Source organism: uncultured Chloroflexus sp., from assembly GCF_938091255.1.
Taxonomy (GTDB): Bacteria; Chloroflexota; Chloroflexia; order Chloroflexales; family Chloroflexaceae; genus Chloroflexus.
The window spans coordinates 1-54,753 of the sequence record NZ_CALLJH010000020.1; the positions used below are offsets into that span (position 1 = coordinate 1).

General features: G+C 57.9%; 69 protein-coding genes and 1 pseudogene. 58 read left to right on the forward strand and 12 right to left on the reverse strand.

Going from position 1 to position 54,753, the window contains the following annotated elements; all coding sequences use genetic code 11:
* The 43 genes and pseudogenes from tuf to Q1A00_RS07940 form a co-directional block, all read left to right on the forward strand.
* A pseudogene (tuf, locus tag Q1A00_RS07730) lies at positions 1–142 on the forward strand (elongation factor Tu); the annotation flags it as partial.
* Between the two features lie 61 nt (positions 143–203).
* Entirely contained in the window at positions 204–512 is a 309-nt protein-coding gene (gene rpsJ / locus Q1A00_RS07735) for a 30S ribosomal protein S10 (protein ID WP_012258230.1), read from the forward strand.
* A 113-nt stretch (positions 513–625) separates the two neighbouring features.
* Positions 626–1,258, forward strand: a complete 633-nt coding sequence (gene rplC / locus Q1A00_RS07740) for a 50S ribosomal protein L3 (RefSeq protein ID WP_298405810.1) — start codon at positions 626–628, stop codon at positions 1,256–1,258.
* Between the two features lie 12 nt (positions 1,259–1,270).
* On the forward strand, positions 1,271–1,939 hold the full coding sequence (rplD, locus tag Q1A00_RS07745; RefSeq protein WP_298405812.1) for a 50S ribosomal protein L4: 669 nt from the start codon (positions 1,271–1,273) through the stop codon (positions 1,937–1,939).
* Between the two features lie 3 nt (positions 1,940–1,942).
* Positions 1,943–2,227 (forward strand): 50S ribosomal protein L23, encoded by a 285-nt coding sequence (rplW, locus tag Q1A00_RS07750; RefSeq protein ID WP_298405814.1) that lies wholly within the window; start codon positions 1,943–1,945, stop codon positions 2,225–2,227.
* 76 nt (positions 2,228–2,303) lie between these two features.
* On the forward strand, positions 2,304–3,128 hold the full coding sequence (gene rplB / locus Q1A00_RS07755) for a 50S ribosomal protein L2 (RefSeq protein WP_066789233.1): 825 nt from the start codon (positions 2,304–2,306) through the stop codon (positions 3,126–3,128).
* A gap of 54 nt (positions 3,129–3,182) precedes the next feature.
* Positions 3,183–3,470: a 30S ribosomal protein S19 gene (rpsS, locus tag Q1A00_RS07760; RefSeq protein WP_298405817.1), complete on the forward strand. Its 288-nt coding sequence runs from the start codon at positions 3,183–3,185 to the stop codon at positions 3,468–3,470.
* 89 nt (positions 3,471–3,559) lie between these two features.
* The gene (rplV, locus tag Q1A00_RS07765) at positions 3,560–3,901 is read left to right on the forward strand and encodes a 50S ribosomal protein L22 (RefSeq protein WP_066789237.1); all 342 of its coding nucleotides are present in this window, start codon (positions 3,560–3,562) and stop codon (positions 3,899–3,901) included.
* Between the two features lie 15 nt (positions 3,902–3,916).
* Entirely contained in the window at positions 3,917–4,639 is a 723-nt protein-coding gene (rpsC, locus tag Q1A00_RS07770) for a 30S ribosomal protein S3 (RefSeq protein ID WP_298405820.1), read from the forward strand.
* The gene (gene rplP, locus Q1A00_RS07775) at positions 4,626–5,081 is read left to right on the forward strand and encodes a 50S ribosomal protein L16 (protein WP_298405821.1); all 456 of its coding nucleotides are present in this window, start codon (positions 4,626–4,628) and stop codon (positions 5,079–5,081) included. Before rpsC ends, rplP begins: the two co-directional genes overlap by 14 nt.
* Positions 5,068–5,274, forward strand: coding sequence for a 50S ribosomal protein L29 (rpmC, locus tag Q1A00_RS07780; RefSeq protein ID WP_298405823.1), 207 nt, complete (start codon positions 5,068–5,070; stop codon positions 5,272–5,274). Before rplP ends, rpmC begins: the two co-directional genes overlap by 14 nt.
* 18 nt (positions 5,275–5,292) lie before the next feature.
* Complete coding sequence (gene rpsQ / locus Q1A00_RS07785; RefSeq protein ID WP_366144835.1) at positions 5,293–5,562, forward strand: 30S ribosomal protein S17; 270 nt, start codon at positions 5,293–5,295, stop codon at positions 5,560–5,562.
* Between the two features lie 2 nt (positions 5,563–5,564).
* On the forward strand, positions 5,565–5,933 hold the full coding sequence (rplN, locus tag Q1A00_RS07790) for a 50S ribosomal protein L14 (RefSeq protein ID WP_012258241.1): 369 nt from the start codon (positions 5,565–5,567) through the stop codon (positions 5,931–5,933).
* Positions 5,933–6,265, forward strand: a complete 333-nt coding sequence (gene rplX / locus Q1A00_RS07795; protein ID WP_066789248.1) for a 50S ribosomal protein L24 — start codon at positions 5,933–5,935, stop codon at positions 6,263–6,265. Before rplN ends, rplX begins: the two co-directional genes overlap by 1 nt.
* Positions 6,266–6,321: 56 nt before the next feature.
* On the forward strand, positions 6,322–6,864 hold the full coding sequence (rplE, locus tag Q1A00_RS07800) for a 50S ribosomal protein L5 (protein ID WP_298405827.1): 543 nt from the start codon (positions 6,322–6,324) through the stop codon (positions 6,862–6,864).
* A 57-nt stretch (positions 6,865–6,921) separates the two neighbouring features.
* A complete protein-coding gene (locus tag Q1A00_RS07805) occupies positions 6,922–7,107 on the forward strand; it encodes a type Z 30S ribosomal protein S14 (protein WP_298405829.1) in 186 nt (61 codons plus the stop codon).
* 55 nt (positions 7,108–7,162) lie between these two features.
* Positions 7,163–7,564, forward strand: a complete 402-nt coding sequence (gene rpsH / locus Q1A00_RS07810; RefSeq protein WP_298405831.1) for a 30S ribosomal protein S8 — start codon at positions 7,163–7,165, stop codon at positions 7,562–7,564.
* An 18-nt stretch (positions 7,565–7,582) separates the two neighbouring features.
* A complete protein-coding gene (gene rplF / locus Q1A00_RS07815; protein WP_298405833.1) occupies positions 7,583–8,146 on the forward strand; it encodes a 50S ribosomal protein L6 in 564 nt (187 codons plus the stop codon).
* 209 nt (positions 8,147–8,355) lie between these two features.
* Positions 8,356–8,718 carry a 50S ribosomal protein L18 gene (gene rplR, locus Q1A00_RS07820; RefSeq protein ID WP_298405834.1) on the forward strand — a complete coding sequence of 121 codons (363 nt, stop codon included), beginning with the start codon at positions 8,356–8,358 and terminating at the stop codon, positions 8,716–8,718.
* A gap of 29 nt (positions 8,719–8,747) precedes the next feature.
* The gene (gene rpsE / locus Q1A00_RS07825) at positions 8,748–9,284 is read left to right on the forward strand and encodes a 30S ribosomal protein S5 (protein WP_298405836.1); all 537 of its coding nucleotides are present in this window, start codon (positions 8,748–8,750) and stop codon (positions 9,282–9,284) included.
* The gene (gene rpmD, locus Q1A00_RS07830; RefSeq protein WP_015941720.1) at positions 9,284–9,481 is read left to right on the forward strand and encodes a 50S ribosomal protein L30; all 198 of its coding nucleotides are present in this window, start codon (positions 9,284–9,286) and stop codon (positions 9,479–9,481) included. Before rpsE ends, rpmD begins: the two co-directional genes overlap by 1 nt.
* Positions 9,478–9,990 carry a 50S ribosomal protein L15 gene (gene rplO, locus Q1A00_RS07835; protein ID WP_298405839.1) on the forward strand — a complete coding sequence of 171 codons (513 nt, stop codon included), beginning with the start codon at positions 9,478–9,480 and terminating at the stop codon, positions 9,988–9,990. Before rpmD ends, rplO begins: the two co-directional genes overlap by 4 nt.
* A gap of 54 nt (positions 9,991–10,044) precedes the next feature.
* On the forward strand, positions 10,045–11,397 hold the full coding sequence (secY, locus tag Q1A00_RS07840) for a preprotein translocase subunit SecY (protein ID WP_298405840.1): 1,353 nt from the start codon (positions 10,045–10,047) through the stop codon (positions 11,395–11,397).
* Between the two features lie 145 nt (positions 11,398–11,542).
* Positions 11,543–12,211 carry an adenylate kinase gene (locus tag Q1A00_RS07845; protein WP_298405842.1) on the forward strand — a complete coding sequence of 223 codons (669 nt, stop codon included), beginning with the start codon at positions 11,543–11,545 and terminating at the stop codon, positions 12,209–12,211.
* Between the two features lie 12 nt (positions 12,212–12,223).
* Positions 12,224–12,445, forward strand: coding sequence for a translation initiation factor IF-1 (gene infA, locus Q1A00_RS07850; protein WP_012258253.1), 222 nt, complete (start codon positions 12,224–12,226; stop codon positions 12,443–12,445).
* Between the two features lie 47 nt (positions 12,446–12,492).
* Positions 12,493–12,609, forward strand: a complete 117-nt coding sequence (gene rpmJ, locus Q1A00_RS07855; RefSeq protein WP_012258254.1) for a 50S ribosomal protein L36 — start codon at positions 12,493–12,495, stop codon at positions 12,607–12,609.
* A gap of 94 nt (positions 12,610–12,703) precedes the next feature.
* A complete protein-coding gene (rpsM, locus tag Q1A00_RS07860) occupies positions 12,704–13,084 on the forward strand; it encodes a 30S ribosomal protein S13 (RefSeq protein ID WP_066789275.1) in 381 nt (126 codons plus the stop codon).
* Positions 13,085–13,103: 19 nt separating this feature from the next.
* Positions 13,104–13,517, forward strand: coding sequence for a 30S ribosomal protein S11 (gene rpsK / locus Q1A00_RS07865; protein WP_298405850.1), 414 nt, complete (start codon positions 13,104–13,106; stop codon positions 13,515–13,517).
* A 203-nt stretch (positions 13,518–13,720) separates the two neighbouring features.
* Entirely contained in the window at positions 13,721–14,341 is a 621-nt protein-coding gene (gene rpsD / locus Q1A00_RS07870) for a 30S ribosomal protein S4 (RefSeq protein ID WP_298405852.1), read from the forward strand.
* A 44-nt stretch (positions 14,342–14,385) separates the two neighbouring features.
* Positions 14,386–15,339, forward strand: a complete 954-nt coding sequence (locus tag Q1A00_RS07875; protein ID WP_298405854.1) for a DNA-directed RNA polymerase subunit alpha — start codon at positions 14,386–14,388, stop codon at positions 15,337–15,339.
* 12 nt (positions 15,340–15,351) lie between these two features.
* Complete coding sequence (gene rplQ, locus Q1A00_RS07880) at positions 15,352–15,702, forward strand: 50S ribosomal protein L17 (RefSeq protein ID WP_298405856.1); 351 nt, start codon at positions 15,352–15,354, stop codon at positions 15,700–15,702.
* A complete protein-coding gene (gene truA / locus Q1A00_RS07885) occupies positions 15,702–16,538 on the forward strand; it encodes a tRNA pseudouridine(38-40) synthase TruA (protein WP_298405858.1) in 837 nt (278 codons plus the stop codon). The genes rplQ and truA overlap by 1 nt, the downstream gene beginning before the upstream one ends.
* Before the next feature lie 5 nt (positions 16,539–16,543).
* Positions 16,544–16,975: a 50S ribosomal protein L13 gene (rplM, locus tag Q1A00_RS07890; RefSeq protein WP_298405860.1), complete on the forward strand. Its 432-nt coding sequence runs from the start codon at positions 16,544–16,546 to the stop codon at positions 16,973–16,975.
* Between the two features lie 93 nt (positions 16,976–17,068).
* A complete protein-coding gene (gene rpsI, locus Q1A00_RS07895) occupies positions 17,069–17,467 on the forward strand; it encodes a 30S ribosomal protein S9 (RefSeq protein ID WP_298405862.1) in 399 nt (132 codons plus the stop codon).
* A gap of 75 nt (positions 17,468–17,542) precedes the next feature.
* Complete coding sequence (gene rsmD / locus Q1A00_RS07900; RefSeq protein ID WP_298405958.1) at positions 17,543–18,139, forward strand: 16S rRNA (guanine(966)-N(2))-methyltransferase RsmD; 597 nt, start codon at positions 17,543–17,545, stop codon at positions 18,137–18,139.
* Positions 18,140–18,142: 3 nt separating this feature from the next.
* On the forward strand, positions 18,143–18,628 hold the full coding sequence (gene coaD, locus Q1A00_RS07905; RefSeq protein WP_298405864.1) for a pantetheine-phosphate adenylyltransferase: 486 nt from the start codon (positions 18,143–18,145) through the stop codon (positions 18,626–18,628).
* A complete protein-coding gene (locus Q1A00_RS07910; protein WP_066789300.1) occupies positions 18,625–19,059 on the forward strand; it encodes a hypothetical protein in 435 nt (144 codons plus the stop codon). Before coaD ends, Q1A00_RS07910 begins: the two co-directional genes overlap by 4 nt.
* A gap of 70 nt (positions 19,060–19,129) precedes the next feature.
* Complete coding sequence (locus Q1A00_RS07915) at positions 19,130–19,663, forward strand: DUF177 domain-containing protein (protein ID WP_298405865.1); 534 nt, start codon at positions 19,130–19,132, stop codon at positions 19,661–19,663.
* A 13-nt stretch (positions 19,664–19,676) separates the two neighbouring features.
* Positions 19,677–19,862, forward strand: a complete 186-nt coding sequence (gene rpmF / locus Q1A00_RS07920) for a 50S ribosomal protein L32 (RefSeq protein ID WP_298405867.1) — start codon at positions 19,677–19,679, stop codon at positions 19,860–19,862.
* Between the two features lie 108 nt (positions 19,863–19,970).
* Positions 19,971–20,975 (forward strand): beta-ketoacyl-ACP synthase III, encoded by a 1,005-nt coding sequence (locus tag Q1A00_RS07925; protein ID WP_298405868.1) that lies wholly within the window; start codon positions 19,971–19,973, stop codon positions 20,973–20,975.
* A 132-nt stretch (positions 20,976–21,107) separates the two neighbouring features.
* Positions 21,108–22,067, forward strand: a complete 960-nt coding sequence (fabD, locus tag Q1A00_RS07930; protein WP_298405870.1) for an ACP S-malonyltransferase — start codon at positions 21,108–21,110, stop codon at positions 22,065–22,067.
* 8 nt (positions 22,068–22,075) lie between these two features.
* Positions 22,076–22,822 (forward strand): 3-oxoacyl-ACP reductase family protein, encoded by a 747-nt coding sequence (locus Q1A00_RS07935; protein WP_298405872.1) that lies wholly within the window; start codon positions 22,076–22,078, stop codon positions 22,820–22,822.
* A gap of 51 nt (positions 22,823–22,873) precedes the next feature.
* Positions 22,874–23,623, forward strand: a complete 750-nt coding sequence (locus tag Q1A00_RS07940) for a 3-oxoacyl-ACP reductase family protein (protein WP_298405874.1) — start codon at positions 22,874–22,876, stop codon at positions 23,621–23,623.
* 701 nt (positions 23,624–24,324) lie between these two features.
* Here Q1A00_RS07940 and crtI read toward each other — a convergent pair.
* The 6 genes from crtI to Q1A00_RS07970 form a co-directional block, all read right to left on the reverse strand.
* On the reverse strand, positions 24,325–25,815 hold the full coding sequence (gene crtI / locus Q1A00_RS07945; protein ID WP_298405876.1) for an NAD(P)/FAD-dependent oxidoreductase: 1,491 nt from the start codon (positions 25,813–25,815) through the stop codon (positions 24,325–24,327).
* 116 nt (positions 25,816–25,931) lie between these two features.
* Positions 25,932–27,398, reverse strand: coding sequence for a CpaF family protein (locus tag Q1A00_RS07950; protein ID WP_298405878.1), 1,467 nt, complete (start codon positions 27,396–27,398; stop codon positions 25,932–25,934).
* Between the two features lie 15 nt (positions 27,399–27,413).
* Positions 27,414–28,793, reverse strand: coding sequence for an AAA family ATPase (locus Q1A00_RS07955; protein ID WP_299756117.1), 1,380 nt, complete (start codon positions 28,791–28,793; stop codon positions 27,414–27,416).
* A 164-nt stretch (positions 28,794–28,957) separates the two neighbouring features.
* Positions 28,958–29,779 (reverse strand): tetratricopeptide repeat protein, encoded by an 822-nt coding sequence (locus tag Q1A00_RS07960; protein ID WP_298405960.1) that lies wholly within the window; start codon positions 29,777–29,779, stop codon positions 28,958–28,960.
* 50 nt (positions 29,780–29,829) lie between these two features.
* Positions 29,830–31,185 carry a tRNA (N6-isopentenyl adenosine(37)-C2)-methylthiotransferase MiaB gene (gene miaB / locus Q1A00_RS07965; RefSeq protein WP_299756120.1) on the reverse strand — a complete coding sequence of 452 codons (1,356 nt, stop codon included), beginning with the start codon at positions 31,183–31,185 and terminating at the stop codon, positions 29,830–29,832.
* A 7-nt stretch (positions 31,186–31,192) separates the two neighbouring features.
* Positions 31,193–31,813 carry a hypothetical protein gene (locus Q1A00_RS07970; RefSeq protein WP_298405884.1) on the reverse strand — a complete coding sequence of 207 codons (621 nt, stop codon included), beginning with the start codon at positions 31,811–31,813 and terminating at the stop codon, positions 31,193–31,195.
* Positions 31,814–31,978: 165 nt separating this feature from the next.
* Here Q1A00_RS07970 and Q1A00_RS07975 point away from each other — a divergent pair, with 165 nt between their 5' ends.
* Positions 31,979–33,211: a hypothetical protein gene (locus tag Q1A00_RS07975; RefSeq protein ID WP_299756124.1), complete on the forward strand. Its 1,233-nt coding sequence runs from the start codon at positions 31,979–31,981 to the stop codon at positions 33,209–33,211.
* 66 nt (positions 33,212–33,277) lie between these two features.
* Here Q1A00_RS07975 and Q1A00_RS07980 read toward each other — a convergent pair whose 3' ends face one another.
* Complete coding sequence (locus Q1A00_RS07980) at positions 33,278–33,607, reverse strand: DUF4342 domain-containing protein (protein WP_298405887.1); 330 nt, start codon at positions 33,605–33,607, stop codon at positions 33,278–33,280.
* 371 nt (positions 33,608–33,978) lie between these two features.
* Here Q1A00_RS07980 and Q1A00_RS07985 point away from each other — a divergent pair, with 371 nt between their 5' ends.
* The 3 genes from Q1A00_RS07985 to holA all read left to right on the forward strand — a co-directional run bounded on the left by Q1A00_RS07985 (position 33,979) and on the right by holA (position 37,657).
* On the forward strand, positions 33,979–35,415 hold the full coding sequence (locus Q1A00_RS07985; RefSeq protein WP_299756128.1) for an NEW3 domain-containing protein: 1,437 nt from the start codon (positions 33,979–33,981) through the stop codon (positions 35,413–35,415).
* A 162-nt stretch (positions 35,416–35,577) separates the two neighbouring features.
* On the forward strand, positions 35,578–36,726 hold the full coding sequence (locus tag Q1A00_RS07990; protein WP_298405889.1) for a hypothetical protein: 1,149 nt from the start codon (positions 35,578–35,580) through the stop codon (positions 36,724–36,726).
* Positions 36,695–37,657 (forward strand): DNA polymerase III subunit delta, encoded by a 963-nt coding sequence (gene holA / locus Q1A00_RS07995; RefSeq protein ID WP_298405891.1) that lies wholly within the window; start codon positions 36,695–36,697, stop codon positions 37,655–37,657. The genes Q1A00_RS07990 and holA overlap by 32 nt, the downstream gene beginning before the upstream one ends.
* 69 nt (positions 37,658–37,726) lie before the next feature.
* Here the strand turns inward: holA and rpsT are convergent, their stop codons facing one another.
* Positions 37,727–38,011, reverse strand: a complete 285-nt coding sequence (gene rpsT, locus Q1A00_RS08000; RefSeq protein WP_298405893.1) for a 30S ribosomal protein S20 — start codon at positions 38,009–38,011, stop codon at positions 37,727–37,729.
* A 102-nt stretch (positions 38,012–38,113) separates the two neighbouring features.
* Between rpsT and murJ the strand changes: the two genes are divergently transcribed.
* Positions 38,114–39,688 carry a murein biosynthesis integral membrane protein MurJ gene (gene murJ / locus Q1A00_RS08005; protein ID WP_298405895.1) on the forward strand — a complete coding sequence of 525 codons (1,575 nt, stop codon included), beginning with the start codon at positions 38,114–38,116 and terminating at the stop codon, positions 39,686–39,688.
* Between the two features lie 56 nt (positions 39,689–39,744).
* Here murJ and Q1A00_RS08010 read toward each other — a convergent pair whose 3' ends face one another.
* Positions 39,745–41,226, reverse strand: coding sequence for a phytoene desaturase (locus Q1A00_RS08010; protein WP_298405897.1), 1,482 nt, complete (start codon positions 41,224–41,226; stop codon positions 39,745–39,747).
* A 339-nt stretch (positions 41,227–41,565) separates the two neighbouring features.
* On the opposite strand from Q1A00_RS08010, the gene Q1A00_RS08015 reads away from it, so the two are divergent.
* From Q1A00_RS08015 to Q1A00_RS08040, 6 genes are all read left to right on the forward strand, one after another.
* On the forward strand, positions 41,566–42,300 hold the full coding sequence (locus tag Q1A00_RS08015) for an SCO family protein (RefSeq protein WP_298405898.1): 735 nt from the start codon (positions 41,566–41,568) through the stop codon (positions 42,298–42,300).
* A 16-nt stretch (positions 42,301–42,316) separates the two neighbouring features.
* A complete protein-coding gene (locus tag Q1A00_RS08020; RefSeq protein WP_298405899.1) occupies positions 42,317–42,478 on the forward strand; it encodes a hypothetical protein in 162 nt (53 codons plus the stop codon).
* Complete coding sequence (locus Q1A00_RS08025; RefSeq protein WP_298405900.1) at positions 42,475–42,963, forward strand: cytochrome c oxidase subunit II; 489 nt, start codon at positions 42,475–42,477, stop codon at positions 42,961–42,963. Before Q1A00_RS08020 ends, Q1A00_RS08025 begins: the two co-directional genes overlap by 4 nt.
* 41 nt (positions 42,964–43,004) lie before the next feature.
* Complete coding sequence (locus Q1A00_RS08030; RefSeq protein ID WP_298405901.1) at positions 43,005–44,684, forward strand: b(o/a)3-type cytochrome-c oxidase subunit 1; 1,680 nt, start codon at positions 43,005–43,007, stop codon at positions 44,682–44,684.
* Between the two features lie 197 nt (positions 44,685–44,881).
* Entirely contained in the window at positions 44,882–45,898 is a 1,017-nt protein-coding gene (locus Q1A00_RS08035) for an ABC transporter ATP-binding protein (protein ID WP_299756136.1), read from the forward strand.
* Between the two features lie 16 nt (positions 45,899–45,914).
* Complete coding sequence (locus Q1A00_RS08040; RefSeq protein ID WP_298405903.1) at positions 45,915–47,024, forward strand: ABC transporter ATP-binding protein; 1,110 nt, start codon at positions 45,915–45,917, stop codon at positions 47,022–47,024.
* On the opposite strand, the gene Q1A00_RS08045 is transcribed toward Q1A00_RS08040, so the two are convergent.
* The 3 genes from Q1A00_RS08045 to Q1A00_RS08055 all read right to left on the reverse strand — a co-directional run bounded on the left by Q1A00_RS08045 (position 47,021) and on the right by Q1A00_RS08055 (position 51,644).
* Complete coding sequence (locus Q1A00_RS08045) at positions 47,021–47,785, reverse strand: protein kinase (RefSeq protein WP_298405904.1); 765 nt, start codon at positions 47,783–47,785, stop codon at positions 47,021–47,023. The two genes, Q1A00_RS08040 and Q1A00_RS08045, sit on opposite strands and share 4 nt — an antisense overlap.
* Before the next feature lie 128 nt (positions 47,786–47,913).
* A complete protein-coding gene (locus Q1A00_RS08050; protein ID WP_298405906.1) occupies positions 47,914–50,958 on the reverse strand; it encodes an AAA family ATPase in 3,045 nt (1,014 codons plus the stop codon).
* Complete coding sequence (locus Q1A00_RS08055) at positions 50,955–51,644, reverse strand: phosphoribosyltransferase (RefSeq protein ID WP_298405908.1); 690 nt, start codon at positions 51,642–51,644, stop codon at positions 50,955–50,957. Before Q1A00_RS08055 ends, Q1A00_RS08050 begins: the two co-directional genes overlap by 4 nt.
* A 150-nt stretch (positions 51,645–51,794) precedes the next feature.
* On the opposite strand from Q1A00_RS08055, the gene Q1A00_RS08060 reads away from it, so the two are divergent.
* From Q1A00_RS08060 to Q1A00_RS08075, 4 genes are all read left to right on the forward strand, one after another.
* Positions 51,795–52,037, forward strand: a complete 243-nt coding sequence (locus Q1A00_RS08060) for a cyclic-di-AMP receptor (protein WP_298405910.1) — start codon at positions 51,795–51,797, stop codon at positions 52,035–52,037.
* 6 nt (positions 52,038–52,043) lie between these two features.
* Positions 52,044–53,234, forward strand: coding sequence for a glycosyltransferase family 4 protein (locus Q1A00_RS08065; RefSeq protein WP_298405912.1), 1,191 nt, complete (start codon positions 52,044–52,046; stop codon positions 53,232–53,234).
* Between the two features lie 213 nt (positions 53,235–53,447).
* A complete protein-coding gene (locus Q1A00_RS08070) occupies positions 53,448–53,594 on the forward strand; it encodes a hypothetical protein (protein ID WP_299756143.1) in 147 nt (48 codons plus the stop codon).
* A gap of 248 nt (positions 53,595–53,842) precedes the next feature.
* On the forward strand, positions 53,843–54,580 hold the full coding sequence (locus Q1A00_RS08075) for an adenylate/guanylate cyclase domain-containing protein (RefSeq protein WP_299756147.1): 738 nt from the start codon (positions 53,843–53,845) through the stop codon (positions 54,578–54,580).
* Positions 54,581–54,753: the final 173 nt, after the last annotated feature.

Here is a 54,753-nt window from a genome sequence, read left to right on the forward strand (position 1 = left end):
GGAGATGGTGATGCCGGGCGATAACGTGGTGATGACGATTGAGCTGATCGTGCCGGTGGCCATCGAAGAGGGCCTCCGCTTCGCAATCCGCGAGGGTGGTCGCACCGTTGGCGCCGGCGTCGTGACCAAGATCCTTGATTAGCAGAATGTGAACCGGAAACGGGGCGTGGTTCTCCCACGTCCCCGTCGATTGGAGAAAAAAGATGGCTAAGCAAAAGGTTCGTATTCGCCTCAAGGCGTATGATCACAAGATCCTTGACCAATCTGCGCGCCAGATCGTCGAGGCAGCCGAGCGTACCGGCGCACTAGTCGCCGGCCCAGTTCCGCTGCCAACCAAGATCGAGCGTTACAGCGTGATCCGGTCAGGGTTCATCGACAAAGACTCGCAGGAGCAGTTTGAGATTCGCACCCACAAACGATTAATCGATGTGCTCGATCCGAGCCAGCAAACGATTAATGCTCTGATGAAACTCAATCTGCCGGCTGGTGTCGATATTGAGATTAAGCTGTAGAAGAAAAGCAGGCGTTGCGTACCGCTGACGACGGCTTCGTTCTTGGTCAACGGCGGTGACGCGCGCCGGAAAGGCAGCCGCTGCGCGAATGACGCATGCTGCGGAGGTACACTATGATCCACGGATTGTTAGGTCGCAAAATCGGGATGATGCAGTACTTCACTGAGAAGGGCATGGCTATTCCGGTAACGGTGATCTCGGCCGGCCCCTGCATCGTCACCCAGATCCGCACGCCGGAGCGTGATGGCTATAGTGCGGTGCAGCTTGGCTACGAAGAGGTCGAGCCGCGCAAGCTGACTAAGCCGCAGCAGGGCCATCTCAAGGCAGCAGGTGGTGCAATGCTGCGCTACCTGCGCGAATTTAGTGCTGATGACCCATTAGCCCACAAGCCCGGCGAGGTGGTAACGGTTGAACTGTTTAAGCCCGGCCAGAAGGTCGATATTGCCGGCAACTCGAAGGGACGCGGCTTTGCCGGCGTCGTCAAGCGGCACGGCTTCCGCGGCGGCCCCAAGACTCACGGCCAAAGTGACCGCCACCGCGCTCCCGGTTCAATCGGCGCCGGTACCACACCCGGTCGCGTGTGGAAGGGCCAACGCATGGCTGGTCGCATGGGTGGTAAGCGAGTCACGATCCAGAATCTGGAAGTGGTCGAAGTGCTACCCGAACAGAATCTGCTACTGGTGAAGGGCTCCGTTCCCGGCGCCCGCAATGGCCTGCTTCAGATCCGCAAAGCGGTGAAGGGCTAGAGGGGTAAAACGATGCAGGCAACACTCTACAATCAGGCCGGCGAACAGGTAGGCGCCATTGAGGTGAGCGATTATATCTTCGGCATCGAGCCGAATGTGCCGGTGATGCATCAATATGTGGTGATGCAGAACGCGAACGCCCGCCTCGGTACGCACAATACGCGCGGTCGCGGCGAGGTTAAGGGTTCGACCCGCAAGCTCTATCGTCAGAAGGGCACTGGTCGCGCCCGCCAAGGTTCGATCCGCGCGCCGCATCACAAGGGCGGCGGTATCGCTCACGGCCCCCATCCGCGCTCGTATCGCGTCTCGATGCCGCGCAAGATGCGCCGGCTTGGCGTGCGCTCAGCATTGTCGGCTAAGTTTGCCGCCGGCCAGATCCGGTTTGTGGATGCGCTGAGCTTCGAGCAGCCGCGCACCAAGGATTTCATCGCCTTCCTCAAGGCGCACGGCCTCGCCGATACGAAGACGCTGGTCGTGATCGACAGCAAGAGCCCGGCGAATGAGAATCTGCGGCGCTCGGCCAATAATCTGCCGCAGGTGAAGACGCTGCTGGCCCACTACCTCAATGTGCGCGATCTGTTGGTCTATGACCACATCGTCATGCCCAAAGCGGCGGTTGAGGTGGTCGAGAGTTATCTCGGCGAACGCACGCGCGTGGCGGCGCCGGCGCAGGAGGATTAAACCATGCTGACGCCGTATGATATTCTGATCCGCCCGCTGATCACCGAGAAGAATACCAGCTTGATGGAACTCAACAAGTATACGTTTGAGGTCCATCGCGAGGCGACCAAGCCTCAGATCAAGCGCGCGGTTGAGACCATCTTTAATGTGACGGTCACCAAGGTGCATACGATCAATGTGCGCGGGAAGCGCCGCCGGCGCGGTCAATCGGTTGGTTATACCCGCGATTGGAAGAAGGCGATTGTGACGCTGGCCGAAGGTGATCGGATCGAGATCTTCGGCGCATAACGTCGCTGCTGAACAGAAAGCAGTGACCGGTGCCGGTTCGCACTGATGAGCCGGCGCTGCCAGAGGGAGACAACGTATGGGAGTTCGCATTTACAAGCCAACCTCGGCCGGTCGCCGCAATATGTCGGTTTCGACCTTCGAGGAGATTACCAAGAAACGGCCAGAGCCGGGCTTGATCGAGCCATTGCGCAAGAAGGCCGGCCGCAATAATCAGGGCCGCATTACCGTGCGCCATCGCGGCGGCGGTCATAAGCGGTTTTATCGCATTATCGACTTTAAGCGGAATAAGTTCGGCATTCCGGCCAAGGTGCAGGCGATTGAGTACGATCCCAACCGCAGCGCCCGGATTGCCCTATTGGCCTACGCTGATGGTGAGAAGCGCTACATTATTGCGCCGCTCGGCCTTAAGGTTGGCGATACGGTGATGAGTGGCCCTGATGCCGAAATTCGCGTTGGTAACGCCCTACCTATCAGCGCTATTCCGCTCGGTACCCAGATCCACAATATCGAGCTGGAGATTGGGCGCGGTGGCGTGTTGGTGCGCTCGGCTGGTACAGCCGCCCAGTTGATGGCCAAAGAGGGTGATTACGCCACTGTCCGTATGCCCTCTGGTGAGATGCGCATGATCCACGTGCGGTGTATGGCCACCATTGGGCAAGTGGGCAATGTCGATCATCAGAACATTCGGATTGGCAAGGCCGGACGCTCGCGCTGGCTCGGCCGCCGGCCACGCGTGCGTGGAGCGGCGATGAACCCCCGCGACCATCCTCACGGCGGTGGCGAGGGTCGCGCTCCGCGTGGCATGAGCACGCCGAAGACAAAGTGGGGCAAGCCGGCTCGTGGCGTCAAGACCCGCCACAATCCGCGCTTCGATCGCTTTATTGTCCGCCGGCGCAAGTAAGGTTGCTCTGCCGGGTGGTAACCGTAGCCGCCCGGCACCCTATGAGGAGGAACTATGTCCCGCTCGTCGAAGAAGGGGCCATACGTCGATATTCGATTGCTCGATAAGATTGAGGCGATGAATAAGGCCAATGAGAAGCGGGTGATCCGCACATGGTCGCGCGACTCGACCATCTTCCCGCAGATGATTGGCCACACTATCGCCGTCCATGATGGCCGCCGCCACGTGCCCGTCTACATTACTGAAAACATGGTCGGGCACAAGCTGGGTGAGTTTGCACCGACTCGCTTTTTCCGCGGCCACGGCGGCAAGAAGGCCGATAAGCGCGGGAAAGTCAAGTAGCTCCCGCTTAAGTCCGATGGCATCAGACCAGAAACGTGGTAGAATAGCACGCTTGTGGAGATGCGTCGGGTAGCGATACGAGAAGAGCAATGGAAGCAAAAGCTGTGACCCGCTATGTGCGAATCTCGCCGCTGAAGGTTCGCCTCGTGATGGATGTTGTGCGCGGCATGCCGGTTGACCGTGCATTGGCCACGTTGCGCTATATGCCGCAAAAGGCGGCTCGCGAGGTGGCCCGCACCCTCAAGTCGGCAATCGCGAACGCCGAGCACAACTTTGAGATGGATCGCGAAGAGCTGTACATTAAGACCATTTACGCCGATCAAGGCCCGGTCTTGAAACGGTTTATGCCGCGGGCGCGCGGTATGGCGAATCGCATCCGCAAACCAACCACCCATATCACGGTGGTGGTGGCCGATAAGTCGGAGTACTAGTAGAGGGAGGCTCGCTTGGGGCGCAAAGTACATCCGATCGGCTTCCGGCTCGGGTATATCAAGGACTGGCAATCGAAGTGGTTCGCCAATGGCGAAGAGTACACTCGCCAGCTTCATGAAGATATCGAGCTGCGCAAGCTGATCAGCAAGGAATTGCAGAGCGCAGGCGTGTCGCGGATCGAGATCGAACGCTCAGCCAATAAGATCGAGATTTCGGTCTATACGGCCAAGCCCGGGATCGTGATCGGCAAACGCGGCACGAATGTCGATACGCTGAAGAGCACGCTAGAGCGCAAAACGGGCAAGAAGATAAAGCTGAATATCAAAGAGATTAATCAGCCCGAACTTGATGCCCAGTTGGTAGCCGAGAGCATCGGCGAGCAGATTACCAAGCGTGTCAGTTACAAACGCGCAATGAAGCAGGCCGTCCAGCGCGCTATGCGGCTGGGGGCGCAAGGTGTCAAGGTGCGCTGCTCGGGCCGTCTGGGCGGCGCCGAAATGTCGCGCGTCCACGAAGAAGCTGAGGGCCGCGTACCACGCCATACGCTTCGCGCTGATATCGATTATGCGCAGGTGCATGCCCACACGACCTACGGCCGCATCGGCGTGAAGGTCTGGATCTATAAGGGAGAGGTCTTCCCGAACCAGACCACGAAGGCGCAGGTCGAACAGCCGGCGGCGCCCGCACCCGAACGGCGTGAACGCCAGCCGAGGAGGAATAGCAATGCTTCTGCCTAAGCGCACGAAGTACCGCAAAATGCAAAAAGGGCGCAGCCCCGGCCTTTCGTACCGCGGCAATAATGTCGTGTTTGGCGAGTATGGCCTGATGGCGCTCGAACCGAGCTGGATCTCCAGTCGTCAGATTGAGGCTGCCCGCCGTGCCATCACCAATTATGTGAAGCGTGGCGGTAAGGTTTGGATTCGGATTTTTCCGGATAAACCCGTTACTCGCAAGCCCGCTGAGACTCGTATGGGTGGCGGTAAGGGTTCGGTTGACCACTGGGTGGCGGTAGTTAAGCCCGGCCGGATTATGTTCGAGTTGGGCGGAGTTCGTGAAGAGGTCGCCCACGAGGCCTTGCGCCGCGCAGCGCAAAAGCTGCCGGTAAAGTGCAAGGTCATCGACCGCGAAGAGCAGGGCACGATGGCTACGGCTGAGGAGGTGAGCAGTGAAAACGAATGAGCTGCGCGCCCTCGATGATGCCCAACTGCGCGCGAAGCTGGCTGAGTATAAGGTTGAGCTGTTTAATCTGCGCTTCCAAAAGGCGACCGGCAGCTTGACTAATACCGCTCGGCCGCGTCAGGTTAAGAAGGAGATTGCGCGCATCCTGACCATCCTGCGCGAGCGCGAGTTAGCGCAGGCTGAGCTCGGCTAACGGATTATGGAGCAGATCATGATGACCGCAGAACAGAAGCGCAAAACGACAAAGCTTGGCCGCGTCGTCAGTGATAAAATGGACAAGACGGTAGTAGTGGCGGTGGATTATCTCAAGCCCCATCCGCTCTACCGCAAGATTATTCGGCGGACGAAGAAGTTTCACGCCCACGATGAGGAGAACAACTGCAAAGTGGGTGATGTCGTGCGGATCGAAGAGACTCGCCCGCTGAGCCGCACGAAGCGCTGGCGGGTAGTCGAAATCGTCAAGCGTGGCGAGGAGGAGTAGCCATGATCCAGCCTCAAACACGGCTAAAGGTCGCCGATAATACCGGGGCCAAAGAGATCATGTGCATCCGGGTCCTCGGTGGTTCGCGGGTGCGCTATGGCCGGGTCGGTGACATCATTGTCGCATCGGTAAAGGTGGCTACGCCCGGCGGTCAGGTCAAAAAGGGTGATGTGGTCAAAGCGGTGATTATCCGCACGGCCAAAGAGTATGGCCGGCCCGACGGTTCACACATCCGCTTTGATGATAACGCGGCGGTGCTGATTGGGAAAGAGAATAACCCCCGTGGCACCCGTATCTTTGGCCCGGTGGCCCGTGAGTTGCGCGAGAAGCAGTTTATGCGGATCGTGTCGCTCGCCCCGGAGGTGCTGTGATGCATGTGAAGACTGGTGATGAAGTGTTGGTGATCGCCGGCAAAGATAAGGGGCGCCGCGGCAAGATCAAGCGTGCGCTGCCGGCAGTCAACCGGGTGGTGGTGGAAGGGCTAAATATCGTTAAGCGCCACCAGAAGCCGCGCGGCCCCGGTCGCGCCGGCGGGATTATCGAGATGGAAGCGCCACTGCACGCTTCAAATGTGATGCTGATCTGCCCGAGCTGCGGGCGGGCCTCACGCACCGGCAAGCGATTCCTTGAAGAGACCGATCATAAAGGCCGTCCGCGCAAGGTGCGCTATTGCAAGGCCTGTGATGCCATTATCGATAAGTAGTCTATTTCAGGGCCGGCGCAGCTTAAGACTGACGCCAAGCCCCTGGAGAAAGAGCTATGACCGTTCGATTGCGTGAAAAGTATCAGAACGAGGTCGTCCCGGCATTGATGGAGGAGTTTAAGTTCAAGTCCATCATGCAGGTGCCGCGCCTTGTCAAAATTGTGGTTAATGTTGGCGTCGGCGAGGCGGTGCAGAATGCCAAGGCGATCGAGGCCGCCGTGAATGATCTGGCGACGATCACTGGCCAAAAGCCAGTGGTAACGCGGGCCAAGAAGTCGGTGGCGTCGTTTAAGCTGCGCGCCGGGATGCCGATCGGCGCGATGGTAACGCTGCGCGGCGATCGGATGTACGATTTTCTCGACCGGCTCTGCTCGCTGGCGCTGCCGCGCATCCGCGACTTTCGCGGTGTGAGCCGCAGTTCGTTCGATGGCCGCGGCAACTATAGCCTTGGTCTGCGCGAGCAGATCGTCTTCCCAGACATCGACTACGACAAGATCGATAAGATTCGTGGATTAGAGGTGGCGATTGTCACCAGCGCGCCGAATGATGAGCAAGCCTATTCGCTGCTCAAGCGGCTCGGTATGCCATTTCGTGATTAGTTTGAACTAAGAGCGCGCAGTGCGCTGACTGGTTCAACGCTTTGAGGAGGTATTCCGTTGGCTAAGAAGTCGTTGATCGTGAAGGCTCAGCGGCCACCGAAGTTTCGGGTGCGCGCCTATAATCGCTGCAAGATCTGCGGCCGGTCGCGAGCCTACATTCGAAAGTTCGGGATGTGCCGTATCTGCTTCCGCGAGCATGCGTTGAAGGGCCTCATTCCGGGCGTCGTCAAGTCGAGCTGGTGAGTGCTGTGCGGCAATCAGAAACGTTATTGACGCCCGACTTGTGAGGAGGCATACCGTGAGTGTGAATGATCCTATCGGCGATATGCTGACACGCATCCGCAATGCGTGCATGGCCCGCCATACAACGGTGACGATGCCGGCATCGAAGATGAAGATTGCGATTGCCGACATTTTGAAGCGAGAAGGTTTTATTCGGGATTACACGGTGATCGATGATGGCAAGCCGTACAAGACCATCTCGATTACGCTGAAGTATATGTCCGACCGCCGGCCGGCGATTACCGGTCTGCGCCGGGTGAGTAAGCCGGGGCTGCGCATCTATACCAAGCGCGATGACATTCCGCGGGTGCGCGGCGGCCTCGGGCTGAGCATTCTCTCAACGCCGAAGGGTGTGCTCGCTGACCACGAGGCTTGGCGCGAGCGCGTCGGTGGCGAAGTGCTCTGCTACGTTTGGTAACGCGCACGGAGGAGTATCATGTCGCGAATTGGCAAACGACCGATTACCGTGCCGAAGGGCGTTCAGGTTACCATCGGCGAGCAGAACCTCGTGACGGTGAAAGGCCCGAAAGGTACCCTGACCCAACAGTTGCACCCCGATATGCTGATTAAGCAAGAGGGGGATGTGATTACCGTCCAACGCCCTTCGGACGGGAAGTTGCACCGGGCGCTGCATGGCCTGACGCGTACCCTGCTCAATAATATGATTATAGGGGTGACGCAGGGCTGGCAGCGGGCGTTAGAAATCAATGGCGTCGGCTACCGTGCCCAGCTTGAGGGCAAGACGCTGGTGCTCAACCTAGGCTTTTCCCATCAGGTGCGCCTCGATCCGCCGCCAAACATTAGCTATATCGTCGGTGAGCGCAAGTCGGCCAACGACCCGCTGGCGCTGACGGTGGTCGGGATCGATAAGCAACAGGTGGGTGAAGAGGCAGCGCGCATTCGCAGCCTGCGCCCGCCGGAGCCGTATAAAGGCAAGGGCATCAAGTACGTCGAAGAGAAGATCCGCCGCAAGGCTGGCAAGGCTGGCAAGGCGAAGTAGTTCGCTGAAAACGCGGCTAGCGGCAGACGCGGTAGCGATAGGATAGACAATATTGATGAGCGATGCTTGCCCCCGTCTGAGGCATCTCGCCCCGCTCTATCCAGTCGGAGAAGGGCGGATGCAGGGGCTACAACGCAACTGTTCTATCGTCATTGAATCAAGCGAGCGACGGGGGATAGAATCTCCGTTGCGGCAGTATTGAGGATAGTATGGGAAAACGAACACCACGTGAACTCCGGCTTCGCCGGCACAATCGCATCCGCAAGCGCGTGTCGGGCACGCCAGAACGGCCGCGGCTGAATGTGTTCCGCAGCCATGCCCACATCTACGCGCAGGTGATTGATGATACCGTCGGCCATACGCTGGTTGCCGCTTCCACCATAGAAAAGGGCTGGAACGGCAATCCGGAAATGACCAAGACGCAGGAAGCGGCGCTGGTCGGCAAGTTGATTGCCGAACGAGCGTTGCAGGCCGGGATTACGAAGGTGGTCTTCGATCGCGGCGGCTATAAGTATCACGGACGGGTGAAAGCGCTGGCCGAAGCGGCCCGCGAAGCTGGTCTGAACTTCTAGTTGCCCAAGGGCAGCGTAGCGGAGGAACTGTGAAACGAGAACGTATCAACCCCGACACGCTGGAGCTCGAGGAGCGAGTCGTCCAGATCAACCGCGTGTCAAAGGTCGTGAAGGGCGGCCGCCGCTTCAGCTTCAGCACGGTCGTTGTGGTCGGTGATGGCAAAGGCCACGTTGGCATTGGCATGGGTAAAGCGGCAGAAGTGCCGGATGCGATTCGCAAGGGGGCCGAAGCAGCCAAGCGTAATCTGATCCGCGTACCGCTGGTGCATTCGACCGTCCCCCATGAGGTCGTGACGAAGTATGCTGCCACTAAGGTGATGCTTCGCCCGGCAGCCCCCGGTACCGGCGTTATCGCCGGTCGCGGCGTGCGCCCGGTAGTTGAGGCGGCTGGTATTAAAGACCTGCTTTCGAAGGTCTATGGCAGCAATAACCCGGTGAATGTTGTGAAGGCAACATTCAAGGCGCTGAGCGAGATGACCTCGCTACCAGAGATGGCACGCCGGCGCGACATGACGACGCAAGAGCTGATGGAACGCCGGACGCGGCGCGAAACGGAGGCGGCGTGATGGGTAAGCTGCGCGTAACGTATGTCAAGAGCGCAATTGGCTATGCGCGCGACCAGAAAGAGACGCTGGCCGCGCTGGGCTTGCGCCGCTTGAATCAGAGTGTGCTCAAACCCGATAATCCATCGGTGCGCGGGATGCTGTTTAAGATTCAGCACCTCGTGAAGGTGGAAGAGGTTGAGGACGAGGTGCAGGCATGAAACTTCACGATTTGCGCCCCGCCGAGGGTTCGCGCCGCAAGAGCAAGCGCATCGGTCGCGGCCACGGCTCGGGCAAAGGTAAGACCGGCGGTAAGGGTATGATGGGCCAGAAGGCTCGTAGCGGGCCCGGTCCTTACCGCACGTTTGAGGGCGGCCAGAACCGGCTGGTGAAGCGCATGCCATTCAAGCGCGGCTTCACTAACAAGTTCCGCGTTGAGTATGAAGTGGTGAATATTGGCAGCCTTGCTGATTGGCCGGTTGAGCTGGAAGTGACGCCGGAGTCGCTATTGCATCGCCGGCTGGTGCGCCGCAAGAAGATGCCGATCAAGATTCTCGGTGACGGCGAATTGAGCCAGCCGTTGGTGATCAAGGCGCATAAATTTTCGGCCAGCGCCCGCCAGAAGATCGAGGCTGCCGGCGGAAAGGCGATCGATCTGACGTGGGTCATCGAGCGCCCCTCACGCTCGCGCGGGCCCAATCCGAGCATGCGCAAAGCTCTCCAATCGTAATCGGTCAGCGCGGCGAGAACCTTGTCGTTCTCGCCGCCCACAGGAAGCATCACCATGCTGCAGGCTGTACTTCGCGCTATTCAGTTGCCTGATCTCCGGCGCCGCATCCTCTTTACAATTGGGATGCTGTTTCTGTTTCGCCTGATCGCGCATATTCCGGTGCCCAACATCAACCCGGTAACGCTCGAGCAGTTACGGCAGGCGCTGGCAACCAACCAACTAGCCCAGTTGCTCAATCTGTTTGCCGGCGGCGCGCTAGAAAACTTTTCCGTGGCGGCAATGGGAGTGTACCCGTATATCACCGCCCAAATTATCATGCAGTTGCTGCAACCGCTAATTCCCGCGCTGCAAGAATTGCAGAAAGAGGGCGAACAGGGCCGCCTGCGCCTCAACCGCTACCAGTTGTGGCTGACCATTCCGCTAGCGTACCTGCAAGCCTACGGCCAAACGCTGACCCTTGAGCGCACGATTAACCCGAACAATGATCCGATTCAGTCATTGTTCCGGACCCCGTTTGATTTAGGGGCGAATTTCTTGCCGACGTTCACCGTGCTTACCACGATGGTCGCCGGCACGATGTTGCTGATTTGGCTCGGTGAACAGATCAACGAACGTGGGATCGGCAACGGTATTTCGATTATCATCTTCGGCGGCATTGTTTCGCGATTGCCCGGCTTGATCATTCAGGGCTTCCAGATCAGCCAAGCCGGTGATTTCAGCACTATTCTTGGCCTGATCGGCTTTATTGCCATTGCCCTGCTGACGATCGTCGGTATTGTGTTGATCCAAGAAGGCCAGCGCCGTATTCGGGTGCAATATGCGCGGCGGGTGCGCGGGAACAAAGTCTATGGCGGCCAGAGCAGCTTCATTCCGCTGAAGGTGAATTCGGCCGGCATGATCCCGTTGATCTTCGCGCAAAGCATTATTATCTTCCCCGGCATCGTCGCGTCGTGGTTCTACCGGCCCGGCGCTGAAGGGATCGGGAATGCGATCGCTGGCTTCTTCTACAACACGTTCAATCCAACCGGGCAAGGTGGCGGGATCGTCTACATGACGCTCCTCTTCTTATTGACGGTTGGGTTTACCTATTTCTACACAGTGGTAATCTTCGCCCAGCAAGATCTCGCCGAGAACTTGCAGCGCAATGGTGGGTTCATCCCCGGCATTCGCCCCGGCAAGAAGACGGAGGAGTATCTGATGAAGGTACTTAACCGGATCACCCTCGCCGGCGCGCTCTTCCTTGGCTTGATCGCAGTGTTGCCCTTCCTTACCCAGTCAATTACTGGTGTGCAAATTGGGCTAGGTAGCACTGCGCTGCTGATTGTGGTCGGTGTGGCAGTCGATACCATGCGCCAGCTTGAGGCGCAGTTGATTATGCGCGACTACGAGGGTTTTTTGACCCGGTAGGCGTTGCACACGAACGGCAAAAAGTGTAGTACAATACAAGTCGTTGCTCGCCGGCATGCCGGTTGGGCAGCGTCTTTGTGAGACAGGCAGACGGTCATACCGTGCAGCGTCCTGTACGGTTCTGAAAATGAGCGAGCGCCGAGTCATGACCAACGTTATCTTGTTAGGACCGCCGGGGGCCGGCAAAGGCACACAGGCAAAAACCCTCGCTGATCGGACTGGTTTGACCCATGTCGCCAGCGGCGATCTCTTTCGCGCCGCGTTGCGTGAAGGAACCGAATTGGGCATGCTGGCAAAGTCCTATATGGATCGCGGTGAATTGGTACCAGATGAGGTTGTGATTCGGATGATTCTCGAGCGCATCCGGCAGCCGGATTGCGCCTCCGGTGTCATCTTCGACGGTTTCCCGCGGACCCAAGATCAAGCGCGGGCGCTCGAAGAAGCGCTCGTGGGTGACGGTGCTCGCATCGACGCCGTGCTCTTTTTGGCCGTGCCACAAGACGTGCTGCTGCGCCGAATTGCCGGTCGGCAGACGTGCCGCACTTGCGGCGCCATCTTCAACATCTATTATTTTCCGTCGCACCGACCGGGTATCTGCGACGCCTGCGGCGGCAAACTCTATCAACGGAGCGATGATTCGATCGAGACGGCGCAGCACCGGCTGGATGTCTACTTCGCCCAAACAATGCCGCTGATTGAGTATTATCAGCGACAGGGCATCCTGCATGAGATCGATGGTCAACGTGAGATCGCGCTCGTGACAGAGGCAATGCTGAAAGCGCTGAGCCCGTATCTGGCGCCGGCGCAGCCGTAGGTTAGGAGGGATATGTCGAAGAAGAAGGACGTGATCGAGATGGAGGGCACGATCACCGAGCCATTGCCCAATGCAATGTTCCGGGTGCAGCTCGATAACGGGCATGAAGTGCTCGCTCACATCTCGGGCAAGATGCGGATGAATTACATCCGGATCTTGAAGGGTGACCGGGTGCTGGTCGAGCTGTCGCCGTATGACCTGACCCGGGGACGCATTACGTATCGCTATAAGTAGGGGGCGCGACGCAGCACGGCGGCGTCCGCCGCCGCAAGGAGGCTGAAATGAAAGTGCGAGCGTCGGTAAAGCCGCGCTGCGAGTATTGCAAGGTGATTAAGCGCAAGGGCGTGATCCGGGTGATCTGCTCACGCACACCGAAGCATAAACAGCGGCAAGGATAACGGTAGGCAATATCCGCCCGCTCTGACGGGCCGAGAAGACGCTCCGCCAGCCGCATTCGGTTGGCGGAACCTATCAGTAGCGAAGAGGACAGGCATGGCACGTATCGCCGGGGTTGATATTCCCCGCAACAAAAAGATCGAGATTGCGATCACCTACATCTATGGGATCGGACGCTCGAATGGCATGGACATTCTGCGCAAGGCGAATGTAAATCCCGAGCGCCGAGTACGTGATCTAACCGAGGAAGAGGTTGGCCGGATTCGCGAGATTGTCGATCGCGAGTATCGGGTCGAGGGTGATTTGCGCCGCGAGGTGCAGTTGAATATCAAGCGCCTGATGGATATTGGTTGTTACCGTGGCCTGCGCCACCGCCGCGGTATGCCGGTGCGTGGCCAGCGCACGCGCACCAATGCCCGCACTCGCCGCGGGCGGCGCGGTCAGGCGATCGGTATCAAGAAGAAGACCAAGAAGTAGTTGTAATAAGGAGTGAGGCATGCCCGCGAAGGGAAAAGCGACCACGACGACGGCACGCCAGCGTGGCAAGCGCCGCGAACGCAAGAATGTGCCGCGGGGTCAGGCGCATATTCAGAGCACGTTTAATAATACGATCGTGACGATTACCGATCCACAGGGCGCCGTGATATGTTGGGCAAGCGCCGGCCAGAGCGGTTTCAAAGGCTCGCGCAAGAGCACCCCCTACGCTGCGCAGGTGGCTGCCGAGAACGCCGCCCGTAAGGCGATGGAAAATGGCATGCGGTCGGTTGAGGTGTTTGTGAAGGGTCCCGGCGCTGGCCGCGAGGCCGCGATCCGGTCGTTGCAGGCCGCCGGTTTGCAGATCACGGCGATTACCGATGTGACGCCAATTCCGCACAACGGCTGCCGCCCGCCCAAGCGCCGCCGCGTGTAAGCGCAACCGTTCGGAGACGGGTAGCGAAAGGGTACTAGTTTTGTACTGTGAGACGACCGCAATTGGAACCGGAGGGCATCGTTCCCGGACGCCCACTGCGGTGGTGCGTGCAAGCAGCAGCACCGGCGCCCATCTCACAGGTGTGAAAAGCGGAACGCAGCGTTTCCCTGCGTTCGTGATATTGACAAAGGATAAGGAAGACTATGGCGCGATACACAGGCCCCGTCGGTAAGGTGAGCCGACGGCTGGGGATTGGAATCACCGAAAAAGGACAGCGCATTCTGAACAAGCGGTCGGATCCGCCGGGGCAGCACGGTGCTGCAGCCCGTCGCCGGCAGTTGTCCGACTATGGTATGCAGTTGCGCGAAAAGCAGAAAGCAAAGTTTCTGTATGGCGTCCTCGAGCGCCAGTTCCGCCGTCTATTCGAGCAGGCGTCGCGCCGCAGCGGCGTGACCGGTGAGTACCTGCTGAGCTTGCTCGAGCGCCGGCTCGATAATGTGGTGTACCGGCTTGGGTTTGCCACGACGCGCGCACAGGCTCGCCAATTGGTGAATCACGGGCATATCGTTGTTGATGGTCGCAAGACAAATATCCCGTCGTATACCGTGAAGGTTGGGCAAGTGATCGCGGTACGCCCACAGAGCCGCAGCCGCACTTATTTCAAGAATCTGGTCGATAGCGGCGTGCTGAACAAGCACCGCGCCCCCGAATGGCTCCGGCTGAATGCCGCCGACCTTTCGGGCACAGTGGTTTCGCTGCCACGCCGTGAAGATGCTGAGGCCGGGATCAACGAGCAGTTGATCGTCGAGTTCTATAGCCGGTAGTAGCTCCCGTCTGCGGGATGCAAACGAAGAAATGGGAGGCAGCCGTGCTCGATATCGCTCAACCAAAGATCGAGGTTGTTGAGACAACCGAGACCTTTGGGCGCTTTAAAATCGAGCCGCTCGATCCGGGCTATGGACACACGCTCGGTAACGCGCTGCGGCGCGTCCTGCTTACAGCCATTCCCGGATCGGCGATGACACATGTGCGCATTGCCGGTGTCTATCAGGAGAGCGATACCATCCCCGGTGTGACCGAGGATGTGGTCGAGATCATTTTGAACCTGAAAGGCATCCATCTGCGTGGCCGCCACGAAGGTACGGCAACCGCGACGATTCGGAAGCAGGGGCCGGGAATAGTGACGGCAGCCGATCTGGTCTTGCCAGAGGGGCTGGTGGTCGTCGATCCTGATCACTATATCTGCACCCTCGAACACGCGCAGGCGCAGTTTGAGTTGGTGGCGACGATTGAGCGCGGTCGCGGCTATCTGTCGGCTGATCAGCGCGGGATTCTCCCGCTGGGTGAGATTCCGATCGACGCGATCTTTACGCCGGTGCCACGGGTGAACTATGTGGTGGAAAACACCCGTATCGGCCAAGCTACGGACTTCGACCGCCTGATTCTTGAGGTGTGGACCAACGGCACCGTGCGACCGGTCGATGCGCTCGACTATGCGGCTCGGGTGTTGGTGCATTATAACACGACAATCGCGAATTTCAACCGGCTGGCCGCTGAACCGGAATCCCAGCCCGAAACGAATGGGTTGGAGATTCCAGCGAACGTCTATGACACGTCGATCGAGACGTTGGAACTTTCGACCCGCACGTATAACTGCCTGAAGCGGGCCGAAATCACCAAGATCGGTCAGGTGTTGCAGATGGATGAGAAGGCACTCTTGTCGGTGCGTAATCTCGGCCAGAAATCGATGGAAGAGATTCGCGATAAATTGATTGAACGGGGTTATATTCCGCGATTGCCTGCGAATGGGGCGTCGCGCTAAGAGGATACGACCATGCGACATCGACATGCCGGAAAGTTGCTGGGGCGGTCGTATGAGCACCGCAAGGCGCTTTACCGTAACCTTATGATCGCCCTAATTGAGCACAAGAAGATTAAGACGACGCTGGCCAAGGCGCGCGCGGTCCAGCCTGAAATTGAACACCTGCTCTCGATTGCGCGCGAGGACACGCCGCATGCGCGCCGGATGGCGCTCTCGAAGCTGGCCAGCAAGGACGCGATGCGCAAGCTGTTTACCTTTGCGCCGACCACTTACGGCGGGCGCAATGGTGGCTACACGCGGATCACTAAGCTCGGCCCGCGTCGCGGCGATGGGGCTGAAATGGCTTTGATCGAGTTGGTCTGATGCGGACGATTGCGCTGCTGCTAGCCTATGACGGCGCCGATTTCGCCGGCTCGCAGTGGCAAACCGACATTCGCACGGTGCAAGGCGCGCTCGAATCGGCATGGGAGGCGCTTACGCAGGAGCAACGCCGGATAGTGTTGGCTGGACGCACCGATGCCGGTGTTCACGCCTCTGGGCAGGTGGCGCATGTGCAGACGGCAACCCGCCACTCGCTCGCTACGATCTGGCGTGGCCTGAATGCGCATCTGCCAACCGATCTGACGGTACAGAATGTCGGTGAAGCGACTCGCGATTTTCACGCGCGCTTTAGCGCTCTTCAGCGTGAATATCGCTACCTGATCGAGTGTGCGCCGGCGCCATTGCCGCAACTCCGCCATCAGGCGCTGCATTACGCAGGGACGCTTGATGTATCGGCAATGACCGCAGCGCTCAGGCTACTGGAGGGAACGCATGATTTTGCCGCCTTCACGACGGCAACGCCAACCCAACGCTCGACTGTACGGACGATTCATTGGACCCGGATCGTCGAGCGGGAGTGGTTTGACCGGCGGTTATTAGCCATCGAGCTAGCGGCAAATGCATTCCTGCAACATATGGTGCGGATGATCGTCGGCACGCTCCTGCTCGTTGGGCGTGGGCGGATGAACGTCGATCAGTTTGGTGAGGTATTGGTCAGCCGAGATCGCCGGCTGGCCGGGCCAACCGCCCCAGCGCACGGGTTGACGCTCACGGCGGTACGCTATCCGCCCGGCCTTATTCGCTGGGCTGAACCATTGGAACGGCAAAATGGCACGACGAAGGTCCAACAGCCTTCGTCCTACGTACACGAGGAATAGGTGCGGTGAAGACCTATCATCAGAAACCGTCAGAAGTGCAGCGCGACTGGTACGTCATTGATGCGAGCGGGAAGGTGCTCGGCCGGTTGGCGACGCAGATCAGTACGCTGCTGCGCGGCAAGCACAAACCAACGTATACCCCGTCGATTGACGGCGGTGATTTCGTGATTGTGGTTAACGCCGAGAAGATCGTATTGACTGGGCGCAAACCGGATCAGAAGATCTACTATCGGCACACTGGGTATCCGGGTGGCATTAAGGCCACACCGTACAAGATGATGCTGGCCAAGCATCCGGATCGTATCTTGCGTCTTGCCGTCAAGCGGATGCTGCCGAAGAACCGGATGGGCCGCCGGTTACTGACCAAACTGCGCATCTACGCTGGGCCGAACCACCCACATGCTGCGCAGCAGCCCAAGCCTTACATCCCGCGCTAGCGCAGCGTGGACCGTTGTTATTGCAAACTCGCGCCCTCGCGCGTTGATCACGAGCACGCGCCATACCCGGCGCACAGGTGGTGAGGAGAAGGAATGGAAGCCAAGCGCTACTATCAGGGTACCGGCCGCCGCAAGACGGCGGTGGCGCGGGTACGCCTCTTCCCCGGCAGTGGGGATTTTATCGTCAACGGTAAGAAGCCGGAAGACTACTTCGGCAATCGCGATCTGTTCCAGCACAACTTGCGGCTGCCGCTGGTGTTGACCAATCATCTCAACACGTTTAACGTCTTGGTGAAGGTCAAGGGGGGCGGCGTATCCGGGCAGGTTGGTGCGGTACGTCACGGCATTGCTCGCGCGCTGCTCGATTACGATAGCGAGCTGCGCCCAACGCTGAAGCAGGCTGGCCTGCTGACCCGCGACCCGCGCGCGAAAGAGCGGAAGAAGGTCGGTCTCAAGCGCGCGCGCAAGGCGCCTCAGTACACCAAGCGCTAACGCAGACACAAGCAATGATCGCAGCGATGCAAGCAGGCAGACGGTCCGCAACTCGGCCGTCTGCTATGCATTATCATTCACCGAGCAGTTGGCATGCGCGTAATAACTGGAAAAGCGAAAGGGCATCGCCTGAAAGCGCCGAAAGGGCTTGGCACTCGGCCTATGCTGGATCGAGTCAAAGAGGCGCTTTTTTCCGTGCTGGAAGGGTACGGGTCGATTCGCGGCGCTGTACTTGACCTCTACGCCGGTACCGGATCGCTCGGGATTGAATGCTTGTCACGCGGAGCTGATAGCGCCGATTTTGTCGAGCGCAATGCGCACGTCTGCTCGATCATCGCCGAGAACCTGCGCCATACTCGTTTTGATCAGCAAGCGCGTATCCATCACATGCCAGTTGATCGCTTTTTGCACCGTCAGCGCGGCGTTGGACGCTATGATATAATCATTATGGACCCGCCGTATGCTGATCCAGCGATCGAGGCGACCATGCAGCTTGTCGCGAGCAGTGGCGTTGGCAAAGAGGGCAGTTTGCTAATCGTCGGGCATTCACCCCGTGTCGCGCTCGCCGATGCGTATCCCGGTCTGCACCGGATCAAGTTTCGCCGGCTGGGTGATTCCTGTTTTTCGATCTACGAACTCACGACCACCGCTACGCCGGAACAAGAAGGGTAAGCCATGCGCATCGCCATCTATCCCGGCAGTTTCGATCCGGTCACTTACGCTCACCTTGATATCGCCCGCCGCGCCGCGCGTATCTTCGACCGGGTTATCATGGCCGTTTTCGATCGACCACAAAAGCGGCTGCTGTTTTCAACCGAAGAGCGCTTGCAATTGTTGCGAGCGACGACTGCTGACCTCGCCAATGTCGAAGCGATGAGCTACCACATCCTCACGGTTGAATTCGCGCGTGAGGTTGGCGCATGCGCAATCGTGCGCGGCCTGCGCGCCGGGAGCGATTTTGAAGCTGAGTTCCAGATGGCGCAGGTCAACCAGACGATCGATCCCGAGATCGAAGTGGTGGTGCTAATGGCCGGGCGGCCATTTGCGCATATCAGCTCGACGGCTGTACGCGAAATGGCTAGCCTAGGGCGCGATCCAGTGGAATTTGCACCACCGGTGGTCGTAGCGGCCTTACGGGAAAAATTCGCGCAGAGGGGGTGATCGCCATCGAGCTGGATGATCTGATTGATGAATTGGAAGAGGTGATCGCTGCCGGGGTTCGCTTACCTCTCAGCGGCGGGCGCACGCTGATTGATGAAGGTCGCGTGCTCGAGATCATCGACCAGATGCGCACAGTCATTCCCGAAGAGATCCGGCGCGCCCGCCGGATTATCGCCGAGCAAGAGCAATTGCTCGCTGCTGCACAGGCCCGCGTGCAAGAGGTGCTAAGCGAACGCGGTCTGTTGGCGGCTGTTGAAGCGGAGCGCGCGCGCTTGCTGCAACAGGCCGAACAGGAAGCCGCTGAGGTACGAGCTGGCGCTGACGCCTACGCTCGGCAAGTATTGGAAGAACTCGATGAGCGGCTGAGCAAGTTGCTCACGAGCGTTCGGAACGGCTTGCATGCGCTGGATGAGCGCCAACCGGGCGCTTGACAACCCGCCACTCTCTCGCCTATAATTTGGCGCTTGTGGCGGGGCCAATGGCGCGCCACAGGTGAAAGTTATGACAGCTCTACGGTTTAATCTCGCGCAACTGCTGCGCGAAGAGATGGGAGCGCGACGCGATATCTCGTTTACCGAGCCGGCGCTGCGGCTCGATGATAATCTAACGTTGCGCAACATTAGCGGTCGCCTTCGTTTGACCCGCACGGCGGCTGGTGTGTACGCACAGGTGACTGCTCACGGCGTTATCACTCTCACATGCGTGCGCTCGCTTGAACAGTTCGATTATGAACTTGATCTCGACTTCAGCGACCAGTTTTACGCTGTAGTCGATGTGGTGAATGGGCACCGATTGCCCAAACCGGTGGAAGATGATCCGTTTATGCTCGATGAGCTGCACCACATCGATGTGGGTGAAGCGATTCGCAGCTATGCGCTGATCAGCTTGCCGATGAACCCGGTCGCGCCGGCTTACCGCGACCAACCGGTCAACTATACGGTTGAGTCGGAAGGCATTGAGGAAGACGACGCTCCAGTCGATGAACGCTTCGCTGCGCTGCGTGAATGGGCGGAGCGACAACGGAACCAAAACTGAGGAGTAACAAATCATGGGTGCAGTACCGAAGCGAAAAGTATCGCGCCACCGGCGCGGTAACCGGCGGAAACATCTGGCGTTGACACCGCCGGTAATGGTAACCTGCCCGCGCTGTGGCGAATTAATGCGGGCGCATCGCGCATGCCTGTCGTGCGGTTACTACAAGGGCCGGCAGGTCCTGAAAGTGAACGCTGAGTAATCAGTGAAGCTCGGATCGCGACACGTGTAGGGTCCACAGGCATGAAGGGGCTGCCTGCCGATCAGATCGGTTTGGCAGCCCTTTACTGTAGATAGAAAGGTTGTGAGGGTGAGCAGGGAACGTTACGCGGCAGTGATCGGCTGGGGTATGGCCGTCCCCTCTCGCGTGATCACGAATGATGAGCTGGCACAACGGATTGACACCTCTGATGAGTGGATCCGTACCCGTACCGGCATCCGTGAACGCCGGGTCGCTGGCCTCGGTGAGAGCACCTCAACCTTCGCAACCGCCGCCGGACGCGAGGCGCTGGCAATGGCGGGAGTCGATGCGACGACCATTGATACGGTGATTGTCGCTACCTGCACCCCTGATCGACCGTTCCCCGCGACCGCTTGCACGGTGCAGGCAAATTTGCGAATTCCGCGTGCAATTGCGTTTGATCTAGTAGCAGCCTGTAGTGGTTTCGTCTACGGACTGACCGTCGCCACAAGCCTGATTAAAAGTGGGGTCAGCCGCCGCCTCTTGCTGATCGGGGCCGATATCTTTACCCACTATATCAACTGGGATGACCGAAATACCTGCGTTTTGTTTGGCGATGGCGCTGGCGCAGTTGTGCTAGAAGCGACCGATCAGCCGTTTGGACTGATCGCTTCCAACCTGAGCGCCGATGGTAACCTCGAAGACCTCATGGCGGTCGATGCCGGCGGCACACGTATGCCGCTCACTGCTGAGCTGCTGGCTGAAGGCCGGCAATATGTCTATATGAATGGGCGTGAGATCTTTAAGCACGCCGTGCGTGAGATGAGCGATTCAGCGATGCAGGTGGTGCAAGCGGCTGGGTTAACGATCGACGATATCGCGCTAGTGATCCCGCACCAAGCCAATGTGCGGATCATTGATGCGGTCGCGCGCCGGCTCGAAATTCCACCTGAGCGGGTGATGATCAATCTCGACCGGTATGGCAACACGTCGGCGGCTTCCATTCCGATTGCCTTGTACGAAGCCGCCCAACAGGGCCGGATCGCATCTGGCGACTATGTCTTAGTTACCGCATTTGGCGGTGGTTTAACTTGGGGATCGGGAGTGGTACGCTGGGGCCGTCCGGCGCAGTAAGAGGTTCGCTGGGCCGCTCGTTACGGCCCATGAAGATATAGCGACCTAACACGGACGATGAGCGGTCACGCTGGCGCAATAGTCTAGGGGGGAGAGTAAAGCGCCGGCAGGGAAGGAGAAGGCGGTCAAACCATGAGCATTGCATGGGTCTTTCCGGGTCAGGGATCGCAGGTAGTTGGCATGGGGCGCGATTTGATCACTGCATCCGCAGCAGCGCGCCAAATTTTTGCCACTGCGGACGAGACGCTTGATTTCGGGTTGAGTGAATTGTGCTTTAGCGGGCCAGAAACCGACCTCACTGCCACAGAGAATGCGCAACCGGCGCTCCTCACCACCAGCATGGCCCTCTTAGCCGCGATGCGCGAACTATTGGGCGACCGGCTCGAACCACCGATTGCGGTCGCTGGTCACAGCCTTGGTGAATACTCAGCCTTGGTTGCAGGCGGTTCATTGGATTTCATCACGGCGTTGCGCCTCGTGCGTCGCCGGGGCGAATTGATGGCCGCCGCTCACGATGGCAGCATGGCAGCCGTCATCGGGCTTGATACCGGCATCCTTGAACAGATCTGTCAAGAAGTGAGCACAGCACTTCAACACCACAATCAATTGCACGGCACCGTTGTCATCGCTAATTACAATGCCCCTGATCAACTCGTGATCAGCGGCAGTGTAGTGGCAGTGGAACATGCCAGCCTACTCGCCAAAAGTCGCGGCGCTAAACGTGTGATTCCGCTCAAAGTCAGCGCAGCCTTCCATTCCCCCTTGATGGTCGAAGCCGCCGAAGGTATGGCGCAGGCGATTGCCAGCGCGACCGTACACGATCTAGAAATTCCGCTGATTGCCAATGTCACTGCTAAACCGCTCCGCGATGCCGATGATGTGCGGCGCGAAATGGTCGCGCAAGTGGTAGCGCCGGTGCGTTGGATTGCGTCAGTACAGCACATGGTAGCGATGGGGGTCGAAACCTTCGTCGAGATCGGACCGGGAAGAGTATTGACCGGGTTGATTCGCCGGATTGCGCCAGCAGCGCGCTTGATCAACATTGCCACCTTCGAGGATGTACGGGCATTGACGGCAATGCAACCGGTATAGAGAATGCTATGGAATTGCAGGGGCAGGTCGCCATTATTACCGGTGGCGCGCGTGGAATCGGGCGCGCCACGACCATTGAGCTGGCTGCTGCCGGGGCGCGTGTATTGATCAACTATCAACGCAGCGCCTCGGCGGCTGAAGCCTTGGCGGCTGAAATGATCGCAAAGGGCAGTGATGCGTTTGCTTTTCAGGCGAACGTTACCGATGAGCAGGCAGTCGAGCGAATGGTACACGCGGCGCTGGAACGCTGGGGCCGGATCGATGTGCTAGTGAATAATGCCGGCATCACTGCCGATGCACCACTGGCTCGCCTACGGCCAGAGCAATGGCAACAGGTAATTGAAACCGACCTGACCTCAGTGTTTCTCTGTTGCCGCGCTGTCGTACCAATCATGCGCGCCGCTGGCTATGGCCGAATCGTATCAGTCAGTTCGCTGGCGGCACTGGCTGGCAATGTCGGCCAGACGAATTATGCCGCCGCCAAAGCCGGTATTATCGGTTTGAGCCGCTCGCTCGCTCGTGAAGTCGCTCGTGATGGCATTACCGTCAATGTCGTCGCTCCCGGTTATATCGAAACCGATATGGTGGAAACCGTGCCGGAAGCATTACGGGCATGGGCGCTGCAAGCGATCGCGTTGGGACGGTTTGGCCGACCTGAAGAGGTCGCCGCCGCTATCCGGTTTCTCGTCTCTCCACGCGCTTCGTACATTACCGGCCATGTCTTGACCATTGACGGAGGTTGGGTGATGCCGTAGGGTTGTTGTTGCGCGGCAATGACAGTACCACGGAACGGGATAGAAGCAACAATGATCGACTTCACCGGACAAGTAGCAATCGTTACCGGCGGGTCAGGAGGGATCGGGCAAGCGATTGTGCGCGGCCTCGCCCGGTATGGCGCTCGGGTGTTGGTAGGGTACCATCACGACGAGGCTGCTGCTGCCAGCATTGTCGCCGTGGCCCAATCGTTTGGCAGCGAAGCCGCAGCACTAGCAATCGATGTCCGCGAAGTTGACAGTGGGCCTGCGTTGGTGAATGCAGCCCTCGAGCGGTGGGGCCAACTTGACATCTTGATCAATAGCGCGGGAATTGCCGATTATGGCCCGCTGAGCGAGATGAGCAGCGAGCGCTGGCGACAAACGATCCAAACCAACCTGAGTGGGGTCTATCACACCTGCCGCGCAGTCCTACGCCCGATGATGCAACAGCGCTACGGACGGATCATCAATCTGGCTGCACTGTACGGATCCTCTGGCTTTCCCGGTCAAGCCGACTTTGCCGCAGCAGCCGGCGGGATTATCGGGCTAACACGCGCCTTAGCCCGCGAAGCGGCGCCGTGGCAGATTACAGTTAATGCGGTCGCACCGGGAATGATCGAGACAGACCTCGTGCAAGCCATTCCGGCAGAAATCCAAGCGTGGAGCGCTAATATCATCGCGTTACGCCGATTGGGGAAGCCCGAAGAGGTTGCCGCCGCCGTGCTCTTCCTCGCGTCACCGGCAGCATCGTATATCACCGGACAGACGCTGGCCGTCGATGGCGGCTGGACGATGGCGTAGGAAGATAGTGTTCCTTTCCCGCTATGCCAGCATAAAAACGCAGATGCGGTAGTTGCCTACCGCATCGCGACTAAATGGATCAACTTAGATACCCGCCTACTTTTTACTTACACCCTCTCGGAACCCAACCACCTCGAGAGTTCATCAGAGCGGCAAGGATGTTCCAAACCACCGTACCCTCACAGGTCCTTTAGCTGCTCCGCCTTCAGCAGATTATGCGCCGGGCTAGCTTTTGCTATCGGATTATCTCACCATCTAGCGTGGGACAGCAGCTCTTTCTTACCCAACGCGGTGAGTTTGTTTGGGAGGCAACCGTACGGCTCGCAGAGCATCCGATTACTCAGCAGTAATCCGGCGCTTGTCTGTTCGTCTCCCCGACCCCATCATCATTACTTTTTTCGATGGTGGTCGTTTCCCCGAACTTACGCTGCACCTCTCTCACCTTACCCACACATAACTCTTTACATTAGAGGTGAAGCGCTTGCCTTCCGGTTGCACGTAAGTGGTTAGTTCCTCCTTCCGGTTTCTGATGTTCTCTCGAGGCTACGGCCTGATCATAGCACCCTGAAGGTCAAAAATCAAGTACTTAATCGTAACTTAACGATGATAAAACACAATTCTTTGTGCTATCAGCCATCGTAGGGTTAAAAAGCTGTTAAAAACCCCGAAGGCATATCGATAGGAGTGTAAAGCATTTTTATTCACACAGGCATGTCAGCCGCGATCCGGGCAGCCACTGCTTGCCCCGAAAGCAAAACTAGTGGGATACCACCACCGGGATGGGTGCCGCCACCAACAAAGTATAGGCCGCGCACCCGGCGCGCGCGCAGGGGAGGGCGGGCAAAGGCAGCAAAGGGTGAATTGGAGCTAATGCCATAGATTGAGCCAAAAGTGGCGTTGTAACACTGCGCCAGATCGCGCGGCGTCCAATGATAGGTGTAGCGAATAGCGTGACGCAAACCGTGCAGACCCATCGTCTCAAGTTTGGTGATGATGTGATCGCGGTAGGCCGGCAGCACAGCTTCCCAATCGATCCGGCCATCGTCAACTGGCGCATTCACCAACACAAACAGATTCATGTGACCGGGCGGCGCATGGGCAGGGTCGGAACGACATGTCGCGGCGATATACACCGTCGGATCGAGCGCGGGACGGCGATCGCGCACGATGGCCTGAAACTCCGCCGGGTAATCGCCGCCAAAGAAGATGTTGTGGTGGACTAATTGCGGAAAATCGCCCTCAACGCCGAGAAAGAGCACCACCCCACTGTATGACGGTTCAATCCGGGCGAGACGCGCTGCCTCGCGCTGGCCGCCGGGGATCAGCCGCTCGTAAGCGTATTGCGGATCGGCGTTCACCACCGCTGCCGCAGCCGGCAAGACAGTACCCTCGACCAGCCGCACCCCGCACACCCTGCCATTCTCAACCATGATCTCGGCCACCGGCGCGCGCGTGCGCAGCTCAACCCCTAGCTCCTCAGCCAAGCGGACCAGCGCCACGGCCAATTGGTACATCCCGCCGCGCACATACCAACCACCTTCCGCCAGCTCAATGTAGGCGATCACATTGAAGGTAGCTGGTGACAGGTAGGGCGAAGAGCCGTTGTAGGTCGCATAGCGATTAAAGAGCTGGCGTAGATGCGGGCTACGGAAGAACGAGCGCACCGCTGCATCAACACTGCGCAGCGCATCAATGCGCAGGGCATGGCGTGCCATCGTTGGCGTGATCAACTCGCGCAGACCATCGAACGGGCGCAGCAGGAAGGGGCCAGCCACCGCATCATAAATTCGGGATGTGTGAGCCATAAAACGAAAGAAATGGGGCACATCCGCCGGGCTGATGCGCTCGATCTCTTGGATCAACTGGGGTAATCGCTGCCACGCATCAAAGCGGGCGCCATCGGGCCAGAAATAGCGGCAGGTCGGCTCCACTTGCTCAAGGCAGAGGTAGTCGTCCATGCAGCGATTAGCGGCGGCGAAAAGATCGCGGATCACCCATGGCATTGTCAACAACGAGGGGCCGGTATCGAAGGTATACCCTTCAGCCTGATGGAGGTTCAGCTTGCCGCCTAACCGTTCGTTCTTTTCACAGAGGATGACACGGCGGCCTTGGGCAGCCAACCGGATTGCCGCCGCTAAACCACCCAAACCACCGCCGATAATGATTATCGGAAGTTGCGTTGTATGCGCCATAGCGTCACACAAGATAAAAACGCAAAGACACTAAGACGCAAGCGATAAGCGGGCGCTGATCACAAGCTACCCGGCCAACGCGCTGCGTCTGCGCGTCTTTGCGTTCCATTCACCGACTAAAACCGGCCCCGCTGGCCCGGAATCTGCGCCCCGAAGATGCTCGGCGGCAGCTTGAAGCCATGAGCTTCGAGGCGTGGGGTGAACTTGGGCCGCACGCCAGTCGGGCGCAGTTCAGATATGATCTTTCCCTCACCAGTTTTACCGAGGATTTCGAGCTTAAAGATATCTTGTAGCACGACGGTATCGCCTTCCATACCCTGCACTTCGGTAATGTAGGCCACTTTACGCGAACCGTCTTCGAGGCGGGTTTGCTGCACGATCAGATCGATAGCGGATGCAATCTGCTCGCGAATCACTTTCAGCGGCATATCCATACCAGCCATCAAGGCCATCGTCTCCATACGAGCGATCGCCTCGCGCGGCGCATTGGCGTGGAGCGTAGTCAACGAGCCATCGTGACCGGTATTCATCGCCTGCAACATATCGAGCGTCTCACCGCCGCGGCACTCGCCAATCACGATCCGCTCAGGGCGCATACGCAGCGAGTTAATCACCAGATCGCGGATCGACACCCGGCCAGTACCATCAATCTCCGGTGGTTTCGCCTCGAGGCGGACGACGTGATCTTGGGCCAATTGCAATTCGGCACTATCTTCAATCGTTACAATCCGTTCATCTTCAGGGATGAAGTTCGAGAGCACGTTGAGCAAGGTCGTCTTACCGGAGCCGGTGCCACCAGCGACCACAATATTCAAACGCGAAACGACGCAGGCCCGCAAGAATTCAGCCATTTCGGGCGTCATTGAACCGAAGCGAATCAGATCATCGACCTTAAGCTTATTCTTGGTAAACTTACGGATGGTAATCGTCGAGCCATCGATCGCGCAGGGCGGAATGATCGCATTGACACGCGAGCCATCAGGCAAACGAGCGTCAACCATTGGCCACTTGCGGTCGATGCGGCGACCCAGTGGGCGAATAATGCGGTCGATAATCTTCATCACGTGCTCATCGGAAGCGAAGCGCACGTCGGTGAGCTTGAGCTTCCCTTTTTGCTCGATGTAGACTTTATATGGCCCGTTGACCATAATTTCCGAGATACTATCATCATCGAGCAACGGCTGGATCGGGCCGAAGCCAAATAGCTCATCGCACACCATCGCGAAGAGCTTTTTGACATCTTGATCGGACAAATTGATGTTGGCTTGCTGATAGATGCGGGCAAACCGCTCTTGCAACAGCCGTTCAGTCTCAGGAGAGCGTTTAAGTTCGGTCTGATTGCCTAACGAAGCCTGAATCCGGTCTACAATCCAGAGCGACAGATCGAGCATGCGCTTCTGGTCATTCGCCGGTGTTGCATCTTGCACCGCTGGGCGAGCCGCTGCGGCAGGAACGGCTGCCGGAGCCGGCGGGGGAGGTGCCGGAGCGACAGTGGCTGCCGGAGCCGGCGGAGGAGGAGTGGCAACAGCCGGCGTAGGCTCGGGCTGAGCAGGATTACCGGTGAGACGTTTGAGCAGCGACATAGTGATCCAACCTCCTTAGCCGAGCTTGACGAAATACGCTTCGCAGGCGCGATCGATCAACTCACGAGACATCGCCGGCGGAATACCACGGTACTTCGATTCATCCAATATCTGATCGCACAAATCACGGGGATGGCAGGAGCGCAGCTCGCGCCCGACTTTCATATAGTGTTCTTGGATAAGGTAGCGCAAACCATCATCGCTATAGGGAATGCGTTTTTGTTTGCACACGAGCTGGAAGATCGCCCGAAACTCGGTTGGCGAGGGGTTAGGCACCTCGATCTTATGGCGAATGCGGCGCAAGAACGCATCGTCAACTAGATCTTTGGGGTTGAGATTGGTGGAAAAGACGATCAACACATCAAACGGCACTTGAATCTTCTTGCCAGTTTGTAGCGCAAGAAAGTCAACCTTTTTTTCAAGCGGCACGATCCAGCGGTTGAGCAGGTCTTGCGGGCGGCACTTCTGGCGGCCAAAATCATCGATCAAGAAGAGGCCGCCATTGGCTTTCATCTGGAACGGCGCCTCGTAGACCTTTGAAATCGGGTCGAAGATCAGCTCAAGCTGCTCGAGTTCAAGCTCGCCACCGACCATCACCCGCGGTCGTTTACAGACCACCCACCGCGCATCGGGATACGTCGTTGCTGGCGCTGCCACCGGGCCGCCAAACGGTGATGGTAGCGGCAGCTCGGCATAGCCGACTTCGTTGATCTGCACGACCTGATGGTTGAGCGGGTCGAAGACCTTGATAATCTGGCCATCAACTTCAACGGCGTAGGGAATAATCACCAACCCGCCGAGCAAATTTGCAATCCCTTCGGCAATCGTCGTTTTCCCATTACCGGGAGGGCCGTACAAGAAGAGCGAGCGGGCGGAATTGGCCGCCGGGCCAATCTTATCGAGCATCTTCTCGCTGACGACCAGATGGCTAAACGCCTTGCGAATTGTCGCCTGATCGATCACTAGTTCGCCGATACTTTGGCGGAGGGTAATATCAACATACTGCTGCAACGGCACCGGAGCGGGGCCGGCGTACTGGTTCCGATCGATCACTTCGTGAACCTTGTTGCGGCCCTTGCCAGTAATGACGTATTGAAACGAGCGCTCGCTAAAACCGCCTTCAGCTCCGATAATATCAACGTATTCTTCCAGCTTGAGAAACTCAAGCACCTTATCGATCACGCCGAGAAAGGGCAGTTTAATCGTCTCTTCCAGCTTCTGGCCGGTGATCGCGCCGGAAAAATAGATTACCTTCAGCACGTGATCGGTCAGAAAGCCCATTGACAGACCCGTCTCAGCGATGGTGGCCGGCTGTGGCGGTATTTCAGGCATCCGTTGCGAAGGTGCGCTTGCCGGATTGGCCGCCGGATTCACTTCGTGCAGACGGAAGCTCATAACCTACCCTTTCTGCCATAGCGCCGGAAAAGCGGGGGGGACGGCAATCTATCAGACCATACGTGAGATGCGCGCCTGCTAAAAGTAGTATAGCGATCCACGTGGCGGAGCGCAAGGGGAAGCCGGCGTCAGGCGACAATGCCACGCTAACGCCGGCGCAGAGGTCACTCTTCTAGATGATCATCATCGTCAGCGATATCTTGATCGATCTCATCGAGACCAATCTCTTCGTCTTCATCGCCGCCGATAAAGTCCTCCTCAAGGGTTTCGGTCTCTTCAACCAACTCTTCTTCGTCGATCACATCCTCATACTCATCGAAGCGAAGCGAGGAGAGGACGGTAGCGCCTTCACCAAGCTTACCGGGGAAGGAGACGCGCCCGCGCTGGCTCGGGTCTTGATAAATTTCGCGGATCAGAATCCGCACATTACGCGAATCCGACTGCACCACCGCAGCGAGATAGCGATTGCCGCCATTTATTAACTCGACGAGGCGATGGCTAAGTTTCGGTTCGATCCGGCCAATCAGATTGCCATCTAGATCGACGACATACACCATCTTGCCCTCAACGCGCAATTCCACCTTTTCGCCAGTAATGAGAGCATCGACGGCGGGACCGCGCTGGACATCCACCAGTGAGGTCAGGGCGGTGCGGCCGGTTTCGGTAATAAACATGCGCATATCGATCTGCTGGCGGGTCGAGCGGGTCACTGGCGCTTCAGTGATACCACGCGACAGCAGCGACTCGAGGCGAGCGACATTCTTGCGCGCGATCGGATTGGAGGCATTCAGGCGCAGGGCATTCTGATAGGCGCGGTGGCTCTCGGTATACTTGCCCAGCTCAAACAACGCCTTTCCCAACCGATTGTACGTCTCGGCATCTTCGCTCACGCGCAACAACTGCTGGTTCAACTCGACCGCCTCTTGCCAGCGATTCAAGGCAGCCAATTCAATCGCCTTTTCTTGCAGGCGGCGGCGAATCCGCATCTTTTCATCTTGCTTTGACAAGGTTGTTCTCCTTGAGTTGGGCACTGAACCTATTGATCGAGTTGCGGTACACCCTGCAACGACCATGGGCTGGTTACAGTAATAGTCACCGGCACCAATTGGCCAGTTAGATCGGCAGGATGGCTAAAGAAGACCAGCCGATTGCCGGGAGTGCGGCCGCGCCACTTACCTTTGCTCTCGCCTTCGACCAAGACCTCAACCGTCTGGCCGAGGAAGCGGGCCATCCGTTCGGTCGCAATCTGTTCTTGCAACTGCTCGAGCCGGCGGCGGCGTTCTTCCTTCACCTCTGGCGGCACGGCGAGCGCCGGATCCTGTTCTTGTTCAGCAGCGCGGGTGCCGGGACGCGCCGAGAAGGCGGCAATATGCACCTTATCAAACCCAATCTCGGCGCAGAGTTCCATCGTTTGGCGAAAATCCTCTTCGGTCTCGCCGGGATGGCCAACGATAATATCGGTCGTCAACGAGATATTGGGAATAGCGGCGCGGATCTTGGCAATCAACGTCCTATAGCGCGCTACCGTATAGCCGCGCCGCATCAGCTTGAGCACGCGGTCGGAGCCGGCCTGTACCGGCAGATTGATCTCAGGCTGACAGCGCGGCAAGCGGGCGACGGTTTCGATCAAGCGATCAGTCATCCACGCCGGATGCGAGGTGAGGAAACGGAGCCGGAGCAAACCGGGGATGGCATCGACTGCCGCGAGCAGATCGGCCAGCTCAGGCCGGCCGGGGAGATCGTGCCCCCACGAATCGACAATTTGCCCAAGGAGGGTAATTTCCTTGGCGCCGCGCGCGACGATCCGGCGCACTTCCTCGACAATCTCGGCCAAAGGGCGCGAACGCTCACGGCCCCGGCGCAGTGGAATGACGCAATACGAACAGGTCATATTGCAGCCATACTGGATCGGGACATGCACCGAGACCGGTGGATGGCGCCAATCACGCACCGGCAAAGCCGGCTCATCAAGGGTGTAGACCGGGTTGGGGGCAAGGGCGACCACCTCATCGACCGCGGAAGGCGAGACGAAATGATCGACCATCGGCAACTGCTCGGCGAAGATCGAGCGGTTATTGGGGCCGACCATGCAGCCCCAGAGCACCACTTTAGTATCGGGATGGACACGTTTGACCCGCACCAACTCGCCGAGCTTGCCCAGAATCCGCTCTTCAGCAGACGCGCGCACACTGCACGAATTGAGCACAATAAAGCTCGCCTCTTCAGGGCGCGCAGCCGGGCTATAGCCCACACCTTGCAACGCCGCTTCCAACCGTTCAGAATCTGAGATATTCATTTGGCACCCAACCGTCCAGACGTAATAGCGCCGCTCGCGCGGCGTCTGATCACGATCGGGACGGGGGCGCTGATCGAAAAAGATCACATCCTGCATGGAACCTTTACCAGACGATAACCGGCAAACCGCACTCCACGCTCTGGCGCGCCGCTTCGCGGAGCGACTCAAGGCAACGGAAGGCATCGGAGCGCGGCGAGACGCCGGCTCTGATCAATTGTGGCGCTAACTCAGACAACTCGCGCAGCAACTGCACCGACGAGCCAAAGAAGGCTTGATCTTCTTCGCCATCCTCGCCCTCAAACGGCAAGTAGATCGGATCAGGGAAATCAACCGGCAGGTAATAGCTATTAATCCCCTGCAAGTTGATCAGATGGCGGTACCGGCTAGGCACCAACTCGTCCCAGACATCGGTCACGGCGCGGTCGAGATCCTCTTCAAGGACGGGGCCATCGGCGATAATCGGGGCCAAATCGTTGCCCCGCTCGAGATGGGCCGCCAGACGGGCCAACTGGTAGAGAGCACCCATCGTCTCGATTGAGCCTTCCCACACCTCGACACCGGGTTGGCTGAGCAAATCGATATCAATACCATATTCGCGCAGTTGATCCTGCACGGCAGCAACACTCTCGTACTGTTCTTCGTACTCGGCGCGATCCTCATCGGGCCGCACCATAATTAACGACGCAACCGCCAGATCAAGTTCGGCGGGAGCATGAGCAGACATAGGGTTTCTCCTCACTGAGCGCAAAACGCACTATATAGTATACCATATTGTTTGAAATAACTTAACCAACCGGTTTCTGGGCGCAAGGTACACTACTACACCCTCGTGCGTGGAACTCAACATGTTTACCCGTTGCTCACAGGGGAGGCACGCTCCCTTCGCACTATGACTAAGCAGCCTACTTCTCGACCCAATCACAACCAGCGTTGGATCCAACGCTGGTTCGAGCGAACCCTGTTTGGACTAATAGGAACCATCTTTACAACGCAAATTGGCCTCGCTATGTACCTTTGGTTGAAACAGCCAGCCGAACCATTCCTCATCGGCGAATGGCTCATCAACTATCAAGGTGGATTTGTGCGCCGTGGCTTGCTCGGCGAGATAATCATACAACTCTCACGCCGGATTATGATCGACCCGGTTAAGACAGTCATTGTCGTTCAAATTGGTATCGGTGCGCTCTTTTTGTTACTGACCTACATCCTCCTCCGCCAAACTAATGTCTCGATCATCACCGCAACACTCTTCTTTTCACCCGCTTTTTTGCGCTTTCTCTTAGTCGCATGGCTTATCGTTGGCGTGCGCAAAGAAATGCTTTTTAATATTATCTTTCTTATTCATCTACTTAGCTTGCGAACGAATTACTCTTTTTCTCCAATACTACCGCTATTTATCGGAACTAGTACGATCGTTGTTATATTATCACATGAAATGCTAGTGATATTACTGCCATATCTCCTCATAGCTTCGCTTTGTTACGAACGACAATGGGGCAGGATATCCTATGCGACTGCAATAGCGATCATTCCCGCAAGTATAGTGGCTAGCATCATCATACAAGCGCCACACACAACCATCACTACCATTGACCACTTATGTGCTGCGTTGGAATCCAATCCTCCGCGCGATTGCATCGATCGCGGTCATCTAGGGGCAATCACGTTCCTTACGAAAACCGTCCTGCAAAGCATACAATTTACCCAATCACTCATAACTTCGGAAGCAGTGCAGGTTTACCTAATAACCGGCCTCCTCAGCATCGTTCCACTCATCATCACGATTGTTAGCTACCGACTATGGCAGTTCTTGCCAAAACAAACACTGATGTGGGTAGGTGGATTGTGGGGATTATCACTCGCCACAACAATACCATTATTTTTCGTGGCCGTTGATTATGGACGCTTCATCCACATTCACATTACATGCAGCACGTTCTTACTTGCGTGGTTTCTACAGCTAACCTCAGCCCCTCTCTCAGCAAAGATACAACACTTAATGCACGGCTGGAGGGCAAGTGTTCTTCTCGTCTTCTTTATCGGGTTTATTGGGAGCTGGCGTCTACCGGTATGGTTAGGAGACGCAACCTATACGAACGCCTTTCGGTGGATATGGCAATAGGGGGAACAAAAAGCGGCGGTTGCGAAAGGGCAACCGCCGCCGCTTCAAGACACAAGGCATTTCTGCTCAATACCGCTCAAACACCGACTCAACCACATCGATCGCGCGATCAAACTCCTCATCGGTCTCGGATGCAGGCGCACCAACAGCCTGCTCTAACCCCACATCACGCACAATCTCAATCGTCACCCGCGGCATCTCGTCGGCAATCGCCTTGACGGCGGCCAATACTGGGCGAGTGGTAACGCCAGCCAGCATGGCGGGAACCCCGATCTCGATTAGGTCCTCACCGTCTTCATTTCGAATGATCAACCGCTGCACGCCCGGCTCAGCAATCAGCTCGCGGATGCGAGCGAGCAAGCGCCAGCCATGAACGAGCTCAATCGCGATGTCCATGGTCCCCTCCTGCGCCGTGCTGGCGCTCTGTCTGAAATATACTCCGCTACAGTACAGTGTAATTGCAGGCCGGCGCTTTGCGTGAAATGAACTCTTCACCGACAGTACAGACATTTTAATCATCAAATATCGATATTTTTAGTATTACTTTTACGAATGCTATCAGATCGTTAGCACATATATCGTTTTAGGCCAAACAATAGCTACAAGAACGGATGACCTGCTGCTCATAGCCACAGGCTAGCATCAAAACATGCAGCCCTCCTTATTCTGACGCACCTCATCAGGTAAAACGTTTGACACTTAGGGTTGCGGTAACTTATAATGAGGGTGGATTCGTCGCCTTGTAAGCAAAGGAGCCGGCAAGCAGCATGAAACCCTCTGTTCGAACCCAAAACGTTACTGTTGCATTCGTGTCAACCCTGCTCATTATGCTCCTTGCCCTTCAGCAGTTTTCAGTTGTAGCTGCGCCGGTAGCACAAATCAATTTTACGTGGAATCCCATCTCAGCTACCACTTCAAGCCAGCCCGGCCAAACCATATTGGTCAATGCCAACCTGCAAAATCAGGGAGTGGCTGACACGTTCAATATTACATCCACAGCACCAACCGGATGGACGGTAACAATAGCTCCGAGCACATCGGTGAGCATTAACGCTAACGGTAACCAGTCGTTTACCTTCATCATTACTATTCCGGCCACGGCAACTCTGGGCACCTACCAAATTAATATTTCTGCTGAACGCGCAAGTACTCCTACAACTACAGCTCTCTTTCCCATCTTAGTAACAGTCAATCCCGCGCCACCAACGCCAACTCCCGTTCCAACTATTACACCGACTGCAAGTCCTGTCTGTCTCGACGGTTTCGAGCCGGATAATTTCCCGGCAGAGGCACGACGGATCGATATTCTGATTCCGCAAGAACATGTACTATGCCCGACTGGCGATGAGGATTGGCTCTTCTTTGGTGGCGTTGCGGGTAAGGTGTACACCATCGATGTGCCGGTGATGCGACCGGGAATTGACGTATCACTTGAACTTTTCGACAGCAACTTTAACCGATTGGCGTTCAACGACGATTTCTTTAATCGCGATCCGGCTAATCCCAATCCCGGTGATATTCGACCACGGATTACCGTGCGCATTCCGGCTGACGGCACCTATTACATCAGAGTGCGCGATGTGGCCGGGCGAGGCGGGGTCAGTTATGCGTACACGATCGTCTTGCTTGACGAAAGCAATGGCCCCACACCAGCGCCAGTCGAATCAGTGTGCCTTGACATTTTTGAACCGGATGGCCTACCCGAACAGGCACGGTTGATAACTTCGAACGAGATACAAGAAAATCGGCGGCTATGCCCAACCGGTGATGCCGACTGGGTAACATTTTTTGCCAAGGCTGGCAAACGCTACGTCATTTATACTGATACCCGACGCTACCGCGGCCCCAATACGGTCAATGACAGTACAGTAGCCGGTGCTGATACGGTGCTGGTGCTGACTGATCGTGACGGCGTAAGCATTCTTGATATCAACGATGACATGCCGGGCGGAAATACGCTCGATTCGCAGATCGAGTTCACACCGAAAGTTGATGGATTCTATTTCGCGCAGGTCAAGAATGTCGGTGATATTGGCAACCAATTTATTCGCTATGATCTTGTGTTGTTGCTCTGTCTACCGGGCCAAACCGATTGCCGCCGACCAGATGCGCCACTTCCCGGTTTGCCAGCCAACCCGGCTACCCCGCCGGCAACAGCGGTGCCTATTAATGCGCCCACGCCAACGCCAACAACAAAACCTTAGAGCCATGGCTAAAAAATGCGCACATGAAGGCAAAACAGCATGGGAATAAGTAGCAAGGTTGGTCTGTGCATCATGCCTCTAGCATGCAGCGAACAGTACGGATACAGGCGTAGCGTCCATTCATAACATTGTTCAGACCCTCTTGAGACGAGTAGAGGAGCGATGCCGGTTCGTACATCAGATAGTGCCGGGGTCTTAGCCGACCTCATCGCACAGCTTGGCCCTCGACAGGCAACATCAACCGCCGAAGCAATTGCGGCAGCTCAGATCAACGCCCGCCTGCGACAGGCGGGCTTCAGTGTCGCAACCCATTCCGTGCCTGCCACCGCGCATCCGGGCACCCGGCTCGCACCGGTAGCGATTGGGTTGATGGCGGCGATTGGGTTGGCAGCTTGGCAGCCAGTATTAGGCATAGCGTTGGGCTTCTGGCTGATGGCGCTGCTGCTGATTGATGGGATTTATGCGCCATTACCACCGCTACGCCAACGGGGGATCAGCCAGAATATCATTGCGGTGCGCCCGATCGAGGCATCTGACACCCAAACCCCGCCCCAGCCACGCTGGCGGTTGCTGTTGCTGGCGCCACTTGACACGCCGCCGGTTTGGCGCGGCATTGCGCGCTTGATTGCGCCGACCTATGAGGGGTTGCTGGCCCGGCTGGCACTTGGCAGTCTACCATTGGCAATCGCCGTCACCGCCACTGCATCGGCGCTGCGCTGGACATTAGCAATCGGCGCCTTCGCCGGGGCCTTGTTGTTATTCTGGGCCTCTCGCCGCCAGCCACCGCTCATTCAGCCCGATGGCGGGATCGCAGCGTTAGCGACATTGATCACGGTTGCGCAACACCTCCCTCGACTACAACGGGTAGAGGTTTGGGCAGCAGCAGTGGGGGCGGCCTACTGTGACCACCATAGCGTGCGAACCTTGCTTGCACACTATCCATTCGCGACGACAAATACGTTTATCATTGGTTTAGGACCGCTTGCCTGCGGGCAATTAGCGATTATCAGCCGTAATGGCATCTTTCGGCACAAAGTGGCTGACCCACTGCTATATCGACTAGCAATGGATGCCGATCAAACCGATCCGGTGATTGACCTCGAACCACGCACGCAGGCTGCCAATGATGAACTGCTCTCACCGTTGCAGCAGCGCGGCTTTCGCACCCTCAGCATTCGCGCTATCGCGGACGGCAATCACGTACTCGATCCATCACTGACCGAACGAGCTGCTCGGCTGATCATAGCCATTATTCACGCACTTGACACCGATAAGACGCATGACAATCTATCTGTTTTACGGACCAAATGAACTGGCGCGCAGCGAAGCGGTCGCTGAATTGCGGGCCAGCTTGCCGGCAGAGGTAGCCGACCTGAATATTAGTGTGCTTGATGGACGCAAAGTGACCATCGAACAATTAGTCGCCGCCTGTGAAGCGCACCCATTTCTGGCCGATCGGCGGCTGGTGATCGTTTACGATGCGCTTAAGCATAGCAAAGCCGGCAAAGCACGCGAAGAGCTGCGTGATTATTGCGAACGGGTGCCAACAACATGCGATCTGGTATTTGTGGAACAAGACGAAGTTGACCGGCGGCACCTGCTCTTTACTTACCTGAGCAAACGCGGCACGGTGCGCGAATTCCCGCTGCTCAGCGGCCAAGAGCTGTTGCGCTGGATCGAACGGCGGGCGAAATCGCTTGCAGCAACGATCGAGCCTACCGCTGCGCAGCGGTTGGTTGATTTAGCCGGAAATGACAGCCGCGCGCTCGCGAATGAGCTGGCCAAACTAGCCACGTATGTGGGCAGGGGCGGCACGATCGATCAAGCAGCAGTTGACCGGCTCGTCACCGATCAACAAGAGCAGAACCTGTTTACCTTCATTGATGACTTAGGCACACGCCGGCTAGGTGCGGCGTTGCGTGGCGCGCGGGCATTGATCGAAGACGGCCAAGCGCCGCCGTATGTGTTGTTTATGCTGGCGCGACAAATCCGGATCCTCTTGCACGTGAGGCAACTGGTTGCGCAGCGCCGTAGGCCTGACGACATTGCGAGTGAACTGGGATTGAAGCCATTTGTCGCTCGTAAAGCCGCTGAACAGGCACGCAATTTTACGGCAGCCGAATTGGTCACAGCCCACGACCGGCTACTTGAACTCGACCATGCGATTAAGACGGGGAAAATGCAGGCGGAAACGGCACTCGAGTTGTTTGTGGTGGAGATGTGCCAAGCGCAGCGAGGGTAGCGTTATCTAGGGAAGATACGGGCGGGTTTGAAACCCGCCCGTGCCATTTGCCCGCTCTACGGCGTCTGTTTATGCAGCTGAACCAGTCTGCGCGGCCAGCGCCACCTTCTTGGCCTTCTGAGCGAGGCGCGACTTCCGGCGAGCAGCGTTGTTCTTGTGAATAATTCCTTTTACTGCCGCCTTATCGAGCGTGCTATAAGCAAGGCGCAGCGCCATCTCATCGACGACACCGCTGGCCAATGCCTGTTCAGCTTTCTTGATCATCGTCTTCACCCGCGAGCGGTACGACTGGTTGCGCAGGTGCTTGCGCGCATCGCTCCGAATGCGCTTCTTTGCCGACTTTGTGTTCGCCAAGGTCAAACTCCTCGGATATAATTGGCGCGTTATTGCGACACGTGAAACGGCGAGCGCTTGCTCGCCGCGCTAGCTCTGAAGTATAGCATAGGAACGCCAACCGTGCAACTGAGCGCCGTCTTACGTCGTCTGAGCACCCAGCGTAACAGTCTGATCGTCATGGGCGGCTTCATCTTAAGCCGGCTGACCGGTCTGATCCGTGATATTGTCGCTTCATACTATTTCGGCACGTCGGCTGAGATGGCAGCGTATGGGGCTGCGATCAGCACCGTTGATCTGCTCTACCTCGTGATCATCGGCGGGGCGCTGGGCAGCAGTTTTATTCCAGTCTTTATCGAATTGTGGGAGCGAGAACGGCCAGCGCGGGCGTGGGAACTGGCCAGCGCAGTGGTAACGTGGGCGCTGATTGTGTTGACAATCGCGAGCGCCGGGTTGTTTGTGGTGGCACCATGGTTAGTACCGCTCTTGTATGGCGGGCAGGGATTTACGGCGGCAACGCTTGAGCTGATTGTGGCTTTGACTCGACTATTCCTGCTCTCGCCGTTGCTACTGGGACTGGGGGGATTGGCGATGGCGGCGCTTAACGCGCGTGATCGGTTTACGATGCCTGCCTTAGCCCCCAGCATCTACAACCTCGGCATCACCGGCGGCGCACTGCTGGCGCCATGGCTGGGCATTTGGGGCATGGCATGGGGAGTTGTCATCGGCGCGTTGGGGTACCTTCTGATCCAATTGCCGGTGCTCTTCACGATCGGAATGCGGTTACGTCCACATCTGGGCCACCATCTGCCCGAACTAGGCAAGGTAGCGCAAGCAATGGGGCCGCGCGTGATCGGGCAAGCGGCGGCTCACCTCAGCATTGTAGCAACGCTAGCCCTAGCCGCCCGCCTGCCTGACGGCGACGCCAAGCTGGCCGGATTGCGCTGGGCTTATCAGTTGATGCTGTTACCATACGGCGTCTTTGCGCTGAGTTTGAGCACAGTCGCCTTTCCACGGCTGGCCCGGCTGGTAGCCGAGGGACGGCTGGCCGAGCTGAGTGACGACGTGCGGACAACACTGGGGCGCATCCTCTGGCTGACCTTGCCGGCGACCGCTGGACTGCTCACCTTAGGGCCGGCGCTGGCGCGCATCTTATTTGAGCGAGGCGCGTTTGACAGCCTCTCGCTGAGCTACACTGCCGGCGCCCTAACCGGCTATGCGTTCGCCTTGCCGGCCTTTGCCGCGTCAGAAATCATGATCCGCGCCTTCTACGCGATGCAGCGCACATGGCCACCGGTGCTGATTGGGATCGGGCAAGTGACGATCAATATTGGGTTAGGCGCGACGCTACTGGTGGGGGGGGGCGATGTGAGTGGGCTAGCGATTGCGTTCAGCATTGCCAACTCGCTCGAAGCGCTGGCCTTGGCGATTGTATTAGGGCACACGCTGCCGGGCCTTTGGCGAGCGCCGGCGCTGTGGCGACGCTTGCTGATGGCATTGGGCGCCAGTGTAGCGGTTGGGGTGCTATGGTGGTACGCGCGTGAGCTAATCCCCGGCGGCACACCAGCGGCAGGTTATCGTTGGCCAGACGATCTGGCCGGACTATTGCTTGGCTTGGTCGGAGCGGGCGGCGTTGGGGTGATAATCTATGCTGCGTTAACAATACTACCGGGTCGCCGTCGCCCAATACAACTATGAAAGACCATTTGCCCGCCCCGTCGGGGGCGAGCAACTGTTTGTTTAGGGAGCGTGCGCTACGCCTCTTGAGCCACCAAATTGGCCACAATCGCGCCGGAAGCGATCACGCCGGGCAAGCCAGCGCCGGGATGGGTACCGGCGCCGACGAGATACAGATTGTCGATATCCTCCGAGCGGTTATGGGGGCGGAACCAAGCCGACTGGGTGAGGATCGGCTGGATAGAAAAGCCTGCGCCGAGATAGCTATTGAGCGCATCGCGATAGTAGCGCGGATCGACCATATGCTCAACCACGATATGACGGCGCAGATCAGGCATATAGTGCTCTTCGAGGAACGAAAGGATCGCCTCGCGCAACCTTGGCCCAGCCGTCGCCCAATCGATCGGCGCTGCCAGATTAGGCACCGGCGTTAGGACATACAGCGCCTCGTGACCGGGAGGGGCCAGCGTCGGATCGTTATGGGAGGGCCGATGCAGATAGAGCGAGAAATCGTCAGCCAGCCGCTTACGGTTGAAGATATCGTCGAGCAAGCCCTTATAGCGTTCGCTGAAGATAATATTGTGCTGCACCAAGCGGCGATCGTCGTAGCGCCGGTTAATGCCGAGATAGATCACCGCCAGCGACATACTGTAGCGCATGCGTCGCAGCCGGCGATCGGTCTGCACCTTGCGATAGCGCGGCGGGATCAGACGCATATAGGTCTGGGGCACATCAGCATTCGAGACCACAATATCGGCGGGGAAGAGCCGGCCATCTTGGGTGCGCACAGCACGGGCGCGACGGCCATCGATCACAACCTCAACTGCCTTGGCATTAAGCTCAAGCTTGCCGCCGAGTTCGGTAAAGAGCTGCACCATCGCCTTGACGATAGTGCCGGTGCCGCCGCGGGCGTGGTAGACACCCCATTTCCGTTCGAGGTAATGCACCATCGCGTAGATCGAGGTGGAATCAAACGGATTACCGCCGATGAAGAGCGGATGGAACGAGAAACAGCGGCGGAGGAAATCATCTTGGAAGAACTGAGAAACAAACCGGTAGACGCTCTGATGTGATTTAAGGCGAATGAGGTCAGGAGCCACCCGCAGCATATCGCCGAAATGGAGAAACGGCTTATCGATCAGGCTAAATCCCTTCTCAAAGATCGGGCGGGTACTGGCGATAAAGCGCTTATACCCTTCGACATCAGCCGGGTTCCACTGGCGGATCTGATCGAGCAACGCCTGCTCATCATCACCATACTCAAGGTAACGGCCCTCGTGATTAAAGAGGCGGTAATAGGGCCGGCATGGTTCAAGGGTAAAATAATCTTCGCGCCGTTTACCAGCTAACTGCCACAGCTCATCAAACATAAACGGCGCCGTAATCACGGTCGGCCCGCTATCAAAGGTATAGCCTTTCGTCTGATACACATACGCGCGGCCACCGGGCCGATCGCGCTGTTCGAGGATTGTCACTGCGTGACCTTGGGCTGCCAAGCGGATCGCGGCGCTCAGGCCGCCAAAACCGCTACCAATAACCACAATCTGCTTTGATGCCATACAACTATCACCTTTTGCGACACAACACGGCGCGCCGGAACGCCGCTCAGGAACCGGCCATGCCGATTGTAGCGGGGAACCGCCACCCATGCAGAGAGAGTTTGTCGGCGTAGCGTGAAGAGACGATAACCGGGAGCGACGCCGGTCTTACCAACAATTCCGTGCAGCAAGTTCAACCCAGCGCTAAGGAATTATTTGTATATCGTGTACGTATTCACTGTGAATAGAATGATGAAAAGTTGCAAGACCGCAACCATTTGTTATAACCGCTTTACTCCACTACAACCGATCGCTAGGTATACTCGGCTTGCAAGCGATTGTAGCTAGACGGATCGCACCATGCGTTTGTGGATAGCCGAGAGTTCTGGGCAAACTCAGCAATGGCACCGCGCCATCACTAAGCACCGTGGTGTGCAGTTATGGGCAGCGCTAGGCATCATCGTCGTCGCTGGCCTGCTGGCAACCTTCTTATGGTTTGTGATTGCGCGTCCGGTGAAGGTATTGCCACGCGGCGAACAGTTTCCGCCCTTTGCATTGACGGATCAACGGGGCAGCCGGCTACTCGACAGCGACCTACGCGGGCGAATGGTGTTTGTCAGCCTGATGCATAGCCGATGCGGCGACGAATGTGCCGAGCAGACCAAGCACCTGCTCGAACTGAGGCAAGAGCTGCAACGCAGCGGACGGCTCGGCAGTGACGTTCTGTTTCTCACCATTACCCTTGATCCAGCGCATGACACACCAGCCGATTTGTCAGCATTGGCCGGCCAACTCGGCGTTGACCCGCAAAGCTGGCGGTTTGTCACCGGCGATCCACGCGAAGTCAAGATGGTCGTGGGCGGCGGGTTAGGCGTGTACTACACCGAACCTGATGCCAACGGCAAGCTGTACGCCGAACGGCGCACGTTTCTGATCGACTCGAGCGGGATGATCCGCACCTCGTACCCAGCCGAAGGCCCACCGCTAGCCATTGCGCTACGTGACATTGACCTGCTCACCCGTGAAATGGGCAGCCAAGGGGCTATGCGATTAGTGTACGAAGCGTCTCATCTTTTTGTCTGTTATCCGGAATAGCCTTGAGGAGGAAAGGATGTCAAGCTACCGCCGACCATCGGACGACGAGCACGATGACGATCATGAGCCACCGCGCGGCGCGCTGATGATCACGTTAGGCTTCTTGCTGGCGATGAGCATTCTGTGGATGCAGGTCTATCTGACCCTGTTGAACAACGGAGGGATACCGGCGTCATGAAAGACAAGAAGTTTATCAGCTATTTGTTTGAAGTGGCGTGGATCCTGCCCAGCGTCGCGATCCCGGTCTCGATGCTGGTTGCGATCCTGATCACCGCCTTTGCGGTTGGTGTACGAGTTCCGACGACAGCAGGGCGGGTCAGTGTGAGCGCCGTAGCTGCCGGGGCCGATGCCACCTTCAGTCAGACCGGCCTGCGCGAAATTGCGCCCGGTCGCTATGAAGCGATCATAACCGCGCAGACCTTTATGTTCACACCGAATAAGATTGAAGTACCAGCCGGATCAAAAGTCACCTTCATTCTCACCAGCAAAGATGTGATCCATGGATTCAAGATTGAAGGCGCGCCGATCAACGTGATGGTCATCCCCGGTCAAGTCTCGCGCGTGACTGCCACGTTCGACAAACCGGGCGAATATCTCGTTGTCTGCCATGAATATTGCGGGGCCGGCCATCATGTAATGTACGGCACGGTTGTCGTCTATTAAACAAGGCACTACTTGGCTGGAAATCTAAAGGAGAGAGTTGCATGGCTAGTATTGCAGCACGCGCCCGCCCGGTGGCGATCAGCACTGATCTCAGTGTTGAGCGCAAGCTTGCCGGGATCAATATCTTCATTGCATTCGCCGCACTCGCTGTCGGCGGCTTGATGGGTGTGCTCCAGATCCTGCGCTACAACGGGTTGGATCTCTACACTCCATCGAAACCGCTTCTCCCCGGCGGTTATTATCAGGGATTGACCATTCACGGTGTGTTGAATGTATTGGTCTTTACAACGTTCTATATTATTGGCTTTTTGACTTACATCTTCACCAAGAGCCTGAATCGCCCGCTGGCGAGCAGCCGGCTGGCATGGGCTACACTCTGGGTGATGGTCACGGGTCTCGTGTTGGCGGCGATCCCGTTGTTGACCAACAACGCCACCGTCATGTTCACCTTCTACCCGCCGCTGAAGGCAGATGCGCTCTTTTACATCGGTCTGACGCTGGTAGTGGCCGGGACGTGGCTGTTGTTGGTGAATATGATCATGACACGCAATGCTTGGCTCGCCGACAATCCCGGCCAGCGCACGCCACTGCCGGCCTTCATGGCGATTGTGACCATGCTGATGTGGACGATCTCGACCATTGGTGTGGCGAGCGAGATGCTCTTTCTGGTCATTCCGTGGTCGTTAGGGTTGGTCGGCGGCACTGATCCGGTGCTGGCGCGCACCCTGTTCTGGTTTACCGGCCACCCGATTGTCTACTTCTGGCTGTTGCCGGCATACATCTCGTGGTACACGCTGGTGCCGGAACAGGCTGGCGGCAAGCTGTTCAGCGATCCAATGGCGCGGGTTTCGTTTATTCTCTTCCTGATCCTGTCGCTACCGATTGGGATGCACCATCAAGTGACCGATCCGGGCATTTCCGAGATGTGGAAGCTGGTGCATGCGATCTTCACCTTTGGCGTGTTCTTCCCCAGCCTGCTCACCTTCTTCAACGTCGTCGCGTCACTAGAGTATGCCGGACGACGGAACGGCGGCGAAGGCTGGTTAGCGTGGATCTTTAACCTGCCGTGGGGCAAGCCCGAAATCTCGACTCAAATTGTGGCCATGATGCTCTTTGCTTTCGGCGGCATCAGCGGGTTGGTGAACGCTTCGTACAACGTCAACCTCGTGGTGCATAATACATCGTGGATTTCGGGTCACTTCCACTTGACGGTCGGCACGGCAGTGGCGCTGAGCTTCATGGGCATCACCTACTGGCTGGTTCCGCACCTCACCGGGCGGAAGCTATGGAGCCGCGGATTGGCGGTGGCGCAGCCATGGCTCTGGTTTGTCGGCATGGGTCTCTTCTCGCACTTCATGCACGAGCTTGGCCTCCGCGGCATGCCTCGCCGCACCGACATCGGCGGCGCACCCTATGTGCAGGATGAGTGGCGGTTCTTCCTCTTCTTTGCCATGATCGGCGGTCTGATCATGTTTGTGAGCGCCATTTTCTACTACCTCAACATGATCATGACGCTGACCCGCGGTGAGAAGCTGGCCGAAGCGCCCGATTTCACCTTCGCCAAGGCGATCTCTGGCCCTGAAGATGCACCCAAGATCCTTGACCGGCTGCTGGTGTGGGTGGCAATCGCAGCGATCATTCTGATCATCAATTACGTGCCGACCATCCTTGATATTTTGCGCACGGCTACATTTGACGTACCGGGCCGCAGAGTCTGGTAACAAGGGCGTGTTCGCATAACATTGGCCGCCATCGCTGTAAGACCTCTATAGCGCCGCACAGCCGTGCGGCGCTATAGATTCCTTGACACTGACCGGTTTTCTGTGGTACTATCCCCCTATCCGCACCATCAAAGGTAAACATAACAACGGAATGGCCATGCCCACACACCACTAGGGCAACGAGACAAAGGATCTGTATGGCCCCATTGCTCGAAGTTCGCGATCTACGCACCTATTTCCATACGCAGGACGGCATCGTCAAAGCGGTCGACGGTGTTTCTTTTTATGTCAATCGAGGCGAAACGCTCGGCATCGTCGGCGAGTCGGGTTGCGGCAAATCGGTCACGTCACTCTCGATCATGCGACTAATCCCAACCCCGCCGGGCAAGATTGCCGGCGGCCAAATTCTGTTCGACGGCGAGGATCTGTTACAAGCCAGCGAAGAGGAGATGCAGACTATTCGCGGCAACCGGATCGCCATGATCTTTCAAGATCCGATGACGTCGCTCAACCCGGTGTTGACGATTGGCCGGCAGATCACCGAGTCGCTCGAGTTGCACCTCAAATTGACCAAAAAAGAGGCGCGTGATCGTGCGGTCGAACTACTCGACATGGTGGGCATTCCCTCGGCCAGCAAGCGGCTCGATAATTACCCACACCAGTTTTCGGGCGGGATGCGCCAGCGGGTGATGATTGCGATGGCACTCTCGTGCAACCCCGAACTGCTGATCGCCGACGAGCCGACCACCGCGCTCGATGTGACAATTCAGGCCCAGATTCTCGAATTGATCAACCGGTTGCGCGAAGAGTTGGGGACGGCGGTGATTTTGATTACGCACGACCTTGGCGTTGTCGCTGGCATGACTGACCGGGTGACAGTGATGTACGCCGGCAGGGTGGTAGAAGAAGGCCCCACTAGTGAAATCTTTACCAACCCGCGTATGCCGTATACGATCGGCTTGTTGCGCTCGATTCCGCGGCTCGATGAAGAGCGGGGCCGGCGCTTGACGCCAATCCGTGGCTTGCCGCCGAATTTGATCGATCTGCCGCCGATCTGCCCCTTCAGCCCGCGCTGTGATTACGCGCGGGAGGAATGCCTCGCCAGCGCGCCAGCATTGCGCAGTGTGGGCCAACACCATCGGGCAGCATGCCATTTCGACATTACGATTGAGACTCCGATTCCCCAGCACGTAACGAGCGACATTGCGGCTTGACGAGGCGAGGCATTTCATGGCTACGTTGGCACAATCCTCCGGCGAACAGTTGATCGAAGTGAAAGACCTGCGCATGCATTTCCCGGTCACACGGGGGATTATTTTTCAGCGGCGCGTAGGCACAGTGAAAGCGGTTGATGGCGTCAGTTTTACGATCAAGCGCGGCGAGACGCTTGGGTTGGTAGGCGAGTCGGGCTGCGGTAAGAGCACCACTGGGCGGGCGATTTTGCAACTGTACCGTCCCACCAGCGGGCAGGTACTGTTTCAGGGTGTCGATTTGACCACATTGCGCGGCAATGACCTGCGCCACATGCGCCGCCGGGTGCAGATGATTTTCCAAGACCCGTATGCCTCGCTCAACCCGCGCATGACGGTCGGCGACATTATTGCTGAGCCGATCCGGGTGCATAAGCTGCGCGAAGGGCGAGCAGTGCGCGAGCGGGTCGAGGAGCTGTTACATCTGGTTGGTCTTAACCCAGCGTTTGCCAATCGCTACCCGCACGAGTTTTCCGGCGGCCAACGGCAACGGATCGGGATTGCACGTGCGTTGGCGGTTGAGCCGGATTTTGTCGTTTGTGATGAGCCGGTCTCGGCGCTTGATGTATCGATTCAGGCGCAAGTGGTCAATTTGCTGGAAGAGTTGCAAGACAAACTCGGTTTGACTTATCTGTTCATTGCACACGACCTCAGCGTCGTTAACCACATTTCTGATCGAGTGGCCGTGATGTACCTCGGCAAAGTGGTTGAGTTAGCCGAGGGGCCAAAACTGTATTCGATGCCGCTGCACCCGTACACGCAAGCGCTGCTCTCGGCGGTTCCGATTCCTGATCCGAAAGTGGAACGGCAACGCCGGCGAATTATTTTAGAGGGCGATGTCCCTAGCCCACTCAACCCGCCGTCAGGCTGCCATTTCCACACCCGCTGCCCAATTGCCATCCAGAAGTGCCGTGAGGAAGAGCCACCGTTTGTTGATTACGGCAACGGCCACTTTGCCGCTTGTTGGCGCGCGCGCGAAAGTGCGACGCTGATGCCAGAAGTGGCGCGAAAACAGGCCGAAGCTATTACTGCGCGGATTGCGGCTGATATTGGGCGGGTTAAGAGTATTACCCACGAGCAGGATAGTTAAGCCATATCTTTGCTCAATGCGCGCACTTGCATGGCAAGGGCAAGCGCAATCGCGGCTGCCGGCGGGCGTCGGGCGGGATCGGGCACACAGCAGGCGGCCATCAGATCAACGATGTGTGGATCAGCGGGGGTATCGCCAAAGAGATCGCCTATGATCTGGCCAAACGCAAAGATATCAGCGGCAGGCGAGGGTTCGGCACCGACGCGCCGTTCCGGCGCGATATAACGATTCGGGGTAATGCCGCCAAGCGCTAACGCTTCGCTGCTCAGCCGCCCTAATGCTAAACCGCTGATGGCCAGCCGCAACCCGGCGCGATACCGCACATCAGGGGTTAAGAGCAAAGCGGCGGGACGGAGATCGCCATGCACCACATGAAACCGGTGGGCATACGCTAAGGCCAGCGCTGCCTGTCTGAGCAAATCAAAGAGGACGGCAGGCGGCGCAGACACTCGTCGCAACCATGTCGGCAGCGATCCAGTCGCCATATACTCGCTGATGATAAAGCCATACCCATGCCATTCACCGCTCTCGCTGATGCGCAGAATGTGCGGATGGCGGAGCGCAGCCGCAATCCGCGCTTCATAATGGAAGAGCGCGCGTAATTCAGTGGCATGATCGAATGAGGCGCGCCACAAGCGCACGGCGCATGGTTTGCCGCTGAGCAGATCGGTGGCCCGGTAGACATCACTGTACACCGACGAAGCGATCAGTGCTTCGATATGGGCATGCCCGATGATATCCCCGATCTGTGGTCGCACCATAGCCCCCCCTCGCTGGCAACCACACCACGAAGCATTCGCAAACACAAAGTTTATGTATACCGCATACGCACTCACCGCAACCACACACCAAGAAGGCCGAAGACGATTGCCAAGCTATTCCCGATCATTTACGTTACATACAGCGTCGCTTCTCGTTCGGCCAAGACCGCCCGCGCCTCGGCGATTGCAGCCAGCAAGCGTTGGCGGCCACCGGCTTCGGCAAGCGCTTGCGCTTCGGCCAGCACAGCGCGCGCCTCGGCTACGGGCAACAGCGGCGCGATCCAAACCCGGATTTGCGCGGCCAGATGACGAGCGCCAAGGGTATCGGCTTGGGCCAGCGCCGTTGAAAGACAGTGAACAGCGCACGTCGTTTCACCACGGCGAACGGCCACCAAGCCGAGATTAGCCGTTAGACTAGCCACCCGTTCAGGAATACCAAGTTGGTTCGCCAAACCCAAGCCTTGTTGGAAGTAGGCTTGCGCGGTGGCGAGATCGCCGTGAGCCAGCGCCACTTCGCCGGCGGTCGAAAGCAGGTACGGTTGCAACGCCAACAACCCGCGTTCTTCGGCTAACGCCAGTGCGGCGGTAATGATCTCGCCAGCGGCAGCCACCTCACCGCGCAACAACCGGTGGTAAGCTTGGTTATTGCGAGCCAGCACGCGCCACGTACTGGCCTCATCCCCCGTCTGGTCAGCAATGCGCTGCGCCGCTTCGTAACGCGCAATAGCGGTATCAAGATCACCCTGCTGCGCAGCAATATTGCCTAGCTCGAAATGAACCTGCGCCAACGCGGCCTGATCGGCAACCGGACACGACAGGAGCACCTGTTCGGCAGCGGTCAAGCGTTCGGCAGCGCGATAGAGATCAGCCCCCTCCAGCGAAAGCGCCGTCCCCCACAAAAAGAGCGCTGTAGCCTGTTCTTTCGGATGCGCCGCCGGATCGGGCTGGCTCACCAGCGCAATCACATCAGCATAGCGCCCTTGCGGAATAAGCGCAAGGGCCAACGCCAACCGGGCCACGAGCGCGTCATACGCGGTCGGCGCAGTTGCAATTGCGTCGCGGAAGGCTTCAGCGGCTAGCGCCGCCGCGCCCGATTGCAAGCGTGCCTCACCCACTTTCAGCAAGATGAATGAACGCTGCGTTGCTGGCGCACCGGCTAAGGCCTGCGCATAGAACTCGGCAGCTTCAGGCCAAGCCGCCAAGGCCGCGGCTCGTTCGGCGGCGCGCAAAGCATAGGTCGCGGCTCGTTCCAGCCAGCCACCGGCAGCAAAATGGAACGCGATCTGGCCAGCCAGATCGTCAAGCCGGTCGCGGTAGACGGTCTCAAGCGCTTCGCCGACCCGCCGGTGCAACATCCGGTAGCGCAATTCGCCCACATCACGGTAGGCAACTTCCATCGTCAAGCTATGGTCAAAACAAAACCGGCCATCGGCGCACGGCAACACCAACCGCGCCGCCAACAGCTCATCGAGCGCATCGAGCACCGCCTCTTCCGACAGGGCCGCCGCTTTGGCCGCGACCGCGAAATCGAAATCGCGACCGACAGCCACTGCTGCATCGAGAAATCGCCGGGCTGGATCGGAAAGCCGGCTGAGACGCGCTTCGATCAGATGGTACACCGTCTGCGGCACGACCGGCTGCGCCGAGAGCGTACTTAGATCAACCATCCCATCGGCGGTCAGCCAGCCGGCAGTGCGTGCGTAGCGCACCAGCTCGGCGATGATATAGGGATTACCTTCGGCGCTCTGTTCAAGCCAATTGGCGAGCGGATGGGCAAAGGTTGGACTGAGACGGCGCGCTATGGCGAGCGTCGCCTCCGGCGGCAACCGATCGATCGCCAAACGGATCAGCCGCTCTTCACGCACTAATGCACGGATCAAGCCAGCGAGCGGACTGCGCGGTTCGGGCAGACACGCGGTAGCAACCACCACCAGATCAGCTTCAGTGCTCAGCCGCAGCACATAACCAAGCCAACCCAGCGTACTCACATCGGCCCACTGTAGATCATCGATCAAGAGACTCAGCGGGGTTTGGCGAGCGATTTCGACCAACAGACGGGTAATAGCTTCCCACAACCGTGCCTCATCGGGCGGTTCGGCAGGCGGCGGGGTCAGATCGGGCAACAGGCGGCCCAATTCGCTCCACCAGATCGGAGCGAGGCGCACCTGCGCGCGCAAGACAGGCCACTCTGGACGCGCCACCAGCATAGCCAGTGCCGCGCTGATCGGATGGTAGGGCAAATTCTGTTCAAGCTCACGAGCGCCTCCGCTGAGAGCCAATCCGCCGCGCCAAGCAAGGAACTCTTCAGCCAGACGGGTTTTGCCAATGCCGGGCACGCCTTCAATCAGCAATAAGCGACCGGGGCGTGCTTCGGCGCGCAAGCGAGCCAATTCAGCCTCGCGACCGGTAAACGGCAACAAGCCATTAGCGACCGGCGGGCGGAAGCGCGGCGCGGGGGACACCGCGAGCGTATCGGTAATAATTGCGTCGTACAGCGCCTGCGTTTCGCGCATCGGCGACACACCCAACTCTTGATCAAGTAGCTCGCGCAACCGCTCAAAGCGCCGGATCGCGCTGACCCGATCGCCGCTCAGGTAGGCCAATCGCATCGCATCACGCTGAACGTCCTCTTGGAGTGGATCGATAGCGAGAGCGGCATCGAGCGCCCGCAGCGCATGAACCAGATCGCCGCCTTGTTCATAGAGACGGGCCAAGCGCAGCCATCCTCTTCCCACGAGCGAACGGGCTTGGATACGGGCACCCTCCAACCAAAACTGAAACGGCTCGCAATCGAGCAGCTCAAAGCCAGCCAACAATTCGGCAGAATCGGCAGGTAACACTGACACCAAGGCTGCGGCACTCGCCTGCGGATCGGCCATCACGGCGTACAACGCGCGCAGATCAACGGCAGCCGCCAGCGCAAGCTGCTCATCATCGGCGATCAAGGCATCGCCAACCGCGCGGCGAATCGTGTAGAGCGCGGAACGAAGAAGCTGTTGGGCCGCGCCACGCTCGTGATCGGGCCAGAAAAGGGCCAACACCTGTTCACGCCGCACCGGTCGCGCATGCGCAGCCAGATAAAACAGCAATGCCCGGTTCCGCCGGCGCGACAACGGCACCGGCTGATCATTACGCAACACACGCGGTGAGCCGAAGAGTTGGACGACGATCATGCACCCTCTTCATGCGGCACAGCGCTGGCCGGCAAACTAGCCTGCAACAACTGCCGCACCTCATCATCACTCGTTTGGCGAAAGTCATCATACCAGTAACTGAGCGCGTAGAACGGTTCGACTGCCAACACCGCAACCACATCATCGGCCACGGTGCGCAGATGACGCACGCTCTCGGTACTGGCAACCGGGACTGCCACCGTAATCCAGCGCGGCTGCTGCAAACGCACGCAGTTCACTGCGGCATGCATCGTCGCGCCGGTGGCCAAGCCATCATCAACAATAATCACCGTCTTGTCGTGCAGCTCTGGCGGCGGGCGCTGGCCACGATAAGCGCGGGCGCGGCGCTCAATTTCGAGCTGTTCCTGCGCCGTAATTTCTTCGATCACATAGGACGGAATAGCCAAGTCGGCAATGATATCGTGATTGAGCACCCGCGCCCCCTGTTCGGCAATAGCACCCATTGCCAACTCGGGCTGGCCGGGCACCCCCAACTTGCGCACCAGCAACACATCGAGCGGCGCAGCGAGCGCTTGCGCCACTTCGTAGGCGACCGGCACACCACCGCGGGGCAGGGCCAGAACCTGCAGGCGAGTCCGGTCAGCATAATGGCTCAAGGCCCATGCCAAAGCGCGCCCGGCAGCACGCCGATCAGGAAAGCGATGTGGAATAACCGGTGCTGGCATAGCGAACCCCCTTTCGAGCATCAAGGGCGAACCGCTGATCACGATCATAACACAGGCAACGTTGCCCAACAATAGGAAAACGATTGACGGCAGGGCCGCCTCTTCGTATAATCTCGGCAGCAAGAGGTGGCAGCATGCGAAAGGGCGGATATGAAATTGATTGTCTTCGTGGTCGAAGATGCGAATGCCGATGCCGGCGTTGACGCGCTGGTCGCCGCCGGGTTTCGAGTGACACGACTGGCGACGACTGGCGGCTTTTTGCGCCGAGGAAATACAACCCTGCTGGTGGGCGTGGAAGATGCGCAAGTCGATCGCGCGCACGAGATTATGCAACGAGCAGCGCCGGGGACGCTGGCAATCACGATGGATCTTGAGCGGTACGAGCGGCTGTAGGCAACTGTGCGTATCTTATATCTTGCTTCCGGCATTCCGGTGCCGGGTACATTGGGCGGCAGCATTCACACGCTGGAAGTCGCGCGCGGTCTGGCTCAACGCGGCCATGACGTGCATGTGGTGGCAGCCAGTCGTGAGCTGCCGCTCAGCCATCTGCGCTTCCGGCCAATGATCCGGCTCGCCGGGCAGCCGTACAACGGGTTCACATTGTACCAGCAAGACCTGCCCAAACTGCTGAGCCTGCTCGGCGTGGCAGCAGTTATGCGGTTGGCGCGCTCGTTACGGCCCGATCTGGTCATCGAGCGCTACTACAACTTCGCCGGAGCCGGCATGATCGCGGCACGGCAGTTAGGAATTCCAGCAATTCTCGAAGTGAATGCATTGATGGTCGATCCGCCTGAAATACCAAAGCGCCGAATCGACGATGCGTTGGGCAGGCCATTCCGGCGCTGGGCCGAGCGGCAATGCCACTGGGCTGATCGGATTGTGACACCGTTGCACACAACGGTACCAGACAGCATTCCACGAACGAAGATCATTGAATTACCGTGGGGCGCGAACGTTGAGATGTTCATGCCGCCGGCTGCCCCACCCCCCGGCCCACCCAACATCGTATTTATGGGTTCGTTTCGCGCGTGGCACGGCGTGCAAGACTTCGTGCGCGCGGCGCGGCTATTGATTGAACGCGGGCACACCTACCGCTTCACGCTGATTGGCGACGGGCCGGAACGAGCCGCCGCCGAGACATTGGCCGCACCATACCAGCACCATTTCACCTTCACCGGCGCGGTGCCGCACGAACGGCTGCCAGAACTACTGGCGCACGCTCACCTTGGCGTTGCGCCCTTCAACACTGCCCCCCATCCGGCCTTACGCACAGCCGGCTTCTTCTGGTCGCCGCTGAAGATTTACGAATACATGGCCGCCGGCTTGCCGGTTGTAACTACAGCGATCCCGCCGCTGAACACCATCATCCGGGAAGGGACGGAAGGGGCGCTCTTTTGTGAAGGCGATATTGACGATTTGGCCGCCGCCATCGAGCGCGTGCTTGCCGACCCGGCAGCGGCGTTTGCGATGGGGCAACGGGCCCGCGCCCGCGTTGTCGCCGACTTTTCGTGGCAACGGCACTGCGCCGAGATCGAACAGATTGGCACTATGCTGTTGCAACAACACCAACAGCGGGTAGCAGCAACCTAGACAATCTGATCCGGCGCGTTACTTGTTGGCTTCCTAACGAAACTATAGGAACGCGCACGATCAACCATCGAATCGCATCGCCGACCCACGCCGCACATTGTTTTCATCGTATTTTCATCGTTTCCCAATTCACTACTGTTAGCACAACCAAACTGGTTGCGCAACCGTTCACGTGACACATCTCACAACACAGCTTCAGAAGGGAGAAAGCGTATGGTACCACACTCACGCATCGAATGCCGGCTGTATGGTGCCTTTGCGATTCGTTACGCGCTCGAATGTTTTGGCAACTCGGCGCTTTTTGCGATTGCCAACATCGCATTTGAATCGCTCTGCGAGTCGCCACGGGTTTATGTATGACCCCTATATTTTGATTATCAGCAGCATCATCCAGAGCTATCATCTAACCAATTTGCCACCCGTCACGCCATAGCGCCGGCTAGCAGGCAATTTGGTTGGGCCATCAATCTATAGCCTTACCGAAATTGTAATTGAAGGCATGCATTTTTGGGACAACCCCAACCATATTGACTATTGGATCTTTGTATTTATCATTGGGGCTGAGCACCTTTTTCACCGACATCAGCCATTAATTTGTCGGTATAGTAATGCTCTTTTTCGGGTTTACCATCAGCTTAGCCAACGCCACCGGCCACTACTATCTCCAATTACTCCGTACCACACCTGAACAACTAAAGGTATTCTCGGAATGGCTGCTCGGCAAAGAGTTATTAAACACCTCTCTCAGCAATCCCGAACAACTCCATCAACAGCGCCAACAGCGCGTCATTCTCTTCATGGATATTCGCGGATTTACGCAATGGAGCGAGCAGCATTTACCAGAAGAGACGGTGACACTCCTTGGCCGCTACTATCAAACCATCGAGCAGGTCTTCCATCAGCACCAAATCATCAAATGGAAGCTATCAGCCGATGAAGTTATGGCCATTTTCGCCCAACCACACGAAGCACTGAGCGCCGCGCTGCAACGCCAACGCAACGTGAGCGACCTGCTGGCTCGCGAACAACTCGGCGCCGGCATTGGGATGCACTATGGTCTTGCGGTTGAAGGGATCCTTGGCAGCAATGGCATCAAGTTTTACAACGTAATTGGTGATACAGTCAACACCGCCAAGCGGATTGAGAGCGCCGCGCGCAATGGCGAGATTTTGGTATCTGAAGAGATGTACCGGGTATGCGCTTCACGTATACTCAAGTTTACCACCCGCACGATCCAAGCCAAAGGCAAATCCCACCCCATCATCATCTATGCGCTCAGCGCCAATCCTGCTCACGCTAAAGACGAGCAATGGCAAGCGCAACAACCGCTTGTCAAAACAAGCTAAGGGCAAAATTCATTGGTCGCAGCCATATTCTGAGATGGACCCACCCGGAAGGAGGGATAGACGAGCAATCATGCGCCGCAGCAAGATTCACCTCAACCAAGGAGCTTGTGCAGCGCGCCAACGCCGTACTTGCGCGACAACCAGCTCTGATCCATAATCAAACAGACCACACA

Excerpts from the sequence above, each read along its gene's own strand:
- rpsJ (WP_012258230.1), top strand. The coding sequence starts at position 204 with ATGGCTAAGCAAAAGGTTCGTATTCGCCTCAAGGCGTATGATCACAAG.
- rplC (WP_298405810.1), top strand. The coding sequence starts at position 626 with ATGATCCACGGATTGTTAGGTCGCAAAATCGGGATGATGCAGTACTTC.
- rplD (WP_298405812.1), top strand. The coding sequence starts at position 1,271 with ATGCAGGCAACACTCTACAATCAGGCCGGCGAACAGGTAGGCGCCATT.
- rplW (WP_298405814.1), top strand. The coding sequence starts at position 1,943 with ATGCTGACGCCGTATGATATTCTGATCCGCCCGCTGATCACCGAGAAG.
- rplB (WP_066789233.1), top strand. The coding sequence starts at position 2,304 with ATGGGAGTTCGCATTTACAAGCCAACCTCGGCCGGTCGCCGCAATATG.
- rpsS (WP_298405817.1), top strand. The coding sequence starts at position 3,183 with ATGTCCCGCTCGTCGAAGAAGGGGCCATACGTCGATATTCGATTGCTC.
- rplV (WP_066789237.1), top strand. The coding sequence starts at position 3,560 with ATGGAAGCAAAAGCTGTGACCCGCTATGTGCGAATCTCGCCGCTGAAG.
- rplP (WP_298405821.1), top strand. The coding sequence starts at position 4,626 with ATGCTTCTGCCTAAGCGCACGAAGTACCGCAAAATGCAAAAAGGGCGC.
- rpsQ (WP_366144835.1), top strand. The coding sequence starts at position 5,293 with ATGATGACCGCAGAACAGAAGCGCAAAACGACAAAGCTTGGCCGCGTC.
- rplN (WP_012258241.1), top strand. The coding sequence starts at position 5,565 with ATGATCCAGCCTCAAACACGGCTAAAGGTCGCCGATAATACCGGGGCC.
- rplX (WP_066789248.1), top strand. The coding sequence starts at position 5,933 with ATGCATGTGAAGACTGGTGATGAAGTGTTGGTGATCGCCGGCAAAGAT.
- rplE (WP_298405827.1), top strand. The coding sequence starts at position 6,322 with ATGACCGTTCGATTGCGTGAAAAGTATCAGAACGAGGTCGTCCCGGCA.
- rplF (WP_298405833.1), top strand. The coding sequence starts at position 7,583 with ATGTCGCGAATTGGCAAACGACCGATTACCGTGCCGAAGGGCGTTCAG.
- rplR (WP_298405834.1), top strand. The coding sequence starts at position 8,356 with ATGGGAAAACGAACACCACGTGAACTCCGGCTTCGCCGGCACAATCGC.
- rpmD (WP_015941720.1), top strand. The coding sequence starts at position 9,284 with ATGGGTAAGCTGCGCGTAACGTATGTCAAGAGCGCAATTGGCTATGCG.
- rplO (WP_298405839.1), top strand. The coding sequence starts at position 9,478 with ATGAAACTTCACGATTTGCGCCCCGCCGAGGGTTCGCGCCGCAAGAGC.
- secY (WP_298405840.1), top strand. The coding sequence starts at position 10,045 with ATGCTGCAGGCTGTACTTCGCGCTATTCAGTTGCCTGATCTCCGGCGC.
- Q1A00_RS07845 (WP_298405842.1), top strand. The coding sequence starts at position 11,543 with ATGACCAACGTTATCTTGTTAGGACCGCCGGGGGCCGGCAAAGGCACA.
- infA (WP_012258253.1), top strand. The coding sequence starts at position 12,224 with ATGTCGAAGAAGAAGGACGTGATCGAGATGGAGGGCACGATCACCGAG.
- rpmJ (WP_012258254.1), top strand. The coding sequence starts at position 12,493 with ATGAAAGTGCGAGCGTCGGTAAAGCCGCGCTGCGAGTATTGCAAGGTG.
- rpsM (WP_066789275.1), top strand. The coding sequence starts at position 12,704 with ATGGCACGTATCGCCGGGGTTGATATTCCCCGCAACAAAAAGATCGAG.
- rpsK (WP_298405850.1), top strand. The coding sequence starts at position 13,104 with ATGCCCGCGAAGGGAAAAGCGACCACGACGACGGCACGCCAGCGTGGC.
- rpsD (WP_298405852.1), top strand. The coding sequence starts at position 13,721 with ATGGCGCGATACACAGGCCCCGTCGGTAAGGTGAGCCGACGGCTGGGG.
- rplQ (WP_298405856.1), top strand. The coding sequence starts at position 15,352 with ATGCGACATCGACATGCCGGAAAGTTGCTGGGGCGGTCGTATGAGCAC.
- truA (WP_298405858.1), top strand. The coding sequence starts at position 15,702 with ATGCGGACGATTGCGCTGCTGCTAGCCTATGACGGCGCCGATTTCGCC.
- rpsI (WP_298405862.1), top strand. The coding sequence starts at position 17,069 with ATGGAAGCCAAGCGCTACTATCAGGGTACCGGCCGCCGCAAGACGGCG.
- coaD (WP_298405864.1), top strand. The coding sequence starts at position 18,143 with ATGCGCATCGCCATCTATCCCGGCAGTTTCGATCCGGTCACTTACGCT.
- Q1A00_RS07915 (WP_298405865.1), top strand. The coding sequence starts at position 19,130 with ATGACAGCTCTACGGTTTAATCTCGCGCAACTGCTGCGCGAAGAGATG.
- rpmF (WP_298405867.1), top strand. The coding sequence starts at position 19,677 with ATGGGTGCAGTACCGAAGCGAAAAGTATCGCGCCACCGGCGCGGTAAC.
- fabD (WP_298405870.1), top strand. The coding sequence starts at position 21,108 with ATGAGCATTGCATGGGTCTTTCCGGGTCAGGGATCGCAGGTAGTTGGC.
- Q1A00_RS07935 (WP_298405872.1), top strand. The coding sequence starts at position 22,076 with ATGGAATTGCAGGGGCAGGTCGCCATTATTACCGGTGGCGCGCGTGGA.
- Q1A00_RS07940 (WP_298405874.1), top strand. The coding sequence starts at position 22,874 with ATGATCGACTTCACCGGACAAGTAGCAATCGTTACCGGCGGGTCAGGA.
- crtI (WP_298405876.1), bottom strand. The coding sequence starts at position 25,815 with ATGGCGCATACAACGCAACTTCCGATAATCATTATCGGCGGTGGTTTG.
- Q1A00_RS07950 (WP_298405878.1), bottom strand. The coding sequence starts at position 27,398 with ATGTCGCTGCTCAAACGTCTCACCGGTAATCCTGCTCAGCCCGAGCCT.
- Q1A00_RS07955 (WP_299756117.1), bottom strand. The coding sequence starts at position 28,793 with ATGAGCTTCCGTCTGCACGAAGTGAATCCGGCGGCCAATCCGGCAAGC.
- Q1A00_RS07960 (WP_298405960.1), bottom strand. The coding sequence starts at position 29,779 with ATGCGGATTCGCCGCCGCCTGCAAGAAAAGGCGATTGAATTGGCTGCC.
- miaB (WP_299756120.1), bottom strand. The coding sequence starts at position 31,185 with ATGCAGGATGTGATCTTTTTCGATCAGCGCCCCCGTCCCGATCGTGAT.
- Q1A00_RS07970 (WP_298405884.1), bottom strand. The coding sequence starts at position 31,813 with ATGTCTGCTCATGCTCCCGCCGAACTTGATCTGGCGGTTGCGTCGTTA.
- Q1A00_RS07975 (WP_299756124.1), top strand. The coding sequence starts at position 31,979 with ATGACTAAGCAGCCTACTTCTCGACCCAATCACAACCAGCGTTGGATC.
- Q1A00_RS07980 (WP_298405887.1), bottom strand. The coding sequence starts at position 33,607 with ATGGACATCGCGATTGAGCTCGTTCATGGCTGGCGCTTGCTCGCTCGC.
- Q1A00_RS07985 (WP_299756128.1), top strand. The coding sequence starts at position 33,979 with ATGAAACCCTCTGTTCGAACCCAAAACGTTACTGTTGCATTCGTGTCA.
- Q1A00_RS07990 (WP_298405889.1), top strand. The coding sequence starts at position 35,578 with ATGCCGGTTCGTACATCAGATAGTGCCGGGGTCTTAGCCGACCTCATC.
- holA (WP_298405891.1), top strand. The coding sequence starts at position 36,695 with ATGACAATCTATCTGTTTTACGGACCAAATGAACTGGCGCGCAGCGAA.
- Q1A00_RS08010 (WP_298405897.1), bottom strand. The coding sequence starts at position 41,226 with ATGGCATCAAAGCAGATTGTGGTTATTGGTAGCGGTTTTGGCGGCCTG.
- Q1A00_RS08015 (WP_298405898.1), top strand. The coding sequence starts at position 41,566 with ATGCGTTTGTGGATAGCCGAGAGTTCTGGGCAAACTCAGCAATGGCAC.
- Q1A00_RS08020 (WP_298405899.1), top strand. The coding sequence starts at position 42,317 with ATGTCAAGCTACCGCCGACCATCGGACGACGAGCACGATGACGATCAT.
- Q1A00_RS08025 (WP_298405900.1), top strand. The coding sequence starts at position 42,475 with ATGAAAGACAAGAAGTTTATCAGCTATTTGTTTGAAGTGGCGTGGATC.
- Q1A00_RS08030 (WP_298405901.1), top strand. The coding sequence starts at position 43,005 with ATGGCTAGTATTGCAGCACGCGCCCGCCCGGTGGCGATCAGCACTGAT.
- Q1A00_RS08035 (WP_299756136.1), top strand. The coding sequence starts at position 44,882 with ATGGCCCCATTGCTCGAAGTTCGCGATCTACGCACCTATTTCCATACG.
- Q1A00_RS08040 (WP_298405903.1), top strand. The coding sequence starts at position 45,915 with ATGGCTACGTTGGCACAATCCTCCGGCGAACAGTTGATCGAAGTGAAA.
- Q1A00_RS08045 (WP_298405904.1), bottom strand. The coding sequence starts at position 47,785 with ATGGTGCGACCACAGATCGGGGATATCATCGGGCATGCCCATATCGAA.
- Q1A00_RS08050 (WP_298405906.1), bottom strand. The coding sequence starts at position 50,958 with ATGATCGTCGTCCAACTCTTCGGCTCACCGCGTGTGTTGCGTAATGAT.
- Q1A00_RS08055 (WP_298405908.1), bottom strand. The coding sequence starts at position 51,644 with ATGCCAGCACCGGTTATTCCACATCGCTTTCCTGATCGGCGTGCTGCC.
- Q1A00_RS08060 (WP_298405910.1), top strand. The coding sequence starts at position 51,795 with ATGAAATTGATTGTCTTCGTGGTCGAAGATGCGAATGCCGATGCCGGC.
- Q1A00_RS08070 (WP_299756143.1), top strand. The coding sequence starts at position 53,448 with ATGGTACCACACTCACGCATCGAATGCCGGCTGTATGGTGCCTTTGCG.
- Q1A00_RS08075 (WP_299756147.1), top strand. The coding sequence starts at position 53,843 with ATGCTCTTTTTCGGGTTTACCATCAGCTTAGCCAACGCCACCGGCCAC.